Annotated in this window: 48 protein-coding genes and 1 riboswitch (2 of these 49 only partly in view); of the genes, 7 read left to right on the plus strand and 41 right to left on the minus strand. The window is 38.3% G+C overall.

The genetic code is table 11. The features are described from left to right. Positions 1 to 582, plus strand: partial view of a LysE/ArgO family amino acid transporter gene (locus E7A03_RS04440; RefSeq protein ID WP_004694005.1) — the 3' portion only. Its footprint begins 33 nt before the window's first position; 582 of the gene's 615 nt are visible here — the last part of the coding sequence; its start codon lies off the left edge, out of view; its stop codon occupies positions 580 to 582. A gap of 139 nt (positions 583 to 721) precedes the next feature. Here the strand turns inward: E7A03_RS04440 and E7A03_RS04445 are convergent, their stop codons facing one another. From E7A03_RS04445 to E7A03_RS04490, 10 genes are all read right to left on the minus strand, one after another. Further along, positions 722 to 1,606 carry a LysR family transcriptional regulator gene (locus tag E7A03_RS04445; RefSeq protein WP_008603042.1) on the minus strand — a complete coding sequence of 295 codons (885 nt, stop codon included), beginning with the start codon at positions 1,604 to 1,606 and terminating at the stop codon, positions 722 to 724. A gap of 204 nt (positions 1,607 to 1,810) precedes the next feature. Beyond that, positions 1,811 to 3,007 (minus strand): MFS transporter, encoded by a 1,197-nt coding sequence (locus E7A03_RS04450; RefSeq protein ID WP_156697106.1) that lies wholly within the window; start codon positions 3,005 to 3,007, stop codon positions 1,811 to 1,813. Positions 3,008 to 3,297: 290 nt separating this feature from the next. Then, on the minus strand, positions 3,298 to 3,903 hold the full coding sequence (locus E7A03_RS04455) for a hypothetical protein (protein ID WP_012863818.1): 606 nt from the start codon (positions 3,901 to 3,903) through the stop codon (positions 3,298 to 3,300). Between the two features lie 138 nt (positions 3,904 to 4,041). After that, positions 4,042 to 5,313: a putative porin gene (locus E7A03_RS04460; protein ID WP_077708026.1), complete on the minus strand. Its 1,272-nt coding sequence runs from the start codon at positions 5,311 to 5,313 to the stop codon at positions 4,042 to 4,044. Positions 5,314 to 5,566: 253 nt separating this feature from the next. Next, positions 5,567 to 6,169 carry a hypothetical protein gene (locus tag E7A03_RS04465; RefSeq protein ID WP_077708025.1) on the minus strand — a complete coding sequence of 201 codons (603 nt, stop codon included), beginning with the start codon at positions 6,167 to 6,169 and terminating at the stop codon, positions 5,567 to 5,569. Positions 6,170 to 6,487: 318 nt separating this feature from the next. Beyond that, entirely contained in the window at positions 6,488 to 7,159 is a 672-nt protein-coding gene (narI, locus tag E7A03_RS04470; RefSeq protein WP_101928706.1) for a respiratory nitrate reductase subunit gamma, read from the minus strand. Beyond that, positions 7,156 to 7,680 (minus strand): nitrate reductase molybdenum cofactor assembly chaperone, encoded by a 525-nt coding sequence (gene narJ, locus E7A03_RS04475; RefSeq protein WP_156697105.1) that lies wholly within the window; start codon positions 7,678 to 7,680, stop codon positions 7,156 to 7,158. The genes narI and narJ overlap by 4 nt, the downstream gene beginning before the upstream one ends. Continuing rightward, the gene (gene narH / locus E7A03_RS04480) at positions 7,680 to 9,107 is read right to left on the minus strand and encodes a nitrate reductase subunit beta (protein ID WP_077708023.1); all 1,428 of its coding nucleotides are present in this window, start codon (positions 9,105 to 9,107) and stop codon (positions 7,680 to 7,682) included. The genes narJ and narH overlap by 1 nt, the downstream gene beginning before the upstream one ends. Then, on the minus strand, positions 9,097 to 12,771 hold the full coding sequence (locus E7A03_RS04485; RefSeq protein WP_156697104.1) for a nitrate reductase subunit alpha: 3,675 nt from the start codon (positions 12,769 to 12,771) through the stop codon (positions 9,097 to 9,099). Before E7A03_RS04485 ends, narH begins: the two co-directional genes overlap by 11 nt. Positions 12,772 to 12,842: 71 nt before the next feature. Next, positions 12,843 to 13,529 carry a Crp/Fnr family transcriptional regulator gene (locus E7A03_RS04490; RefSeq protein ID WP_077708021.1) on the minus strand — a complete coding sequence of 229 codons (687 nt, stop codon included), beginning with the start codon at positions 13,527 to 13,529 and terminating at the stop codon, positions 12,843 to 12,845. A 356-nt stretch (positions 13,530 to 13,885) separates the two neighbouring features. Between E7A03_RS04490 and E7A03_RS04495 the strand changes: the two genes are divergently transcribed. Next, the gene (locus E7A03_RS04495; RefSeq protein WP_077708020.1) at positions 13,886 to 15,223 is read left to right on the plus strand and encodes an MFS transporter; all 1,338 of its coding nucleotides are present in this window, start codon (positions 13,886 to 13,888) and stop codon (positions 15,221 to 15,223) included. Positions 15,224 to 15,924: 701 nt separating this feature from the next. Here the strand turns inward: E7A03_RS04495 and hemQ are convergent. From hemQ to E7A03_RS04525, 6 genes are all read right to left on the minus strand, one after another. Beyond that, entirely contained in the window at positions 15,925 to 16,656 is a 732-nt protein-coding gene (hemQ, locus tag E7A03_RS04500; RefSeq protein WP_077708019.1) for a hydrogen peroxide-dependent heme synthase, read from the minus strand. A 229-nt stretch (positions 16,657 to 16,885) separates the two neighbouring features. Next, complete coding sequence (gene hemG / locus E7A03_RS04505; RefSeq protein ID WP_316073734.1) at positions 16,886 to 18,502, minus strand: protoporphyrinogen oxidase; 1,617 nt, start codon at positions 18,500 to 18,502, stop codon at positions 16,886 to 16,888. After that, positions 18,499 to 19,398 (minus strand): ferrochelatase, encoded by a 900-nt coding sequence (gene hemH, locus E7A03_RS04510; RefSeq protein ID WP_012863809.1) that lies wholly within the window; start codon positions 19,396 to 19,398, stop codon positions 18,499 to 18,501. The genes hemG and hemH overlap by 4 nt, the downstream gene beginning before the upstream one ends. A 4-nt stretch (positions 19,399 to 19,402) precedes the next feature. Next, entirely contained in the window at positions 19,403 to 20,446 is a 1,044-nt protein-coding gene (gene hemE / locus E7A03_RS04515; protein WP_123138387.1) for a uroporphyrinogen decarboxylase, read from the minus strand. 264 nt (positions 20,447 to 20,710) lie between these two features. Continuing rightward, positions 20,711 to 23,605, minus strand: coding sequence for an ATP-binding protein (locus E7A03_RS04520; RefSeq protein ID WP_123138386.1), 2,895 nt, complete (start codon positions 23,603 to 23,605; stop codon positions 20,711 to 20,713). Continuing rightward, a complete protein-coding gene (locus E7A03_RS04525; RefSeq protein WP_123138385.1) occupies positions 23,595 to 24,866 on the minus strand; it encodes a metallophosphoesterase family protein in 1,272 nt (423 codons plus the stop codon). The genes E7A03_RS04520 and E7A03_RS04525 overlap by 11 nt, the downstream gene beginning before the upstream one ends. A 327-nt stretch (positions 24,867 to 25,193) precedes the next feature. Here E7A03_RS04525 and bioB point away from each other — a divergent pair, with 327 nt between their 5' ends. After that, a complete protein-coding gene (gene bioB, locus E7A03_RS04530; RefSeq protein WP_060919357.1) occupies positions 25,194 to 26,222 on the plus strand; it encodes a biotin synthase BioB in 1,029 nt (342 codons plus the stop codon). Between the two features lie 122 nt (positions 26,223 to 26,344). Here bioB and E7A03_RS04535 read toward each other — a convergent pair whose 3' ends face one another. The 7 genes from E7A03_RS04535 to E7A03_RS04565 all read right to left on the minus strand — a co-directional run bounded on the left by E7A03_RS04535 (position 26,345) and on the right by E7A03_RS04565 (position 35,453). After that, positions 26,345 to 26,707 carry a hypothetical protein gene (locus E7A03_RS04535; protein WP_008603073.1) on the minus strand — a complete coding sequence of 121 codons (363 nt, stop codon included), beginning with the start codon at positions 26,705 to 26,707 and terminating at the stop codon, positions 26,345 to 26,347. Between the two features lie 602 nt (positions 26,708 to 27,309). Then, positions 27,310 to 29,445 carry an anaerobic carbon-monoxide dehydrogenase catalytic subunit gene (cooS, locus tag E7A03_RS04540; RefSeq protein ID WP_278618585.1) on the minus strand — a complete coding sequence of 712 codons (2,136 nt, stop codon included), beginning with the start codon at positions 29,443 to 29,445 and terminating at the stop codon, positions 27,310 to 27,312. 409 nt (positions 29,446 to 29,854) lie between these two features. Further along, positions 29,855 to 30,760, minus strand: a complete 906-nt coding sequence (locus E7A03_RS04545; protein WP_004697697.1) for a LysR family transcriptional regulator — start codon at positions 30,758 to 30,760, stop codon at positions 29,855 to 29,857. Positions 30,761 to 30,991: 231 nt separating this feature from the next. After that, entirely contained in the window at positions 30,992 to 32,620 is a 1,629-nt protein-coding gene (locus tag E7A03_RS04550; protein ID WP_012863802.1) for a phosphoenolpyruvate carboxykinase (ATP), read from the minus strand. A 251-nt stretch (positions 32,621 to 32,871) separates the two neighbouring features. After that, positions 32,872 to 34,488: a PAS domain-containing protein gene (locus E7A03_RS04555; RefSeq protein ID WP_287509326.1), complete on the minus strand. Its 1,617-nt coding sequence runs from the start codon at positions 34,486 to 34,488 to the stop codon at positions 32,872 to 32,874. A 229-nt stretch (positions 34,489 to 34,717) separates the two neighbouring features. Continuing rightward, positions 34,718 to 35,065 (minus strand): energy transducer TonB, encoded by a 348-nt coding sequence (locus tag E7A03_RS04560; protein ID WP_004694054.1) that lies wholly within the window; start codon positions 35,063 to 35,065, stop codon positions 34,718 to 34,720. Between the two features lie 10 nt (positions 35,066 to 35,075). Continuing rightward, positions 35,076 to 35,453, minus strand: a complete 378-nt coding sequence (locus tag E7A03_RS04565; protein ID WP_024061071.1) for an energy transducer TonB — start codon at positions 35,451 to 35,453, stop codon at positions 35,076 to 35,078. Between the two features lie 464 nt (positions 35,454 to 35,917). Here E7A03_RS04565 and E7A03_RS04570 point away from each other — a divergent pair, with 464 nt between their 5' ends. The 4 genes from E7A03_RS04570 (at position 35,918) to E7A03_RS04585 (ending at position 39,796) form a co-directional block, all read left to right on the plus strand. Further along, positions 35,918 to 36,859 carry a metal ABC transporter solute-binding protein, Zn/Mn family gene (locus E7A03_RS04570; RefSeq protein ID WP_008603086.1) on the plus strand — a complete coding sequence of 314 codons (942 nt, stop codon included), beginning with the start codon at positions 35,918 to 35,920 and terminating at the stop codon, positions 36,857 to 36,859. Between the two features lie 146 nt (positions 36,860 to 37,005). Beyond that, the gene (locus E7A03_RS04575; protein ID WP_004697906.1) at positions 37,006 to 37,737 is read left to right on the plus strand and encodes a metal ABC transporter ATP-binding protein; all 732 of its coding nucleotides are present in this window, start codon (positions 37,006 to 37,008) and stop codon (positions 37,735 to 37,737) included. After that, positions 37,734 to 38,699 carry a metal ABC transporter permease gene (locus tag E7A03_RS04580; protein ID WP_278617632.1) on the plus strand — a complete coding sequence of 322 codons (966 nt, stop codon included), beginning with the start codon at positions 37,734 to 37,736 and terminating at the stop codon, positions 38,697 to 38,699. The genes E7A03_RS04575 and E7A03_RS04580 overlap by 4 nt, the downstream gene beginning before the upstream one ends. Further along, positions 38,696 to 39,796: a metal ABC transporter permease gene (locus E7A03_RS04585; RefSeq protein ID WP_278617633.1), complete on the plus strand. Its 1,101-nt coding sequence runs from the start codon at positions 38,696 to 38,698 to the stop codon at positions 39,794 to 39,796. The genes E7A03_RS04580 and E7A03_RS04585 overlap by 4 nt, the downstream gene beginning before the upstream one ends. Before the next feature lie 187 nt (positions 39,797 to 39,983). Here the strand turns inward: E7A03_RS04585 and E7A03_RS04590 are convergent, their stop codons facing one another. The 18 genes from E7A03_RS04590 to E7A03_RS04675 form a co-directional block, all read right to left on the minus strand. Beyond that, a complete protein-coding gene (locus E7A03_RS04590) occupies positions 39,984 to 40,763 on the minus strand; it encodes an ABC transporter ATP-binding protein (RefSeq protein WP_205112819.1) in 780 nt (259 codons plus the stop codon). After that, the gene (locus tag E7A03_RS04595; RefSeq protein ID WP_278617634.1) at positions 40,760 to 41,809 is read right to left on the minus strand and encodes a FecCD family ABC transporter permease; all 1,050 of its coding nucleotides are present in this window, start codon (positions 41,807 to 41,809) and stop codon (positions 40,760 to 40,762) included. Before E7A03_RS04595 ends, E7A03_RS04590 begins: the two co-directional genes overlap by 4 nt. A 16-nt stretch (positions 41,810 to 41,825) precedes the next feature. Beyond that, positions 41,826 to 42,998, minus strand: a complete 1,173-nt coding sequence (locus E7A03_RS04600) for an ABC transporter substrate-binding protein (protein ID WP_278617635.1) — start codon at positions 42,996 to 42,998, stop codon at positions 41,826 to 41,828. Positions 42,999 to 43,101: 103 nt separating this feature from the next. Further along, positions 43,102 to 44,274 (minus strand): ABC transporter substrate-binding protein, encoded by a 1,173-nt coding sequence (locus E7A03_RS04605; RefSeq protein WP_278617636.1) that lies wholly within the window; start codon positions 44,272 to 44,274, stop codon positions 43,102 to 43,104. A gap of 202 nt (positions 44,275 to 44,476) precedes the next feature. After that, a riboswitch (cobalamin riboswitch) is annotated at positions 44,477 to 44,665 on the minus strand. A gap of 199 nt (positions 44,666 to 44,864) precedes the next feature. Further along, positions 44,865 to 45,353: a GNAT family N-acetyltransferase gene (locus E7A03_RS04610; protein WP_278617637.1), complete on the minus strand. Its 489-nt coding sequence runs from the start codon at positions 45,351 to 45,353 to the stop codon at positions 44,865 to 44,867. A gap of 135 nt (positions 45,354 to 45,488) precedes the next feature. Continuing rightward, positions 45,489 to 45,908, minus strand: a complete 420-nt coding sequence (locus E7A03_RS04615) for a GNAT family N-acetyltransferase (RefSeq protein ID WP_278617638.1) — start codon at positions 45,906 to 45,908, stop codon at positions 45,489 to 45,491. 18 nt (positions 45,909 to 45,926) lie between these two features. After that, a complete protein-coding gene (locus E7A03_RS04620) occupies positions 45,927 to 46,997 on the minus strand; it encodes a hypothetical protein (protein ID WP_287509333.1) in 1,071 nt (356 codons plus the stop codon). 40 nt (positions 46,998 to 47,037) lie between these two features. Continuing rightward, positions 47,038 to 47,415, minus strand: a complete 378-nt coding sequence (locus E7A03_RS04625; protein ID WP_278617640.1) for a GNAT family N-acetyltransferase — start codon at positions 47,413 to 47,415, stop codon at positions 47,038 to 47,040. A gap of 99 nt (positions 47,416 to 47,514) precedes the next feature. Beyond that, positions 47,515 to 47,817 carry a hypothetical protein gene (locus E7A03_RS04630; RefSeq protein WP_278617641.1) on the minus strand — a complete coding sequence of 101 codons (303 nt, stop codon included), beginning with the start codon at positions 47,815 to 47,817 and terminating at the stop codon, positions 47,515 to 47,517. Positions 47,818 to 47,819: 2 nt separating this feature from the next. After that, positions 47,820 to 48,143 carry a hypothetical protein gene (locus tag E7A03_RS04635; RefSeq protein WP_278617642.1) on the minus strand — a complete coding sequence of 108 codons (324 nt, stop codon included), beginning with the start codon at positions 48,141 to 48,143 and terminating at the stop codon, positions 47,820 to 47,822. A gap of 141 nt (positions 48,144 to 48,284) precedes the next feature. Then, positions 48,285 to 48,794 (minus strand): hypothetical protein, encoded by a 510-nt coding sequence (locus E7A03_RS04640; protein ID WP_316073739.1) that lies wholly within the window; start codon positions 48,792 to 48,794, stop codon positions 48,285 to 48,287. A gap of 285 nt (positions 48,795 to 49,079) precedes the next feature. Further along, positions 49,080 to 49,490: a hypothetical protein gene (locus tag E7A03_RS04645; RefSeq protein WP_278617644.1), complete on the minus strand. Its 411-nt coding sequence runs from the start codon at positions 49,488 to 49,490 to the stop codon at positions 49,080 to 49,082. An 841-nt stretch (positions 49,491 to 50,331) separates the two neighbouring features. Then, complete coding sequence (locus E7A03_RS04650) at positions 50,332 to 52,419, minus strand: ATP-binding protein (RefSeq protein WP_316073740.1); 2,088 nt, start codon at positions 52,417 to 52,419, stop codon at positions 50,332 to 50,334. 9 nt (positions 52,420 to 52,428) lie between these two features. Then, on the minus strand, positions 52,429 to 53,679 hold the full coding sequence (locus tag E7A03_RS04655) for a DNA methyltransferase (protein ID WP_316073741.1): 1,251 nt from the start codon (positions 53,677 to 53,679) through the stop codon (positions 52,429 to 52,431). Positions 53,680 to 54,177: 498 nt separating this feature from the next. Continuing rightward, on the minus strand, positions 54,178 to 55,713 hold the full coding sequence (gene guaA, locus E7A03_RS04660) for a glutamine-hydrolyzing GMP synthase (protein ID WP_288565272.1): 1,536 nt from the start codon (positions 55,711 to 55,713) through the stop codon (positions 54,178 to 54,180). A gap of 260 nt (positions 55,714 to 55,973) precedes the next feature. Further along, positions 55,974 to 56,171 (minus strand): 4Fe-4S dicluster domain-containing protein, encoded by a 198-nt coding sequence (locus E7A03_RS04665; RefSeq protein WP_316073742.1) that lies wholly within the window; start codon positions 56,169 to 56,171, stop codon positions 55,974 to 55,976. A gap of 49 nt (positions 56,172 to 56,220) precedes the next feature. Continuing rightward, positions 56,221 to 57,378 carry an HAD hydrolase family protein gene (locus E7A03_RS04670; RefSeq protein WP_316073743.1) on the minus strand — a complete coding sequence of 386 codons (1,158 nt, stop codon included), beginning with the start codon at positions 57,376 to 57,378 and terminating at the stop codon, positions 56,221 to 56,223. Positions 57,379 to 57,421: 43 nt separating this feature from the next. Continuing rightward, positions 57,422 to 57,671: the end of an amidohydrolase gene (locus E7A03_RS04675; RefSeq protein WP_227037591.1), read on the minus strand. It continues 935 nt past the right edge of the window; 250 of the gene's 1,185 nt are visible here — the last part of the coding sequence; the start codon falls outside the window, past its right edge — the gene reads right to left on this strand; its stop codon occupies positions 57,422 to 57,424.

A 57,671-nucleotide genomic window follows, 5' to 3' on the forward strand; every position in this document is an offset into this window, starting at 1 on the left:
GCTACGTTTGCCCCTGTTGGCATGCAAAACCTCTTCATTATTAATACGGCCTTGGTGCAACCTGTCCGTCGCATTATATTGACGCTAATCATACTAGCGTTTTTTGACATGAGTTTAAGTGCTGCCGCCTTCTATGGTATTGGTGCCGTTCTTGAAATGTGGCCACTCACAAAGCTCATAGTTCTCCTCTTTGGGGGCCTCCTCATTGTTTATATGGGCTTTAATATATTTAAAACTGAACCAGACATGCGCAATGTGGACACACATATTCCAATTAGAAAAATTATTGTCTCAGCCATTGCGGTATCATGGGGCAATCCTCAAGCCATTCTAGATGCGACAATGATGCTCGGTGCTTTTCAAGCTAATATTCCAAAAGAAAGCATCTACCACTTCTTCGCTGGTTTCTTAGTTATGACACCAATTTGGTTTGGTTCTCTAGCTACTACAATGCATCTACTAGCTAAAAAAATTAAAATTACTCATATGGCATGGATTAACCGTTTCTGTGGTTCGGTTCTCGTCATTTACGGTATCAAACTATGTATTGATGGCTTCATGATGTTAAGAGACTTTTTGTAAGGTTATAGTCATAGATACAAAGAAAAGTCTAAATCACTAATACCATCATAACTATATAAGAAAAATACAAATAGATGATGTACAAAAAAGAAAAAAGTCGTTAGCAAGTTGCTAACGACTTTTTCATTTATAATCTCATTTATAATTCTTCAAGTACCTGCCGGAACATATCTCTAAGAGCTACAATATACGAATTATTTTGATTTCGTTGCGATATAAAGTAGTAGTGGCGTTCCATAGGTTTACTATGATTCGTCAACACCTTACGTTCGATACCTGGCATAGGATCTGTTAAGTATTTAAAACAATCTAATAGTAATAGCCCTTGCTGCCCTGCAACCAGGTATCGTGCTTCTTCTAACGTACGAGCATAAGCGAAGGCACCATTATAACCTATGGCCTTACGATAGTGTTCCTCTTCAGACAAGGTATATTTCCCGCGACACAATAAAATAAGTGGTAAATCATCGATATGCTTTAGTTCTACACAATCTTCATTAGTATATCCTTGTGGTACCTCTATAAATGTAGTGGCTTTATCAATTAAATGACTTTCAAAATCATCAGACAAAATTTGCCATTGATCATTAAATACTACATCTACACGACGATCGCTGAGCATGCCATATAGCTCTTCATGACTGCCGCTGTACATACGAATATCTAAATTTTTATAACGCTTTGCCATGCGAATCACAGTTTGCTGCATAGCAATCCCACTATAACGGTTCAAATAGCCAATGCGCAAACTCACCCGTGCATCTGTACCAATGCGCGTCGTTTCTACCTTAATATCATGGAACCGTTCTAATAACTTCTTACCAGATCGATATAAATATTGTCCTGCTGGTGTTAGATGAAAGCTTCGTTTCTCTCGAACCATTAATTCAACACCAAGGCTATTTTCAAGAGCCTTGATTTGCTGAGATATAGCAGATTGAGATACATATTGCTCTGTTGCAGCTTGTGTAAAACTGTTATTATCTACTACACATACAAAATACTCTAATTGTTTTAATAACATAACGATGCACTCTCATCTCTCTTACGGATTAGACAAATCAATACCTTTGAAACATTTCGCAACATATAGCCCCATATTGGAGTTTGCTATACGTTTTCTCTACATAGTATCTTACATAGAATCTATAGTATCTATCGATTCTCTACATAATACTAAATATATTTAACTATGTCTAAAACGGTGAAAGCAGATCAGCTATGATGATTAACTTTCACTAGGAATAACTAAACTACGATAAATAAACAGGGCCGCTACAAAGAATATAGCTGCTGTAGACCAAAAGACCGCCCCATACCCAAAGGCGCGAGCAATCATACCACTAAGGACAGGCCCCAATACATTTCCCATCATGGCTACACTCGACACCGCACCAAATACGATACCTCGGCGCTCAATAGGAACAGCCTTGGATATGAGCGTATTGGCAATCGGTGTAATAAAGCCCATGAAGAATCCTGCAATGGCACGGAATATGCCAAGGCCCCATATACTAGGCATTATATATTGAAGTATAAACAAAGACCCTACAGCCCATGTAGCAGTAAAAACAATACGAGGCATGGTTAAACGTTCTGTTATCTTGCCAATGGAGATTGAAGCTAAAGCACTAAACAAACCGGCGCCAAAAATAATTATACCAACAATGGTGGCTACAAACTCATCATTCATATGCATATAGTGCTTAATGTATAGTGGTAAAATAGGACCAATACCGGTAATACCAAAATTACATAAGAACAATAGCCCTACCAAGAGGCGAACACGAGGTATGACCAAAAAGGATTTAATTAGAGACAGCTGCGACTCTCTAGCATCTACCTTATGCTCAAACTGTAGATTAGGCATGAATAGATAAATTCCCAACATACAAAGCCCTGTTAAGGCTGAGAACATAACAAATGGCGCGCGATAACCTAACAAGTCCGCTGCCAAACCACCCATAAGCGGTCCAAAAACGAGGCCCATAACCATGGAGGCTTGATATAAGCCCATCGCCCAAGGCACCTTATCCTCAGGGGTTATGAGAATAATAATAGCCAAGCCTATCGGAACATATCCCCCCACCACGCCTTGCAAAATACGTAACATCAATAACTGCCATGGTGTTTGTGTAAAAGCACAGGCACCAACCGTAACCATCAGGGTAAACAAGATAAACATCATTACCTTACGCGGACCAAGCTGATTTGCCTTACGCGACCAATAGGGAGCACTAAGAGCCACCATACAAGGCGTTACACCTGATACAAGGCCTGCCCACATGGCCGCTTCTCCTGGATCATGAAGACCTAGCTCAGCTAAAAATAACGGAAGGAAGGATAATACACCGATAATTGTTATACCCCCACCAACCTGTATAGTACAGATTAGGTATATAATTCGTTTCCAAGAAGAATCCATAATATCCTTCTTTCCTATTTGAAATTACCTATAAAGGTAGTAATATACATATCGATATGAGCTAAAGTATACTATAATACAAAAAAATGTTTATAGAACAGATTTTTACTCTTACCTCAAAAGAATGCAATAGCATATATTTACATAAATCCATAGAATATATACTTATGATTCTATTGTATCGCAAACGACAAAAAAAGACCATCGCTTATACCCATTAGGGCCAGAGATGGTCTCTTTTATCATGTGGTTCCCCTACTTTTACTAAAGAAAGAGATGCCTACGATATATTATTTTTGTTTGAACATCCAATAAATATAGTAAATAACAAGCGCATAAGTTACTACGTCAAATACAGGCAAGAATGGTACCATTTTAGATAAACGGCCAAATCCATGAACATGGATATTTGCCGCAATAATGGCAATTAGATTCAAGCGATGAATCCAGATTGCTTTTTTACGGGATACAGATTTTGCCATATTGCCTACCCAAGGTGTTAAGTATAATACCGCAAAGATAAGAGCAATAAACATAGCCACAAGAGAAATATAGCCGCCCCAGAAGCCTAAGAAGGATTTCAAAGCTTTCAAGAAGTATACATACCAGTGTGCACATACGAGAACAACACTAACAATACCTACGATGCGATGAACTTCAAACATTTCTTTTGGATTATATCGTTTGATAAACCATTTTGGTTTTGTTGCAATGTATGTTAATACAAGCCATGCCACATAAGGAATAAGTCCTAAGTGAACCTTCCAGTTGCCGAATGGTCTACCACCTGTTACATAACCATATTCCACCATACCCATAAATATTAGGGATAAAACTGCAATCCAAATTAAAATATGGTATTTACTCTTAAACTGTTTTTTTACAACTTCTGCCATAATAAACCTCTCTATGTCCTATACGATCTACAAGTATACATCTAGTTTGGCCTAATGTAGCATGCTAATAAAACACTCTCACCCTATAGCATTCTACTTAGAACTAATTACTGATTAAATTAGAATCCAATTATTACATTAGAATTTGAAGTTAAGATCCGCACGATAGTAATCATTTACGCGATTGCCTTCTTGTGTTTTAGCATTGAAACCGTAGTATGCATTAATGCCAATATTTTTCTCTGGTGCATAAGATGCGCCCAACTCCCACGCCTTATAACCTTCAAAACGCGTTGTTTTTTGTAAATCATTAGATTCGTATTTTTGTGTTTTGAAAATCGGTGCATTTTTAGCTTGATCGTAGTAATCTAAGCCTACTGCCCAAGAATTCTTTTTATCAATTTTGTAGTTGCCCCATTTAGCGCCTACATTCCAAATATCAGAATCACTCAAGCCTGATGCTTTAACCCACTCACCGTGAACATCAAGTTTACCTACATTATATTTCGCATTGAAGCCATATACATTATCAAAGTCATTATTTTTCTTGCCATTACCCATGCGTACATTCGCTGTACCTACATGAGCAAGCATACCACCAAAGCTAAAGTGATTATTTACAGCCACATTAGCATTCACAATGCTCACATCACCGTTATTTTCCTTGGAAACTTTTGCAAAACGGCCTGCTGTCATATAACCATAAGCACCATTCAAAGTAACTTTTTTACCAAGTTTAGCTGTAGCACCTACACCATCAAAGTTTGAACTATAAATCAAGCCACCACCAAATTTTTGGGTATAACGACCAGCATCAACTACAACATTTTTACCAAATTTGTGCTCTACATAAGCTAAATCCCAATTAGCTTGTGCTGTTTTAGAGCTATCACCTAACTCGATAGCACCTGTTGTAATACGAGCTTTCACAGATGTATTTTTATTAACCTTTGCATCTAGGCCTAAACGTACACGGGCTGTGATTTTATCTTCGTAATCATAACCATCGCCACCCTCTTTGCCGATGTAGTTGATACGAGCATCACCAGTAACTTTAACATTACCTACACGGTCTTCCAATTTAGCTACACGTACGCCCAATGTATTTAATTCATTGGAAAACTCATCTGCTAAGCGATTCAACATAGCTTGTTGTTCTGCATTGGCACGATCTTGATTAGCCATACCTTTTGCAATCATTTGAGCCATTTCATAACGGGTAATGTTATTTTGACCTTTGAAAGTTCCATCAGGATAACCATTAATAATACCTGCTGTAGCCAATTGATCTACAGCTTGATATGCCCAACTATCAGATGGAACATCAGAAAATGGGTTAACAGCAAAGGCTGTAGCCACACCCATCATGGCTGCTACTGCAAAAGCACTAGTCATTTTACGTTTAATCATAATAAACCTCACACACGAATAATAACAAGAAATAAAATGAATAGATAATGAATATATGACTCTGATTATCATTATCATATTTAACATACAGATAATATCAATTTTCATTAAGGTAGTAAATAGAAAATGTATATCAATCTCACAATCATTTATGCATCAAACTGATAATATAGAATATTGAATTCCTTAGAAACTAAAAATATAACAAAAAAATCCCCTCTGTATAACACAGAAGGGATTTTATCAATTCATATTATTTCTTTTTTAACATCAAGTAAATGCAGTAAAGCACAAGTCCGTATGTAATGATATCAAATACTTGTAAGAATGGTACCATTTTGGAAATGCGATTAAAACCATGAATATGTATATCTGCTGCAACTAATGCTACAAGATTTAAACGGTGTAGCCAAATGCCCATATTACGACCAGAAGCGGTAACTTTTCTAAGTTTTGGCGTTAAGAACGCAAGGCCAGAAATAGTGGCGATACTAAAGGAAGTAAGAGCTACATAACCACCCCACCAACCTAAGATTGATTTAGCAGCTTTACCAAAATAAAGGTATAAATGGAACGCAATAACAGCTACAGTAGCAATACCCAATGCACGGTGCACCTTATACATGTCACCTAAATTATAGCGGCTTGTAAACCATTTAGGGCGAGTCGCTAAATAAGTCATAACAATCCATACACACCATGGCACAAGGCCTGTGTAAACTTTGTAGTTACCAAAAGCACGGCCACCAACCATGTAACCCCACTCTAATAAACCGATCATAATTAAGGAGAATACAGCAATCCATATAAAGATATGGTAAATACTTTTTTGCTGTTTTGTTGTTACTTGATCCATCATATACCTCTCTAAATAACATCTAAAAATTAATCTATACGATATAGTTTATCATTTAAATCGAATTTTGTAGATTACTTATATTAGATAGATAGTATTTATTATAAGAATAATTCTAAAATAAAATATCTATTATGGTAATTCTAAGCTTATTACAACAAACAATATTCTTCTCTACTGAGAGTAAAATACAATCTAATACAGAATAAGTAAATAAAAAGCCCCTTGTAGTTGTGAGCATATGCTTTCACTATTACAAGGGGCTATAGATTGATTAATCCTATTATATCTAGGCGTACAAATCAATCATCATCCTAATTATTTTTGATCACGTTTACGATATACGATGAACGGACGTGTTAAGTAGTTGAGTGGAACACTCAAGCAGTGTACCAAACGGCTGAATGGGAAGATAATAGCCACTACCATCCAAGCCAACATGTGGAATTTAAACATGAATGGTACGCCTTCCATCAAGGATGGATCTGGCATAAAGGATAGCAAGCTACGGAACCAAGGGCCGATGGATACGCGGTAATCAAAGAAACCAGATGCATTAAGCAATGTACCAGCCATACCGCTGAAAATAGCTAATGTTAAGAACAAATATAACCATTTATCGAGGCCAGATGTGTTAACTTTCATAGCAGGCACAGTAAAGCGGCGTTTCATCAAGAGCAAGAAGCCTACGATGAAGATGATACCAGCTACAGCACCCATATATAATGCACCTTCATGGTACATATGGTCATTGATACCAATAGCAGCAGTCCAAGCTTTAGGTACTAATACACCTACTACGTGACCGCCGATAACGCATAGCAAGCCAAAGTGGAACAATGGATTAGCGATGCGCAATTGTTTTTTCTCTAAAAATTCACTCGATTTTGTAGTCCAGTTTCTTTCAAAGTAGAAGAAACGAACCAAAGTACCTACGATTAAGAAGGTGAATGCGATGTAAGGCAAAGCGCCCCAAAGGAATAGATTCATCGTGCACCGTCCTCCAATCCATTTGCAACAGACAAGATAATATCAAACAAGAATGCATAAGGCAGTTTAGCCTCAATGAAGCGTTCTCTAATGTATTCCAATTTTGGCTTACAATAGTCGTAAATTTCTTTTGATTTTTCATCATCGATAACGGCACATAGCTCAAGAAGTGCTGGAATATAATCAGGCATTTCTTTTGGCAAATCATAGTCGTTTTCGAGGAAGAAAGCTTTAAATTTTACGAGTTCTTCCGCTTGTTCCCCTGTACCTTGTAACTCATACGTCGATAAATACATAGTTGTATTTTGACTAAAATCAAAGGTACGAACATATTGGTCTTCAAATTCTTTTTTATCGGATTCCTCTACATAGTCGAAGAATTCTAATAAACCTTGGCGAAGTTGAGGATGCCCAACGGATTGGGCGTCCTCTCTCCATTCAGGTAATTCGTTATACCATTGTTCATCAGGATAGCGTAGAAGAAATGACGCAATAAGAGCGATTTTCTGAGCATCCTTCATTATTGACATCCCCCTGTAGGGCAAGCAAAGCCGCGATTTTGTTGCATTTCTAGGCGACCTTCGCGAGATACTTTAACATCAGATGGGATAACAAAGCGATCATTGTATTTGGACAATGCCAACAATTTATACATAGCGTACATTTGATCTTCTGTTAAATCAACTTTGTGTTCGATAGGACCATCACCTGTTTCACGACGGCGCATGTATTCACGCATGTCGAGAACACGTTGCAATGTACGAGCTAAGATTTCTGTGTTACCTGCTGTAAACAGATTAGCTAAGTACTGTACAGGCACGCGCATTTCGTGTGCATCTGGCAAGTATACATCAGATGTTACACGTTGCAAGATTGGGCTGAGTGGTGGCACATACCAAACCATTGGCAATGTACGGTACTCAGGATGCAATGGCAATGCCACGCCCCATTCTTTTACAAGTTTGTATACAGGAGATTTTTGAGCTGCTTTAATCCATGCTTCGGAGATACCTTCTGCACGAGCTGCTTTGATAACCTCAGGATCATGAGGATCCAAGATTAACTCTACTGTATTTTCGTAAATATCTTGTTCATTTTTTGTAGCTGCCATTTCTTCGACTTTGTCCATGTCGTAGAATACAACACCTACGTAGCGCATACGACCTACGCATGTTTCAGCACAGATTTGAGGCAAGCCATTTTCCAAACGTGGGTAACAGAATACGCATTTTTCAGCTTTATTTGTTTCCCAGTTGTAGAAGATTTTTTTGTATGGGCAAGATGGAACACAATGTCTCCAACCGCGACATACGTCTTGAGATACAAGAACTACACCATCTTCATCGCGTTTGTAGATTGCGCCAGATGGACATGCAGCTACACATGCAGGGTTCAAGCAGTGGTTACAAAGACGTGGCAAGTAACGCATGAATACTTCTTCGTAGTCAAATACGATATCTTCGCCCATCTTAGCCAAGTTCACATCGGAACGAGCATGTTGACCACCTGCTAAATCGTCATCCCAGTTAGGGCCCCAAGTAACTTCCATTTTTTGTTTAGTCACAAGAGAGCGAGGACGAGCAACTGGTTGGTTGTTTTTACGACCACCATGAATCAATGTTTCATAGTCATATGTCCAAGGTTCGAAGTAATCCTTCAATTCTGGTTGTTCAGGATGGAAGAATAATTTCATCAAACGGTTTGTTTTAGAACCTGTAGAAAGAGCCAATTTACCAGAATTATCTAATGTCCAGCCGCCTTTCCATTTTTCTTGGTCTTCCCAATGACGTGGGTAACCTACGCCTGGGCGAGTTTCCACGTTATTGAAGTACATATATTCCGCGCCTTCGCGGTTCGTCCATGTATTTTTACAAGTGATAGAGCATGTATGACAACCCAAACACTTATCCAAATTTAGGACCATAGATACTTGAGCCTTAATCTTCAAGCCAATCTACCTCCTTCATTTTACGAGCCACAATTGTCATATCACGTTGGTTACCAGTTGGGCCATAGTAGTTAAAGCCATAGCTCAATTGGCCATAACCGCCGATCATGTGTGTCGGTTTCATGTGAATATGAGTTGGTGCATTATGCGTACCACCGCGTTGTTTCTTAACCTTCGCGCCAGGAACGTTGATGTGACGGTCTTGGGAATGGTGCATATAGGAAATACCGCGAGGAATACGTGGGGAAACTACAGCACGAGCTGCAACGATACCGTTTTTGTTGAAAGCTTCTACCCAATCATTATCTTTAACGTCAATTTCTGCTGCATCATCTTCGTTGAGCCAAATTGTTTGACCACCACGGAACAATGTCAACATTTGTTGGCTATCGAAATACATACTATGTGTAGACCACTTATGATGTGGTGTTAAGTATTTCAATGTGATTTCAGGGATACCTTCTTGTTTGTAGTCACCTTGTACTGGTTTATAGGACAATACAGGTTTGTACAACGCCATAGCTTCACCGTAATCACGCATCATTTCATGGTCACAATAGAAGGATTGACGACCTGTTACGGTACGGAATGGTACTTTATCTTCTGTAGATGTTGTAAATGGAGAGTAACGACGGTTTTTATCGTTCTTACCAGTACTTGTTACAGAGCTAATGATGAAGCGTGGTTGGCGAACCATATCATCGAAAGTAATTTTTTCTTGTTCGCGACCTTTTGCGTTCTTTTCAAGACCAGAAAGACCTGTTTTTTCTTCCATAGCTTTCCAAGAGCGAACAGCCAATTTACCATTTGTACAAGAAGATAATGTTAATACAACATTACAAGCTTCCTTACATTCGTAAATGCTAGGACGGCCATGAGAAATGAATTCTGGATTATCGATGATACCATTTTGATCATATAATGTCTTGTATTCATCAGATACATCCCACGCCATGCCATGAGCACCCATTTTATTTTCGATATTAGGTCCCAACGCAATGTATTTTTCAAAGATTTTACTGTAATCACGTTTTACATGAACAAGGTTCGGCATTGTTTTACCAGGAATTGGTTCACATTCGCCTTTGCTCCAGTCAAGAACCTTACCTTCTGGTTGTGCCACTTCACCTGGGCTGTCATGACCAAGAGGTAATGCTACGATATCTTCATATTCTGTGAAGCCAGACTCTTTCGCTACGCGAGATACTGTTTCTGCAAGGGTACGGAATGTATCCCAGTCAGATTTAGTTTCCCATGCGCAATCAACAGCTGCTTGGAATACGTGTACATATGGATGCATGTCTGTAGAAGACAAGTCTTCTTTTTCATACCATGTAGCAGCTGGGAATACGATATCAGAGTATAAGCCTGTAGAAGCCATACGGAAGTCGATATCGATTAAGAGGTCAAGCTTACCAGCTTCATCTGCTTCGCGCCATTTGATTTCTTCTGGTTTTACTGGTGCATCATCATCTTCAAGAACACCATGTTTTGTACCAAGTAAATGTTTTAAGAAATATTCATGGCCTTTAGAGGAAGAACCGATAAGGTTTGCACGCCATACAAACAAGTTGCGTGGGTGGTTTTCTTTAGCCGCTGGATCTTCTACGCAGAATTGTAATTCTTTGTTTTTCAATGCTTGCGCCACATATTGATTGATTTCTGCTTCTGTACCAGCACCTGCTGCACGAGCATCGTTAATCAATTCTTGGCTACCTTTATTGAAAGTAGGGTAAGATGGCAACCAACCTAAACGTGCAGCCAATACGTTGTAATCACCAGGGTGACGGTAACGAGGTTTAGCTAATTTAGACACGCGGTCTGCCAAATCGATGCAATCAGAACGATATTGTTCTGTAGCAAAGTAGAACCAAGATGTACCATTTTGCAAACGAGGAGCTTTACTCCAGTCGTTAGCTGTCATGATACCGCCCCAGCCTTCAACAGGACGAAGTTTTTCTTGACCTACGTAGTGAGCCCAGCCACCACCGTTAACACCTTCTGTACCACAGAACATGATGAGGTTCAAGATTGTGCGGTAAATGATATCTGCATGGTACCAGTGGTTAATACCACCACCCATGATAATCATGGAGCGACCTTTAGTTTTTTCTGCATTATCTGCAAATTCACGAGCTGTAGCAATAGCGATATCTGCTTTTACGCCAGTGATTTTTTCTTGCCATGTAGGTGTGTAAGGAGTGTCATCAGTGTAAGCTTTAGCCACTTCACCGCCGATACCACGATCGATACCATAGTTAGCAAGAATGAGGTCATATACAGTAGTTACTTTTACAGGACCATCAACAGTTTGTACTGTAATCGTTGGAATAGCACGTTCAATAACGCCTTCGTGTTCTTCATCGCCAAAGTATGGCAACTTAACAACAGTTACATCTTCACGTTGATCAAATACGGATAAACGAGGGTCAATTTTAGCCCCTGTATCGCGGTTTTCAAGACGCAAATTCCATTTTTGAGGGTTCGTGTGACGTTCACCCATCGTACCATTAGGAACAACGATTTCATTTGTAAGTTCATCGATCAATACCATTTGGAAGTCAGCGCCTTCTTCTTGGCGACCTAAGTCCTTAGCATTCAAGAAACGGCCTGGTTGTACAGTGCCATTGATATCTTCAACGCGTACAAGGAATGGCATATCAGTAAACTCTTTTGCATACTCTTTGAAGTATGGAGTTTCTTTATCGATGTAATATTCTTTTAAGATAACGTGACCCATTGCCATAGCAAGCGCCGCATCAGTGCCGGCTTTTACATTGAGCCATGCGTCGGAAGAAGTTGTAGATTCCGCATAGTCAGGGGATACGGATACAACTTTTGTACCTTTGTAACGAACCTCTGTTAAGAAGTGAGCATCTGGGGTACGAGTCAATGGTACATTGGAACCCCAAGTCATGATGTAACCAGCATTGTACCAGTCACCAGATTCAGGAGTATCTGTTTGTTCACCCCAAACTTGAGGGCTGGAAGGTGGTAAATCGGCATACCAGTCATAGAAGGACAATGGTGTACCACCCATTAAGTTAAGGAAACGTGCACCTGCTGCATAAGACAACATGGACATCGCTGGGATTACAGAGAAGCCTGCGTTGCGGTCAGGGCCGTATGTTTTCGCAGTATATAATAAGGATGCAGCAGTAATTTCTGTTGCTTCATCCCATGTGGAGCGCACAAAGCCACCCATACCACGGGCAGATTTGTATTTTTTCGCTTTTTCAGGATCTTCTACGATAGATTTCCAAGCTTCGATTGGGTTCTTAGCATGCTTTTTCGCTTCTCTCCAAAGCTCAGCCAACTCACCGCGTACATAAGGATATTTTACGCGCAATGGGCTATAGAGATACCAAGAGAATGTCGCACCACGAGGGCACCCACGTGGTTCGTAATCCGGCATATCATCTGGTGTTTCAGGGTAGTCAGTAGCCTGATTTTCCCATGCAACAACACCATTTTTAACGTAAATATTCCAGCTACAAGAACCAGTACAGTTTACGCCATGCGTTGTGCGGACAACTTTATCGTAAGACCAACGGTCACGATAAAAATTTTCCCACTCGCGACCGCCATCTTCAGTTATTTGATGGCCGCTTGGAGATACGTTCTTCTTGCGAAGAAACTTAAACTTTTGAGACAACAAGCTCATCTCGTGTCCTCCTTCAAAACTACAAAAAAATCCCTTATGCTAGCTGAGCTAACACAAGGGAGAGAATCCTGTTATTCGATATTACTAATATTAGGGTCTATATTGTCAACCTCTAAATCAAGCAATCCGATTAAAGCGTCAAAATCACAGATTACTAGATGGTGTTTATCATAGGCTACATAGCCCAACTTACGCAACTCACTTAGCATGCGATTTAAACTTTCTCTTGATGTGGCAGCAAATTCAGCCAACTCTTGATTTGTTAGGGCGATATCGATAAAGATACCATCCTCGCGCTTTACACCATAACTATTGGCTAAGCGCAACAAGGTAGAATAAAATGCTCCCTTCTTGCCATATAATAGCAAGTCTCGGTATTTTGCCTGTTGACGTCGCATATGTAATGTATAGATTTTCATCATTGCAATGGCCAATGAATGGTCTTTTGCAATAGCAGCCTCTAACAAATCATAGCGAATAGAATAAACAGAGCAATCCTCCCGAGCAATGGCGTTGAACACATATGTTTTTGTGTTCTCCTCATACAACGGAACCTCACCAATTACATTATTCGGCCCTACTAGACGCAATGCAAAAATGTGCCCACTAGCTTCGAACTTCTTAATGCTCATTCTACCTTTTACTACTACGTAAAAGTGTTCTGCCTTGTCCCCCTCATGGAAGAGAAAATCACCTTTTTTAAGATGGAGTTCCTCGCCCGGCAAAGCAAGCAATTGGTTAATTAAATTTTTATCCATACCATCACCACTCCATTGTACTTTTAATATAAAATCCATTAGTTATACTAATCTATTTATAGCAAAAGTACATGTATTATATACTTTTTTGTATATACAAGATTATTATAACTTATTAATTTCAGAATATGTGTGTTTTATGTCACATTCACAAAAATTTTTACAATATATAATATATTTGTGATATAAGACATTGCAAATTTTGTTGATACAATAATTATAACTCAGTTCTTTCACTTAATCGAATATTTTCTATAGTTTTTATTATAGATTACAATATTTATATACAAAGAACCCTAGTTGTATCTCCCTTGTCTTCATTGCATGTATAGTTTTTCAGTAAGGAGAAGTTCAAAATGAGCGAACTAAAAATGCCTCAAGTAGGGGCAAGCCGTAGCGAAATTGTAGCTAATTGGCAACCAGAAAATCCAGAATTTTGGGAAAAGTTTGGTAAGAAAATTGCTAAACAAAACTTGGTTATCTCTACAATCGCACTAACACTTTCATTCTGCGTATGGTACTTGTGGGCAACCATTGCAGCACAACTTAACGGCGCAGGCTTTAATTTCACAACAGATCAATTATTTACATTAGCTGCCTTGCCAGGTCTTGTAGGTGCTACATTACGTTTTGTATATACCTATATGCCAGCATTGATTGGTGGTAAAAACTGGACATTTATTTCCACACTTATTTTATTAGTTCCTGTTGTATGGCTTGGCTTTGCCGTTCAAGATACAACAACTTCTTATACGACATTCATGATTTTGACTGTCCTTATCGGTTTAGCGGGCGGCAACTTCTCGTCCTCCATGGCGTACATTGGCAACTTCTTCCCTAAATCCGAAAAAGGTACTGCTCTTGGTATCAACGGCGGCGTTGGTAACCTTGGTGTTTCTGTAATCTACTTCTTGGCTCCATTTGCTATGGGTTCTACTGCACTAGGTAGTGTATTTGGTGTAACACCAGCTATCATCAAAGGTAACGCAGTATACCTTGCCAATGCAGCTTTCATGTGGATCGTACCACTCGTTGTTATCCTTGCACTTATGACACGTTTCATGGATAACTTACCACTAGAAAAACCAAATCCTAAAAATCTTGTACAAATCTTTGGGAACAAACACACTTGGGCGTTTACATTACTTTATACATGTTCCTTCGGTGCTTTCTCTGGTTATGCAGCAGCACTTGGTCTATTAGTAGGTAAAGAATTCCCAGAAGTACCATTTGCTTCTATCGCATTCGTAGGTCCACTTGTAGCAGGTGCACTTCGCCCTGTAGGTGGTTGGTTAGCAGACAAAATTAACAGCGGTACAAAAGTTACCTTTGTAAGCCTTCTCGGTCTATGTGCAACAACAGCGCTAATTGCGGTTGGCGTAGATATGCACAACTTCCCATTCTTCTTTGCTATGTCCGTGTTGACATTCGTATGCTGTGGCTTCGCAACTGGTGCTACATTCCGTATGATTCCTCACGTATTTGGCAATCCATTGCTTTCCTCTTTAATTACAGGTTTCGTTGCTGCCGTAGCTGCATACGGTGCCTTCATTACTCCTAAAATCTTCGGCTTTGTATATTCCATGTTCGGCAATATTCACCCAGCCTTTGCTGTATTACTTGCGTTCAACCTTGTAACTGTATCTGTGTGCTACTGGTTCTATGTGCGTAAAGGTGCAAATATGAACGTATAATTTTCTGGAAACAGAAAATTTACGTTCACTCGACGGTACTACAAAATATAATTCACTTTCATAAACTAAGTGATAAAAGAAACCCCGCATCTTTCCTCCATACTTATCAGGTCTGCGGCCTAGGGCCTTGACCTCGTAAGTCGGATTGATGCGGGGTTCTCTTTTATAAAAATATAGCCATGAATAAGATAATCGAATATAGTGAATTATATTTTACACAGTACAGTACGTATACAAAATTTTCTGTTCAAAATTATAGCCTTCATTTTGAGGGAAAAAAATGGACTGCTAAGCAGTCCATTCATTCTAATTTGACGATATATATCTTTATCTCTATAATATAAATAGATAGTCAGACGAGTAGGAACGTCAGGCGCATCTCAAAAACTAATTATCTAGGAAATGGCCTTTCTGTTTATCTAATTACACTTGGTAACGGAGGGCTATTTGCTTTTTGTGAGGCAAATAAGCGCTATAAGTGCTCCAAAGGAAACGACTAATGTCAATATTCCAATGATAACTGTAATAAGTTCAAAGTCACTCATAAGCTCACCCCCTTCTATAACGAAGAGAGACCCAACCTCGCCGACTACCTTAAGAACATTATAAATCGAACGAATATACGATACAATAAGCAGTTATTTATCGATATATATGAATTAAATAATAACAAAAAGGGACTGCCAAGCAGTCCCTTTTTATTATCCAAAAATTTCTTCTAGTAGTGCATCGTCGATGATGGTACCAACGTAGAAGTCGCTGAAGATGCCGTATTTTGCACTGGCTACTTCGAAGCGCATATCGTATACGATTTTTTTGAATTGAATGTCGTCATTACTAAAGATGGTAATGCCCCATTCCCAGTCGTCTAGGCCACAGCCACCAGTAGTGAATTCAGATAATACATCCAAGTATGTTTTACCAAGTTCACCGTGAGCTTTCATCAAAGCACCGCGCTCTTGCGGTGGTAACATGAACCAATTGTCATCACCTTCGCGTTTTTTACTCATATTATAAAAACAGATATATTTATCGCGAGGTACATGAGGATATAATTTTTGATTAACCTCCTCTGTATCTAACTTGGCCTTAACATAGGTGCTTACTTCTGTTACAGAAGTATAAGAATAAGTTTGCACCAACACACTTGCAATAGCTAAACGACGGAATTTGCGTTCTACTTGAGCCAAGTATTCAAGGGATGGACCGAGAATCCATAAGATTAAATCCCCTTTTGCTCCATTACAATCATAGAATGCATAGCTACCTTCTTTAGCTTGATGTTTAGCTTCAAGGTCGGCTAAGAATGCTTTTAATTCATTGCGCGCTGCTGCTTTTTCATCCTCTGTGAAACAGTTCCATGCGCTGAAATCCATGGCGAATACCATGTGTTGGCTATGCCAACCTTCTACTGTAGGGATTGCTTTTCCCATTATGATCACTCCTATCTATGGTGATTATATCAAAATAATAATGTATATCTATAATTACGGAAATCAAAAGACTCCACTTACTATTATAGCATATAGAGTCTTTTCAATTTAGTTTCTATTGAGATTTTTTATTAGTATATTCTTTAGTTAAGACTAAATTACTGCTTTTAGGCTGAGATAATCCTATGTTGCTTAATACTGTACTAACTCTTTTAAGCAAGTCACTATTTTACTTGTCATTCACAAGTTTTTCTACGAGTTCTTTTGCTTGTTTTACACCGTCAGGGATCCCGATTCCATCAAAAGGTGTGCCGATGAGGTGTAGATTTGGATACTGCTCGGCTACATGTTCACGTACGACTTTAATACCTGCACGATGGCCTACATTATATTGAGGCATGCAGTGAATGAGACGATTGATGCGCACCCACTCTGGCTTGGCAGAAAAATTCATAATATGCTGAATTTCTTTGACTGCCAATTCTGAAAGTTCCGCTTCACTGAGTCGTTCTACTACATCATTACCTGGCTTACCAATAAAGACGCGCAAAACTACCTTATCATCAGGGGTAGTTTGAGGCCATTTTTGATTAAGAATAGTACACGCTGTAAGAGGTGTATCCGTATTACGGGTAATAAGCAGACCAGATCCTTTTAAATCACCATCAAAGGTACTTTTATCAAAAGACATAATAGCAATGGAGCAACTAGATTGCTCCATGGATCGCAAGAAATCAAAACCCGCATCATCCTTGAACCATTGAGTATATGTTGCCGGCGGTGTAGTGATAATCACATGGTCTGCCGTAGATTGACAGCCACAAGAATCGTTACACGACTTCACTACATCGATTGCATATACACCATCAATATATCGAATATCAGAAACTAGCGCACCTGTATGCAAGTGTACATTACTAGGCATAGCCTTGACGATAGCAGTAATCACGCTTTCAAGTCCACCTGTCAATTGACGAAACATGCCGGATTGAGCAGCAGTACCCTTTCGACTTTCCATATCCGCTTGTGTCTTAGCAGACTGATGATTAGAACTAGTCTTTGTCATTTGACTAGAATTGTTTACACTATTACCAGCAGAAGTATCTTGACTAGTCTTAGCTTCGTGACTTTCAAATTGACGGTCCGTCATAGTGCCTTTACCAGCTCGAGGAACATCACCTTCAGTAACAGCCCCTTTGGCGGCCTTAGAGACACCTGCTTTGGAGTGACTCATCTTAGCAGCCATCATACCTTTTACCATGTTCCCATACTTTTGTTCTACTTGAATAAAATGAGGGAATGTCGACAATAGGCTAATTTTATAAATATCGCCACCATAGATACCCGCTAATAGGGGCTCGATGAGTTTATCCATCATTTCTTGTCCTAAGTGGTATTTGAAAAAATGACCAATGGATACATCCCCATTTTTATCGAGTTGGTATGGTTTCTTAAAATAATCTAGGCCAGCACGCAATTTACCAGGCCATGAAATGAGTGTTGCTTTCACAAAGGGCATCATTTCCGTAGGAATGCCCATGATGGAGCCGCCCGGAATTGGGTGGATAGAGCCCTTATCATATACAAAGGCTTGACCTGTTTCATTAGACACAAGGGTATCACCTAGTCCAAGATCATGCACGAGATCTGTCATTTCTGTTTTACGCCCCAAATAGGAGTCAGGACCGAGTTCCACTACGAAGTCATCCACACGTTGCGTTTGTATTTTCCCACCAAATCGTGGTGCTTGTTCGAAAAGAGTAATGGTCCATTCCGGCTTTGCATGGCCTAAATAATAAGCCGCTGTTAGCCCTGTTAAGCCACCGCCCACAATTGTTACATTCACGAATGAATCCTTTCTATTATTGCACTCGCCATTGCTTGTAAAAATGTTTCATTACAATTTGGCATGGGTGCACGCATATATGTTGCGCCCTTTGCTTCAACGAGTTCTTTACACTCCACATCATTATCGTACAGTACCTCAACGTGATTGCTTACAAATCCAAATGGTACAAAAGCAATGCGAGTAGCACCAGTTTGTAAAGCTTCATTGATTGCATCCTCTACGGTAGGTTCCAACCATTGGCCATGAGGAGCCGCACTTTGCCATGCCACAGTCCAGTTCGGTAATTTACAATATTCAGCAATCTCTTTAGCGCTTTCCTCTAAAGCCAACGCATACGAATCGCCATCATGATTATTGATAAGAGGTATACTGTGCGCACTAAAAATAACGAATACATCTTTAGCATTATGCACACACTTTGAAAGTGCTTTTACCCAGTATTCCTTAAAAGTTGGTTGATCCCACCATGAACGGATAAAGTCAAATGTCACATTATCATGGTTTGAAATGGCTGCTTGCACTTGTTTTTCATAAGCTCCAGTACCGAGAGCGGTGAAGAATGGAGCTGTTACAATAGCGATAATATGCTCCACTCCTTGCTGGACTAAGCAGTCAACCGCATCTGCAATGGATGGTTTCATGTGTAAAAAACCAATAGCGGAAGGCATAGTTGGCAACAGAGTAAGCAATGCTTTATATTGGCACTCTGCCATAGTTTGAAGCTCAATATTTTCCCATTGACCGATTGTATCATAACGCTTAGTGAGATTTGTAATCTCTGCTTCCGTTGGTACACGGCCACGACGAATGCTCGTCATATAGGGTACTAAATCATCCTTACTTAAAGGGCTACCATAAGACAGGAATAATAATCCTTTTTTTTCTACTTTCACTAATTTACCTCTCTTGAGCCCAAATCTCACGACTACGCTCATGCACATAGTCCGTTAGCCAATGGAGTTTTTGAGGATCTGCCTCGGGGAATACGCCATGACCTAAATTAAAGATATGGCGACCATAGCGAACTCCTTCGAGCAAAATACGATCTACTTCGTGAGCCAATGTTTTTTCGTCTCCGAACAGATACGCTGGATCTAAGTTACCTTGCACGGTTTGCGTTACACCCCGTTCATTCGCCATAACAATGGAACTACGCCAATCAAGGGCAATGACGTCTAATGGCAAATGAGACCAAATAGACACCAAATGGTCAGTGCCAACGCCATTCATCGCTATAGGTAAATGAGGATATTTAGCTTTTACAGCCTTAATGATTCGTTCCATATGAGGGTAAATCCCTTGTTTATACTGATCTGCATTAACAGCCCCTACCCAAGAGTCGAAGATTTGAAGTGCATTGGCACCCGCTTCGGCTTGCATGGATAAGTACGCAATGGACATGTCCGCCAGTTTAGTCATCAATGCATTCCACACATGAGGAGCACCGATGAGCATGCCACGAGTCTTATTGTAGTTCTTCGTTGGTCCCCCTTCGATAAGGTAGGATGCAATCGTAAACGGCGCACCGCAAAAACCAATGAGTGGCACGTCGAGCATGCCAGATGTTAAGAGTGTAATCGTTTTACCGATATACTCTACCTTGGTAGGATCAAAGGAATCTAGAGCCTCTACATCAGCCATAGAACGGATAGGCGTGCTAAACACAGGACCCACACCGGCCTTGAGCTCAACATTTACATTCATAGCCACCATTGGGCTCATGATATCTTTGTAAAGGATAGCCGCATCAACGCCGTATTCCTTAACAGGTAATTCCGTAACACGAGCACATAACTCGGGCTCTTTTGTAATTTCAAATAATGAATATTTCTCTTTGATTTTGCGATATTCCGCTTGGCTACGACCAGCTTGACGCATATACCACACAGGCGTTACACCAGGGTTCTTCCCTTGGATCATGTCCAAATAAGCTGTGTTCAAGTACTCAACCCCTTTCGTTCTAAATGTATACTAACACACTATGGTAACTAAAACAGTTACTTTAGTTACAATCACACACATTATTTATTCTTTAATAATCCCTAATAATCCCTGTGAAAGCATGTGCCTCCACAGGGATTATTATTTCATTACCACTTTGATTTAACTAAGACTTTAATTCAAGTATGTCGTTAAATTTACTAGTACTGTAATGTAACCACTACTTTAATTTGACTGAGTCTTTAATTCAAGTCCGAAATTCATTTAGCTACGACTTAGTCTATGGCAATCGATGCCCATAATAGATTGAGCCATATCATATACGGAGCGTTGACAGGTAAAAAGCCAAATCTGTTGATTCTTTCCAAGCTCAGCCAACAGTTCCAAGGCACTACGTTGACGATTTTCGTCAAAGCGCACCAAAATATCATCCAAAATAATCGGCAAGGATTCTACTTGATAAGAGAATACCTTTGCTAAGGCAAGACGCAATGCCAAGTATACTTGGTCAGCTAGACCACTAGACCAGAATTTAAGTTCTAGTCGTTCCCCATCGTTGTTGATAAGTGCTACCCCTTTGTTGATACCTAGAATATCAAGTGTATACCTCTCACCAGTTAGGCTTTCAACATAAGAGGATGCAAGTTCTAACATATGAGGTTGTTTTTCTTGTTCATATGATTGTTGAGCCTTATCCATACAATGGCTTATCAATACTTGCGTAGCCCAATCTTCCAGAGCAGACTCTAATTCACTTTGTAAAGCTTCACGTTCTTGCAACATTTGGTGTTGTTCTTGGTCAGATCCAAGTGTACGCATGGCTTCAACGATTTGACCGCGACGCTCGTACAAGGTAGCCAATTTATCTTCAATAGAGGCTATTTCACGCTCAGAGTGAGCCAATTCATCTAACCAGTTATCTTTGTTGCCTTCTCGCAAACGACGATAGAACAGGTCTTTATTCTCCGCATCAGGAGCAAGTAAATCCAGCTGTACCTGACTTTGCTTGTAGATAGTTTGCCACTGTTTATATTGGTCCTCATCGATAAGATGTTGACGATACTCGTTGGAACTTTCCATACCCGCTTTATGGAGCAGTTCTTGTTGACGAAGGAGTAGCTCTTTTTCCTTACGATGCCAATTATCATATTCATTACGGAAGCTTTTACGTTGTGCTTCCTTTTGTTCCCATACAATTTTATTTTGTTGGAAGTTCTTATATTGGTTATAAATGCGTTTTAGCTCTGTTGGAGATACTGGCGCCTCTATCCCAAGGTTATACCACAAAGCCATCGCTTGGTCTTCAATAATACGTAGGCCTTCTTTATGCTCCGCTAAACGCTTTTCATAGCCTTCTATAGTACGTAGTTGCTCATGATATTGATCATATTCATGTTTGAGGCCAAAGAAATCATCTTCATCGAGACTCTTAGCCGCCCCTTGTGGTAACCAGTTTTGCCATGCTGCGAGAGCTTCATCGTAAATACCTTGTAATGTATGACCTTCTTGAATCCAACGTTCAAGATGTGCCACCCCTTCTAAGGATGGTACAGGACTCGCTGTAGGCGTAGCAGCCTTGATCAAAGCCTCTAGCTGATGTTCTACATCAGATTTACGGGAAGATAAAATTTGTAACTCATAGTTTAATTTAGACACATCAGAGTTACCATTATGAAACCTCCAGGTAGCATACCAGAATAGCCCCATAGATAGAATCAAGAAAATAAAACCACCTATAGTATATAATGCAGATTCAAGAACCAACAGGCCTGCTAATACTACCAATACAGCTATAACAGCACCTATACCACTAATGCGTTGTAGCCATTTTGGCAGAATTGTGGGCTGTGCGTCTGAACCATAACTATTCCGTCTAGCCTCTAGTCTAGCCTCTACTTGATCTATATCCATTAAGATACGATCTAATTCACGTTCTAAATATTCTTTTTTAGCTAATTCTTCTTCACTAAAGTTAGGTAAAGTTGCACCTTCAAGGTTCGCCGTCGGCACCTCATCGGTAGCCTCTGCAGGTTTGCGGTCTTGCCAATGTAAAAGTTGTTCTTTTGCGGTGCGCAAACGACTTGCCAAACGTTCTCCATCAAACCAATTGATGTCTTCTGCCATTGGCTCATCGTGACGCCACGCAGAATGTAAGGTGCGTGAAAACTCTAATTGTTCTCTAACCTTACGGATGTACGCATCGCCTTCTTCGCACTCACGGCGTAATTGCTCCCATTTAGCACCTTGTTGAATGAGGTCTTCAATATCTTGGCCGTAAGTTCCAAATGGGCTATCAGGACTAAAGTTAGCGGGCATCAATGCCGCTTCCTTTTCCTGCCATAATTGCATATTGTCACGAGCCCGTTTTATTTCTTCATCAAGACGTAGGAACTCATCACGACTCAAGGCGAGCTCACTATTATACTGCTGCATGTGCATACGCGCCTCTTCACTGCGACGATATGTATCCCACGCACGCAATACTACATCGATACCATCCCGATATTCCTTCCATTCTTTCAACTGATTTTGCAATTCCATTTCGGTTTGCTCCGTACTGTGAAAGACGGTTTGTAATTCCACATATTGCGCTTCATGCTCCGCCAACTGACTCAACTTTTGACGGTTTTCTTTAAGCTCATCCATCAATACATTGATGCGACGTTTACCATTCGAGGATGCTACAAGTAGGTCTGTAGCCCCTTTTTCAACATCCTTAACAGCTCCACCTAAGTGTTCTCCTCCTTCGGCGCCAAAGAATCGAGAACGAACCTCTACCTCTTGTAATACATCAAGGCCTTGTAGATCGTCTAATGTTAACGCAAATATGCGGTTATATGTTTTTTTATCGATGCCATGCCACCAATGTTGAGCCGGCTCTTCATGGATGGCAGGATGACCAGGGCTGTAAAAGTCTAACTGCTTACCCTTACGACCGATATAGTAACTTTCACCATTACGGTCCACATCAAGGGCCCCCGTCATAGGGCCATAAGCCTTATGAGTACCGCCAAATAACAAGGTGCGCATCCCTTCGAGCAAGGATGTTTTACCACTTTCATTAGGGCCATACATGAGTTGAACCCCATTGTCACCCGTGGTGAAAGACCAGTCGCGATATGGGCCAAATTCATCAAATCGTATGCGTTTAATGTTCATCATTAGCCCCCATCAATACAGTAACACCTTCAATTTCACAACGTTTCAAAGCTCGTGCCAATAATTCATCACTCAATAAATCGGCATATGCGCCTAAGCGCTTAAATTCAGGACGATCAGCCATGATTTGACGCGCAATCTGTATCGCATCTCCATCTACCATATCGTCATAAGCACGCAAGTAATCACCTACTACATCTGTTAATAAACGTCGTTCAACTAGATTAATACTAGGTCGTGTATTAGAAATAATACGGTAAGGCATAACGAATATAGATTTGCCTTTCTCTTCATTTTGAGACTCTTGCAACCATAGTTTTCGAATCCCCTCTTGCGTACATAGGCGATGTAGAGGTCCCGTTCCGGACAAAACGAGGGACAACAAGATGTTTTTCTTATGTTGCTTTCGCAAGTTTTCTTTTTTACGCCGCAAAATCTCTAAGAAATCTGTTTCATTTTGCATGCCAGCAATATCGATTTTGATTTCCTCAAATCGAACAGCACAGGTGTCGATAAATCGCAAATCACAATGACCATTATGAGATACGGATACAAGATAACATCCCTTAGGTCCATGTTCTTTACGATGCAATCCTTGCGAATTACCCGCATAAACTACGAGAGGTTCCTCGCTAAGAACTTGAGATTTATGAATATGACCCAATGCCCAATAATCCATGGCAGCCTCTGTTAAATCAGTTAAGTTACAAGGTCCTGTTACATTATGATTTTCAGAGCCTACACTAGAACCTACAGTACCATGCATGACAGCAAGGGAAAACTCATCCCGTTCAAAAGCTCTGTATTGACGAGCATAGTTGTCGCTTTCATTACCATGACCACAACTAATGCCATATACGCCACCAATTTCTATATTATTAACGATGAGCGGGAAACGCTGTACCTGTTCGCTAGAAAATATATGGACATTATCTGGCATCTGCAGTTGCGCTTTCCAGCTTTCAGCAGGATCATGATTACCTTGTACCATATAAACATCAATACGATGCTCAGCCAAGCGATACATGGCGCGCACAAAACGGACTTGAGCCTCTAAATTATGGTCTTCGCTATTATAAATATCTCCAGCTATTACGACAGCATGCACATGTTCTGTAATAGCAGTATCAATAATTTTATCTAAGGCTACATAGGTTGCTTCACTTACGGCGCGATCAACAGCATTGCTAATACCTGTAGCATATTGAAAGGGTGCCCCTAAATGCAGATCACCACAGTGTATAAATCGAAACGGCTGCATCTATATCCACTCCTCCATTAATATTTTTATTATAGTTATATATAGTAATTACAATAGTTTATTATACTACAAAACCTTAAAGATAAGTTAAAAATAACTATCATTTAGCATCAAAAAGATATAGTTAAACTAAACTTCTCTTAACTATTAATAAATATAAATTATAAGATAAGCTCATATTCTCTCATCATAAGATATGAATCATAACATGTTATTATTTTTGTTAACCAATTCATGTATTAAGTTGACAATTTATACATGAACGTTTACAATCAAATTGTCAATATATTATGTTTTTATTAAGTTAACAATTTCCCGGAGGCTATTATGGCTTTGCCTATAGATCAACAACCATCCCAAGTGGGTACATACGAAAAAATTCTTACCATTGCAAACCGCATCATGAACGGCGGCGAAATTACAAAAGAAGAAGCAATCGAGCTGATTCATACTTCAGATGATGATACCATGATTCTACTCGCTATGGCTGATAAAATTCGCCAACATTTCAATGATAATTCTGTGGATGTATGTGCCATTGTTAATGCTCGGTCCGGCAAATGTCCTGAAAACTGTAAATTCTGTGCTCAATCCGCACACCACAACACAGGCGTTCAGGAGTATCCTTTCATGGATGAAGAAAGCATTCTCCAAGCAGCACGTAAAGCTAAAGAGGCTGGTGCAATTCGTTTTTCCATCGTAACAAGTGGTCGTAATACTAATAACCCTGATGAATTTAATCAAATCATCCATGTATTAGGCCGTATCAAAAATGAAATTGGCCTTGAAATCTGCTGTTCTCTTGGGTTGTTAACTTACGAACAAGCACTCAAATTAAAAGAAGTTGGCGTTACTCGATACCACTCCAATATCGAAACGGCACCTAGTCACTTCCCAGATATTTGTACAACACATTCCTACGAAGACAAAATGTTTACCATAGATAATGCACAAAAAGCAGGCATCCGTGTTTGCTCTGGCGGCATTCTTGGTCTTAACGAAACATTAGAACAACGCGTAGAAATGGCGTTCGAACTTAAACGTTTACATATTGACTCCGTACCATTAAACATTTTGAATCCTGTTAAAGGGACTCCATTTGAAAGCAACGAAGCTTTACGTCCATTGGATATCTTACGTACCTTCGCTGTATTCCGTTTCATCTTGCCAAACGCATTGATACGGACTGCAGGTGGCCGCGAAGTAAATCTACGAGACTTACAAGCTTATGCTCTAAAAGGTGGCCTAAACGGTATCATGGTTGGTGGCTACTTAACTACTGGCGGTCGTTCACCTCAAGACGATCTCCAAATGATTCAAGACTTGGAGTTGACTCGCAATACAGCTCAAGTCTAAAAACCTTATATATACCATTCTCTACATCAGTAGAGGATGTAGTATATAAAATATTCCCTAATGCTTTATAAATATTTTACACATAAAAAGAACCATCTAGTTTGCTGTACTAGATGGTTCTTTTATTTCCATAATAAAATATAAATGGCTTGACCATTTGTGTTCCCTGCAATGGGCTCAGGATTCTCATTAAATTCTACATTCTCATACGGCGTCCCGTCTGACATGTACGCATCTACCTTCAATGTTTCCATGGTTCGATTATATCTACTGATATAAACTTTATATCGCAATTCGTCGCCACCCAGTTCATTAACTCGCAGCCACAAAAGCGCATCGTAATCACTCTTCTGTACACTGTCATTGTCAATAAATAATTGGTTTCCTGATGCATCTGGTCCAACATAGTACCAGTCCGTTGCGTTAGTAGTCCCCCCTATACTGAGTAGCCACAAAAGTGTTAATATGGTGAATATTTTACTCATATGACTGCCCCTCTCATGCTATCGAGCTGTATATTTTATAAAAGCTTAATGTGGATAAACCTTTATAAAATATACAACTTCTCCTTTATATAATACCAAAATTGTCCCATATTTATCAACAATAATTAAAATTAATTACCATGTTTTTTACAAATATAAGAATTTTAAAGAAATTTATTAAATTTCTTCATTTTTAACTCATTTACCATTCCTATAATGATAATGTCAAATGATAGATAGAGGTAACAATTCCCTGGTTGCCGTACGTGTATTTATCTCCCGACAAGTAATACTAACCCCAAACCTACTACTTGTTTAAATACATGTTTCATTTGATATTAATACTAACACTCCCCTTACATGAAAAAAGGACTCTATACAGAGTCCTTTTTTCGTTACTTCATAAACTTATACATATTGTTAAGTCTACATACATATTACCATAAGGGTTAATAGTAAAGGGTTTATAAGGACTCACGAATTAACAAGTAATACTATATTCTCTTAAAAAGAAAAACACTCAAAAGCTTAAGGAAATACAATAACCATTACGCTTTTGAGCGTTTTTTATTATAAACTACAATTTACTAATTTCTATCTTACTATTTTACTTCAGCCCAACCTAAAGCAGCGCGTTTTTCATCGATATCTGCCAAAATTTTCTCAGCTACTTTAGCAGGATCCGTATTTACATACATAACAGAGCCTAAGATATCTTTAGTGTCTTCTTTGAGCCATTTTGTAACGGCATCAGAGCCTTGTGTAGGTGGCTCAACACAGTGATAAGAGTTAATCCCCATCAAGCGGAAACCAAGGGATGCATCGATACCTTTTTCGTTAGACCATTCAGGGCTAGACATAGCAAATGGCAATTGAGGTAAGTTAAGGCCAAGTTCTGCAGCAATACCGCCGAAGATACCAGAGGAACGCGCATTATCTACACATTCACCCACATGCCATACTGGTGGTTGATCATCGCCCAAGAACTCTTGCAATGCAGGGCTACATTTCTTGTTAGCATCTGTATTACAATAGCCAAGTTTCATCAATGGGAAAGATGCACAACCGTTTGTAAGGATGATACAGCCATTTTTAATAAGTGTATCAACAATATCTACAGTAGCTTTTTCGTAGATAACGCGAGGGTTAGAACAACCTACTACATTAACGATACCGCGAACTTTACCAGATTTTAAAGCCTCTGCCAATGGTTTGAAGGAACCATAATGTTTAACAGTGGATTCTGGAGAGAAGCCAACTTCTGCTGTGATTTCGTATGGCGGAATGAATACAGGCATACCTTTACGCAATTCATGCGCTTCAAGAGCACGATCCAAAATTTTGCAAGCCAAATCTTTTGTTTCAGCCAAGTTAGTGTGATGATGATCGTAGCCGATGTGTTCAGCACCTGGTAAACGAGCTGCATCAGACGTAGTGATAACCTTTGTGTTGAAGCAACGTGCTACGTCCATGATAGCAGGATACACGTCTTGAACGTCAGCTACCCAGCAATCAAGAGCGCCTGTACCAAGTACAAGCTCAGCACCGATAGCATTACACAATGGAATAACATTTTCATAACGGTACATACTGGACAAACCAGAGCAGCAGATACCGTAGAATTGGATACCTTTAGCGCCGATAGCTTTTGCTTTTTCTAAATATTCTTCAGAGGCGCCAATTTTACAAATTTGGGATACCAATGTTGGTAAATGACCATGAACAGCGATGTTAACATACCCTTTTTTCAAGGCACCGATGTTAACTTTGGAAGTACGACGACCACCTTGTCCGAACAATGCATCTGTAGCAATGTCTGCCGCTACTACGCCTGTGAATGTGAAAGCAAGACCACAACGCAAGAATTGTTTCATATTGCTTTCCCAATCGCCATCTGTACCTACGGTTGTACGATGATATGCATCAAAGGCTTCATTGTATGCGGAAACAGGCAAGATATCCAAGTTTTTCCAAACTTCGCGACGCTCTGCAGGAGCCATAGCTGTAATTGTTTTATATTCACCTGGCAATGCACGGCTCAAATCTTCGAGCAATACATCTGCTAAATCATTAGCCACTTCTTTCAAGGAACGACCTTCTTCAGGGATGTTGAAAGCCTTACATACAGTACGGATTTTTTCTTCCCCTAAAATTGGAATGTCCAATTGGTCATTAGCAGCAGCTTTCAAAGAAATCAAGATTTCACGAGCATGTGCACCATGTTGAGTCAAACCACCTGCAGCAGCACGTGTCATATTACGAGCTACGATGAGGTCAGCATCCGCACCGCAGACACCACGAGGACTCTTAGGTGTAATTTTACAAGGGCCCATGAAACAGATACGACAACATATACCAGCAATACCAAATGTACATTGTGGTTGTTGTTTATCAAAGCGGTCAAATACCGTATCACAACCGATTTGCTCCATACGAAGAATCATTTCACGCACAGCAGGATCTGGTGTTTGTTCAATTACATCTTGTTTTGTAGGCCATGTTTTACGATACTCAGCAACAGCTTTCATGTAGTCATTTACACCATGTTCATGAGGTACCCCTGGTTCATGAGTGTGTGGCACCCATTTATCCGTCGGAAGAGCCTTTGCATGACTATGGTCGTGACCATGATCATCATGACCGCCACAGTGGCAATGATGTTCATGATTATGGTCGTGACCATGTTGTTCACCATGATTGTGTTCATGGGTATTTTTATTTTCCACATCTTTACTCATTTGAAACCTCCTAGGGGCCTACATAGGCCAACCAATAAAAACAAAAAACATATTCTACTTTTAATTCACTTTAAATCCACTACAATGATGGGTTTTAAGTCCTATCTCCTAAATATGTTTTAAATCACTTTAAGTATATTTTCTGAAAAGACATTTGTCAATTAAAATTTGAGAAATTTTTGACGCATCTATATCTAAGAATATGATAATTACTATATTTATTAAATTCGATTTTTTCAGTTTCTTTTCATAAATAAAAAGAGACTAATTCCTAAACTTTACAGGAATTAGTCTCTTTATTTTATTGATTAATTGATTGATTTACGTATTAATTTATGTATTAATTATTAATTTATTAATATGATCCTCCCCTCAGGATATGCCACCTAAATATCTTTATACCTATGCACTACAAAAATTGCTGCATGATATGTGCTACTTCAGATAAATGGAAACGTTTTGCCCGATCAGACCTTGCCACAAGAACTAATTGGCGGAAACAAAGTTTCGATGCAAGAGGATAGAATTTAACCTTATCGTCATCCCCCTTGCTATTGAGCGTGCTCGGCAAGAATGTAATACCATAATCATCTTCTACCAAGGACCGGCATGAATCTAGAGTTTCAGAGCCAATGACGGCTTTGGGCACAAAGCATTCCGCTTGGCATAAACGGTTTACCAACGTCCGTAATTTGAGTCCTTCTCTTAGCAAAATAAACGGAAATGCTCCAAAGGGTGCAATTTCTCGAATTCCATCACCAGTCATGAGAGAATCTGCAATGGCTATAGCCTTCTTATTTTCCACACTAATGGCCAATAAAATCTGCTCATCTAAAACGGGATAACTTTCAAGATCCTGAGAATAAATCGGCGTTGGGAATAACCCTACATCTACTAAACCATCACAAATTTGCTGTTCCAAGAAGTGAGATTCACCCTCTACAACATGGAACTCCCAAGACGGTTCAATCTGTTGAAAGCTTTTCAATGTTTTCCCGAGCATATGATGTCCATAAAATTGAGACAAGCCGATACGCACATGATAGGCTACATCTGTGCCTTGATTAATGATAGATTGCGTTAAAGCCTCCGCCTTTAAAACTAACGGCATGCCCTCTTTTGCAATTTGTAACGCCGCAGCCGTTGGCACGACTTTTGTACGATCACGAACAAACAACGTAACTCCTAGCTCTGCTTCAATGCGACGAATTCCCTGACTCAACGCCGGCTGAGAAATATATAACTTTTTAGATGCCTTAGAAAATGATGCCATCTCAACGATGGTACTAATATATTTAATGTCTTTTATGTCCATATACGAGTCCTTATAACTATGTACATATACAAGTCTTATAATAAAACATTATTTCTATTATAACTATATATTACTAAAATATACGTTACATATACATGGGGAAAATAAAAAAATACCAAGAAATTTAGTGCCTTACAAACCTAAATTTCTTGGTATGTCTTATAAGTTAAACGAACTACATATAGTATGCGGTAAAACCGCATTCTATTACAGCCCTTTTTAATTTTTAGATTACATTAAAGATTTAAGTACATCCAATACTTCTTGAGGTAATTCGTTTTTATGACCTTTAAGTTTTTCTACATAATCATAACGGAATTCGAAAGCTTGGTGTAATTGGTGATGGTATTCACGTACTTCGAATGGAGGTTCAAAACCTGGTACCTCTACATAGGAAAGATTTTCGTATTCACAAAATGGTTTGAATTCCAATGTACCTTCCACCAAACGCTCTAACAAATCAAGAGTAACTTCTTTAGGAATTTTATTTTCCAAGAAGAAGCCTGTGTTCATGATGTAGCATTCAACGCCACATTCGCAGAACAATTTTTTATAGCTTTCATAGTCACGAACCAATGGATATGTACGGAATGGATTTGCGTAAGGTTCGATAACAAGTGCATTTGGATCGACATGAGCATCCAGTTTTTCCGCTGTAGAACGGCGTGTAGCGAGTGTAGCACCCATAGTAGACGCCAATACAGGATCGGAGATTTTAAGGATTGGTGGCAAAGTTTTATCTTTCATAAGCCATACTATGGCATTAACAGGTTCACCAACGTAGTTTACGCGATTATCTGTCCAGAATTGAGATTTGATAGCACGACCATTGCTATTACGCACATCTTCGGCCAATACAACCTTGCGACCATCTTCATCCATTGTTACACCTACGTTTTGTAGCGTCAACAAGAATTCATTAGCAGGATGTTCCACAGGATAATCTTGCATTTTATCGAAGTATGTAGGTTCAAGAGCAATAGAACTCAAATCGTTTGTATTGATAACATACGCATCGTCATGCAAGATAGAAATATCATATCGACCACCATGTTTTTCATGAGTCAATGTGGATTTACCGGAACCGGACAAACCGAATACACCGATAGTATATGTTTTACCACCTTCAAGGTTGTAACGTTTCATACCGCCGTGGCATGCAACATAGTCGAAGCGATTTGCCAAGGACCACGCAAGTGTAAGCGTACCTTTTTTATGCTCCCCGAAGTAACGCATACCAAGAATCATGGCACAGTTATGAGCAGGGTCAAAAATAGCAAGACCACCTGGATGACCTGGCACAACATAGTCAGGATCAGAGTAAATATAGATATCGCCTTCCGGAATGTCCACACTGTCGTTGTAGAACTCTTTTACAGCCGCATCAAAGAACTTAAAGTTCATAAGCCAAGAATACAAAATAGACGCGTGATCTTTTGGAATCATTAAATGAGCACGAGCTGTGAATTTTTTATCAAGACCAACGATAGATTCCGCAGAAATCCACTCTTTATTGCGGCTATCATATACTGCATCGCGTGCAATATTAGCGAGTTCAACTTCATCTATGCCTTCATCGCCAATAATACGGCGAGCTTTAGCATAACGGCCAGTAGTTTTACCATCGTTTGTAACAAGAACTTTTGCATCAGCTGGCAAACCTTGCTCTAACGGTTTAAATACTGGCATATCGAGGACGATAACACCTGGCTCTTCAGAGGCTAATTGATACGCTTGTGCCACAGATGTTACAGGAGTTACATTGTTCCCATAGAATGCAGTTTCAATTGTACTGCGCATCATAGAAAATAATGGGTTTGTTTTGATTTCACTTTGCTTCCAAACGCGTCTTGTAGACATAGTATCTAGATCCTCACCTTTAAATATATTAGTAATTTCTCTTGTAAAAGTAATGTTGTAAATGAAAACACTGCTTAAGCAAATACTTTCATTATTTTCTATTTTACCCTTTTCAATCAAATTTGTATACATAAAACAGATGATTTATAGGAAATTAATGTATGTTTATTTTGAATTAGTGCAACACATTTGGCCAGATAAAAGAGACGAGGTCCAAAGTCCTCGTCTCTTTTCAAGGTTTAAAAGTACAATTATTTCTTATCTTTATTGATAAATGCATCGATTTTGCTAATTAGATCATCTACCTCAAAATCGCCGCGTTCTGCCATCATCTTGATTGTTGCCACCTTAGCCATTACTTTTACCATAGGTGTTTTTAATTTCTCAAATTTAGGATTTAAAGAAATCAAATGATCTACAATATCCGGGCATTGTTTAATTAGATTTGACAATGTTGTTTTTGCATCGATATGGAATCGACCATTTGCATCAGTTGTTAATGGTTCTTCTTCTACCTCTTCTGCTGCCTCTTGAGCCAAGGATTTTTCTTTACCACCATCGCCTACAAAATCAGTTTTATCCCAAGTCAACAATGTACGGGAACCCTCCAGTTCACGGATATGAGTACAGTCTTGCATCATTTCCAATACGCCGCGGAATTTACCATTTTCATCGCGTACTGCGGTGTAGATAACATAGATGAACAAGCCTGGTTTATTGATCCAGAATTCCGCTTGGCTTTGTTCGCCAGAACGGAACTTCTCTACGATTTCTTCTACTATATGAACAGATTTTGCTGGGTGACAATTCTTCACCTCACGGCCGATAACGTTCGCACTGCGAGGGAAAATACGATGTGCCGTATCGCTGTAGAACTTAACTAGTTCATTTTCATCTACATAGGATAAATCTACCGGTAAATGACGGAACAACAAATTAATTTGCTCTAATGTCAATTTACCCGTTGCTACATCGAGGACTGCGTCCTTACCAACGGGCGCACCACCAACAGGACCTACATATTTAGATAGCAAGCCGGCTAAATCATTTAAGAACTCGTTAGATACAGCACCACCTTGAGCTGAATTATTGCCATTCAATTGTGCCGCAGAATCATTGATACCTGGCACTACATATAAGCCTGGCGCATTGATGATAGCATAACCAATTTCATGGTCATTTTTACTCATCCGCACAAACTCTTCGTCACTCAACAATTTATAAGACGTTGGCAATAAGACTTCTAGTTCTTTAGAATTCAAATCCCGTAATTTCGCCAAAGTTTCTGGTACGGACGCTAGGAATTCTTCATACTTATCTTCCCGAAGCAATGCATAGGATGCAGAGATAGCATCGCGCACAGCATCATCAAAGGTCCACATAATGCGCGTTGGACGGTCAAAGCCGTGGTCCTCAAGCATTGGATACAATTGATTTTGCTTACGAGACAGATGTGTTCTCCACTCTGCTAAGGAATCAAAAACACCGAGCCACGGATTTTTGATAAACTTCTCTTGCTTTAATAATTCATCCGCTTCTAGGGCTACCTTCTCAACAGCGTTGATTTCTTCCAAGTACGCCCACAATGGATGATTTTTAGGGTACTCATTTTCGGCACGTACCAAAACGCCATCAAATAATTCTAAGAGATCATCCATTTTCTCTAGGATTTCTTCGTCCTTGTAAACACCTTTCAAGCTTTGCTCTGCGTAAGCAAATTCATCAGGCGTACAAGTACCTAGTTTCTCTTTTAAAATGCGATTGCCCTCTTCTAAGGACAATTTACCATCTAAATAATCTTCTTTAATGGACACAATAATTCTGTAACGTTCATTGTTAATATCTAGCTTTTGTTTTAATGGATTCATATGCTTATACCTCCACGGGCTAATCTATAATTATAGTTTTATTATATCATTTTGAAAGTAATTTTCAGTTGCTACAGATACAATTTTGATTAATTTTTAAGATTTACGAATCCAATATTATGAACATGAATAACCTTACTTTATTTTTTAGAATATTTTGGCATACAAAAACTGCACTTCAAAAATTGTGTCCAATTTTTGGAGTGCAGTTCTGTATGAGTGCCTTTGATTAGTTTTTAAAATCAATATATTCAGTTTTAGAAGATGCTACAGGTTTACCATTAGAATCTGTGGCAGGACTAAATCTCCATTTAGAAATAGTATCAACAATGGCTGCATCAAGAGTACTAGAACCACTAGATGAGACAACTTCAACGTCCCCTACAGAACCATCTTCCTTGATGGTAAAACGTATATCTGCACCATGAGCAGCTTCACCATAGGCCGCGAGCAATGCTCGGTCAATAGGTGGTGTAGCTATAGCTACTGGTGGATCATATGGAGCTGCCAACACAGAAGCTACCATACTCATTACAAACAATGAGCTTAATATAATACAACGCAACACTTTATTCATCGTTTTCTCCTTATTTAGCTTTCACAGCTTGCTTAGGCAGAGTAATTGTCATCCCAATAATGGATTCGTGTGCCTTTTGATCTGTGCCAATAGCAGGGGTAAACTTCCACTGCAAAATTGCTTTTTTTACTGCTTCATCAACAGGAGCATATCCAGAAGAGCGCTCTACGAAAACATTTTTAACATTACCTTTTTTATCAATCAAGAAGCGTACGCGCATATCAGGCGCTACCATAGCGGTTTGAGGGATCTCAGGCAACTCAGGTTTTACAATAGTAACCTCTCTTGGAGATTCTAAAAACTTCGCCGCATCAGCTGTATAATCACTTAACATGCCAAAAGATGCAACGAGTACTGCTGCAGCAGCGTATCGGAATAATTTATTCATAAGAAGCCTCCTTATTAACCTTTTACCTATGCATAATATCATACTAAATAAAGATGAATATTAAAAGAATAAATTCTTATTGATAAAATTTCTCATTTATGATATATTGAATTCAAGATAACTGTCCGGACTCACATATCTAGTTGATATGACAAAAAACTACACAAAGGAGGTTCATCATGAGACGTAGAAAGCGTATTCAAATGAAGGTCATGATGGTACTTGGTATCGTTGCCCTCGTTGGGCCTAGCCATCTACAAGCACTTATTCCCTAGATTATTTTGACCTTAGCAGAAGACTGTATAACTGCCACTAGCCGCTACGTTAGTAGCGGCTATTTTTCCGTTTAAATTCAGAGAGATATTCTCCTTCTTCAAATTATTTCATTATTAGAACAAAATATTTCTCTCAAACAAAGTCATTAATGTTTTTAAATTTAGTATCTATAAAAAAGGAGGCTTATTATGAAATTTAATCGAATTTTATTAGTCGTCGTATCATTAGCACTTATAGTATTTGCCCTTGCAGGCTGCGGAAAGGACACAGCCCAAGATAGTCAGAAAAAACTTAATGTCGTAGCTACTACAACGATGTTAACGGATTTAGTAAAAGAAATCGGCGGTGACCATGTAACCGTTCAAGGTCTCATGGGACCTGGTGTAGACCCTCACTTATATCAAGCGAGTGCAGGCGATGTAACAGCTATGTCTAAGGCGGATGTTGTAGTATACAACGGCATTCACTTGGAAGGTAAAATGGGCTCCATTTTTGATAATCTAACAAAGCAAAATAAAGCGACCATCCGCGTATCTGATGCCATTGATCCAGCTACATTGCTCGACTTTGACGAAGAAGATGGTGTAAAAACAAAAGACCCTCATATTTGGTTTGACGTTGCTAACTGGAAGCTGGCAGCAAAAGCAGTATACGAAGGTCTTGCTAAAGCCGATCCGGCTCATAAAGAAGATTACCAAAAACGCTATGACGCATACCTTACTAAATTAGATGAAACTGATGCGTACGTTAAAGCTCAAGCAGAATCTATTCCAAAAGAATCTCGCGTACTTGTAACAGCTCATGATGCATTCCAATACTTTGCTCGTGCGTACGGTTTTGAAGTAAAAGGTTTGCAAGGTGTAAGCACTGCCACAGAAGCAGGTACACAAGATATGAATAACCTCGTTCAATTCATCGTAGACCACAAGATCAAAGCTATCTTCGTAGAGTCTTCTGTACCTCACAAAACAATTGAAGCCGTTCAAGAAGCTTCTAAAGCTAAAGGTTGGAACGTCTCCATCGGCGGCGAATTATACTCTGACTCTCTCGGCTCTGAAGGCACTGAAGGTGGTACATATATCGGTATGGTGAAAGCTAATATTGATACAATTACCAAAGCACTTAAATAATCATTTATTAGAATTTCTTAATTGAATACAACAAAGTAAATTTACTTATACTAAATTAGATTGACTTAAGTTTACTTTATTATTGTAAGTACATGTGCTACTAGCAATTCACAGCCAGTAGCACGCATTAATACAAGGAGGTTTCCATGGAATGGGCCGTTGAAGTTGAAGATATGACCGTAGCATATACGACAAAACCCGTATTATGGGACGTAGATATGAAGGTACCCATCGGTTCCTTAGCGGCCATTGTCGGCCCTAATGGTGCCGGTAAATCTACATTATTAAAGGCCATGCTCGGCCTACTAACAGTTATCTCAGGAAGTGTAAAATTTTATATAGATCACCACTTAGCGATGGACAAAAACGATTACAAGAAAATCGCCTACGTCCCTCAAAGTGGTAGCGTAGACTGGGACTTCCCTACCACCGTACTAGATGTAGTACTCATGGGTCGTTATGGTCATCTAGGTTGGTTTAAGCGTCCTAGCAAAAAGGATAAGGAACTCGCCCTCTCCATGATAGAAAAAATGGGCATGAGCGACTATGTGGATCGACAAATTCGCCAGCTTTCAGGGGGACAACAACAGCGCGTCTTCCTCGCAAGAGCCCTCGTCCAAGAGGCAGATATTTACCTCATGGACGAACCGTTCAAGGGCGTCGATAAAACCACAGAGCATGCTATTATTTCTCTTTTACAAGAAATGAAAGCTCGCGGCAAAACGGTTATCGTCGTCCACCACGATTTAAATACGGTGCCCCAATATTTCGATTGGGTAACGATGGTGAACAAACAAACTGTCGCCTATGGTCCTGTAGCAGATACGTTTACGGACGAAGCTATTGAGCGCACCTACGGCAAGGGGAGGATTGTATGACCATATTCCAATCCTATACGACGCAGATGGTACTGCTCGGCACGGCGTTATTAGGCCTCGCTAGCGGTATCGCTGGCACCTTTGCGGTACTTCGCAAGGAAAGCCTCATCGGTGACGGCCTATCGCATGCGGCACTGCCCGGTGTGGTCATTGCCTTCTTGCTGACAGGCATCAAGGACATCGAGGTTCTCATCGCCGGTGCCGCACTTTCATCGATAACTGCGGCTTGGCTCATTACCATCACCGTAGAAAACAGCAAAATCAAATTTGATGGCGCTTTAGCCACCATACTCTCCGCCTTCTTTGGGCTCGGTATGGTATTGCTCACCTATGTACAAAGCTTAAACAATGCTGGTCAGGCGGGGCTTTCAAAATTCATATTTGGACAGGCAGCCACCATATTGGCGCGTGACGTGTACATCACATCTGCAGCGGCACTCATCATCATCGTGTTAACCGCATTATTCTGGAAGGAGTTAAAGCTCATCTCCTTCGATGTGGAATACGCCGAAACACTACAAATTCCCGTCACTTTCACCCTTATTTTATATCGTTCACTATTGATCATGACCATCATCATCGGCATTCAATCGGTAGGGGCTATCTTGATTAGCTCCCTCCTCATTGCACCCGCCGTCGGGGCAAGACAGTGGACGAACAAACTGGGCACCATGTGTATATTAGCAGGATGTTTCGGCATGATATCCGCCATCGGCGGTACTATCTGGAGTACAGCGGTCCCCAAATTACCGACAGGTCCAGCTATCATCGTCATTTTATCGATTCTCGTATTATTGAGTCTCATCTTTGCTCCTAACAGAGGTATGCTCTGGCAGTTCCGTAAAAATAGACGGTCAAAGCACGCATTATTGTTAGAAACCACAAGGACTCCCAAATCCAAGGCACAGCAAAGTATTTACATAGCAGAGGACGCACAACCTCGCATAGGAGGTGCCCCATGACAGTTCATACAGAGATATTGCTCATTGCCATTGCGGTGTCCATCGCATGTGCCATCCCTGGGGTCTTCCTCGTATTACGTCGCATGTCCATGATGGCCGATGCCATTACACACACCGTATTCCTCGGCATCGTGCTAGCCTTCTTTATAACGGAAGATTTAAACTCTCCATTTCTACTCGTCGGGGCTACCTTAGTTGGTGTAGGCACCGTATGGCTTACAGAAATGATACATAATACGGGGCTTGTCAACGAAGATGCGTCTATCGGCATCATCTTCCCGCTTCTATTCTCTATCGCCATCATTCTAGTCAGCCTATACAGTGGTAACGCTCATCTCGATGTAGATACCGCATTACTCGGCGAAATAGCCTTTGCCCCCTTTGATCGATGGATTGTGAACGGCACAGACTTGGGGCCTATATCGCTATGGATTTCCCTAGGCGTGGCGCTCATCAATTTAATTTTAGTCATGCTATTCTACAAGGAATTGCAACTCTCCACCTTTGACCCGCTACTAGCGGGGCTCTTCGGCTTTATGCCAGCCCTCATCCACTATGTACTCATGACCATGGTATCCCTCACCGTTGTGGCCTCGTTCCAAGCGGTAGGTGCCATTCTCGTCATCGGTCTCATGATAGGACCTGCAGCCATCGCTTATTTATGGACGGACTCTGTGAAAGCCATGCTTAATAGTAGTATCATCATCGGTATTATCTGTGCTGTCATCGGTACAGAAGTCGCTTTCACCATGGACGTATCCATCGCGGGTTCCATTGCAACTACCATCGGTATCGCACTGATTATCGCTGTTATCGCAACACCGAAGACTGGCTATATCGCCACATACCGCCGTCAACGTCATTTGCGTCGCCATTATCGGGAAACGATGATGCTATGCCATATTTATACTCATATGGATACGCCTATCGCGCACGTTGAAAACGGCATCGGTACCATTCATGAGCATTTGAACTGGAGGCCTGATTATACTCATCAAGCTGCTTCACAGCTAAAGAAACAAGGTCTATTATATGTGACAAATGGACACTACGTGCTTACTGATAAGGGTATAGCACAGGTTAAAGAGATTATTTAAATACAATACCACTACTTTTCCCAACAAAAAGAAGCTGAAATCAATGCTGCTCTGCAAAGATTTCAGCTTCTTTTATTATTAACTAATTATTTTACAGCCTATTAATATAACTGGATTCACGTCAATGACTATCTATAATAAATAGTTCCAACACTATAATAGATCAGTGCAATCACAAAGAATCCTATTAATTAATAATAGCTTCTAATGGAATTACATGAGGTAGCCCATTGTCATCCATATAAATTTTCGTTTTAACACGGTATACATCTTCCATCATGGCTTCTGTAAAGATGTCTTTCGGCGCGCCTTGAGCGTATACTGTACCCTCTTTAAGCACGATGATTTCATCTGCGAACATAGCCGCCAGATCAAGATGATGCAATGTTACGAGCGTTGTAAAATCATTTTCTTGAGTCAGATTTTTTAGCAATGTTAATAAGTCAAATTGCTTGTACAAATCTAAAGCACTTGTCGGTTCATCAAGAATTAAGATTTTAGGTTCTTTTACAAGGGCTTGCGCCATGAACACAAGTTGGCGTTGACCACCGCTGAGCTCCATGATGCTGCGCGATGCAAAGCACTGTAAATTCAACCGTTCCAATACCTCTTGTGTGGCTGCAATATCCTCATCACTTACGCGGAAGGACATGGATCCCATGCGCCCTAGCATAACGACTTCAAAAACAGATAGATTGACTTTACAGTCATTATCTTGAGACAAATAGCTTACTGTACTACTAAAATCCTTTGTAGAATATTGAGATACAGGTTTACCATTAACGGAAATCTCGCCCTTGCCTTTCAAGATACCCATAATTGTTTTTAAAAGTGTAGATTTACCAGCACCGTTAGTACCAATGAGCGCAGTCAATTTACCTGTTTTAGCAGCAAAATCAACGCCCTTTAAGATCTGTCCGTCTTCCGTAGAGGAATAACCAAAGGTTAGATTATGAACTTCAATCATTTAAAATAGCTCCTTTTCCTAGTTAATACCAACGAGAAGAAGAAAGGTACACCGATGATTGCTGTCACAATACCGATTGGGAACATCGCCCCAGGAACGAGCATCTTACTTGCAATAGATGCGAGAGACAAAATCGCCATGCCACACACTGCAGATAACGGTAAGAAATACCGTTGATCTTCACCTACAAGCATACGTGCAATATGTGGTCCTACAATACCGATAAAACCAATGGTTCCAACGAAAGAAACAGCAACGGCTGTAATGATGGAGATGAAAGCAAACACTTTTACTCGTAAGCTTTCAACATTAACACCAAGACCAGAAGCCTTTTCATCGCCTAATTTTAATGCTGTTAAACGCCAAGATTCACGCATCATAAGCGGAAGCATGATTGCTAATACGATAAGAACAATAGAGATATTAATCCAATTAGCTTTCGCTAAGCTACCCATTGTCCAGAATACGATGTTTTGAAGTGCCTCAGGAGATGCCATATATTGCATCAAGGATTGAAGCGCTTGGAACAAGAACATCATGCCGATACCGGCGAGAATCATCGTTTCAGAGGAGAAGTTCTTAATCTTATTAATGGAATAGATAAAGAAGCTCGTCAAACTAGCAAATACGAAGGCGCCGAATGGAACCATAAAGACACCTAAAAACTCTAATGCACTAGCGCCTACAACAACCATGAGAGATGCACCGAAGCCAGCCCCTGCGGATATACCAAGTGTATACGGGCTAGATAACGGGTTATCAAGGATAGTTTGCATACCAGCACCAGCAATGCCCAAAGAAGCACCTACAAGCAATGCCATTATAGCCGTCGGAAGGCGAATCGACCAAATGATGACATATGCGTTTTTGGAAACCTCTGCTGGGTCTGTTAATGCGAGCCATACATCACTTAACGTAAGTGATGCAGGGCCTACAATAATATCGGTAACAAAACTTACCGCACAAATGATCAATCCGATAATAATGAACAATAGTTTTTTATAACTCTGCTTCTTATAATCGTACTGATTGTTAGTATCCGTCACTATACAAAACCCCTTCTTAGTTTAAATGCATAAACCAAACGCCACCGTAAGAGAATGGAAGGAATTTATCATAGAATTCCTTAAGTGTGCCTTCAGGATCTACATCCTTGAATTCCTCAGGATAGAATGTTTTAGCTAAGTATTCAAATACTGCAACGTCATATACTTCACGAGGTAAACCATGGTGAGTAGAGAATACGTTTTTAGATTGAACGGCTTTCAATTCAGGCCAGCCTTGACGTTCTGTGGTGAAAGCTTTCAATAACTCTTGAGATTTAGCTTCATTTGTATCAAAACCTAAACGCATGGATGTAGGTTTCTTAGGCCAGTAAGAACCAATAATCATGATGATATCTGGGTTTCTTTCCAAAATAAATTCTGGGTTAACAGGGCCTGCTTTTTGAACTACATCTTTTGTAATAAGGTCGCCACCTACTTGCGTTGCTAATGCGCCCCAGGCTACATTTGCACTATACGCAAAACCTAAACCTTCTGGGCCTTCGTTACCTGTTTCAATATAAACAGTTGGTTTTGGTTTATTGATTTTGCTAATGCGGTCCATAACTCTTGTTAAACGGTCAGTATAGAACTTGTTGATTTCTGCTGCACGCTCTTCTTTACCCAATGCTTTACCGATAGCTTCGATAGATTTTTGGTGATTTTCAAGCTTTTCCGCATGGTAATCGATGTAGATAGTTGGAATACCAGCTGCATCGATTTTAGGTTTGTAATCAGATTCATATTGATCTTTGAAAAATAATGGCATGAAAATAACATCTGGATTTAAGGAAATAACTTTTTCCACATCAAATGTTTTGTCATTTACGTTACCAATGAGAGGAATTTTTTCCAATTCTGGAACGTCCGCTTTATAGCGATCCCACATATCTGTACGCAATTTGCTCAAATATGGGTCCATGCCAACAATAGTCTTAGCTACATCTTTACCTTGCAATGCAGCCATAGTCAAGAACGCACCGCCAGAGGCACTCAATTGAACTACTACGCGTTCTGCTGGTTTTTTTAACGTAACTTTTTGACCTGTTACGTCGGTAATTTCAATTTGTTTGCCAGATTGTGCCGCATCCTTTTTCGTATCTGCTGGACCACCACAAGCAGTCAAGAGCATACTCACAATCAGTAGAAAAACGGTGGCAATATAAGCCATACATTTCTTTTTCTTAACCATAGAATACCTCGATTCAAAATTCAAAACTCAATACATTCTAATAAATACAATGTACGACAGCATTTATATAGTTTTACTCCATCAACTCCTTCTACACACACTCTTAATTCATATGCATAAACCAGATGCCACTATAAGAGTATGGCAAGAATTTATCATAGAACTCTTTCAGTGTAGCTTCTGGATCTACATCCGCAAACTCTTCAGGATAGAATGTTTTTGCTAAATATTCAAAGACTGCTGCATCAAATACTTCGCGTGGAAGGCCATGATGCGCGGAATAAACTTGTTTATTTTCAACAACTTTCAAATCACTCCAACCTTGACGCTCTGTGGTGAAAGCTTTCAACAACGCCTGAGACGAATCTTCGGTTGCTTCAAAACCTAAACGCATAGAGGTTGGTTTCTTAGGCCAGTAAGAACCCATGATCATGATAATATCTGGATTTTTCTCAAGTATAAACTCTGGATTAATAGGAGACGTTTTCTTAATAACATCCTTGGTGATGACATCAGCACCAGCCATAGTAGCTAATGCCCCCCAAGAATAATTACTACTAAAGGAATTACCAAATTCTTCCGGACCATTCATACCAACTTCAAGGTAAACTGTTGGTTTTGGTTTGTTAATTTTACTAACACGATCGAGAACTCTTGTCACGCGATCCGTATAGAACTTGCTGATTTCTGCGGCACGTTCCTCTTTACCCAAAGCCTTACCTATGGCTTCGATAGATTTTTGATGACTTTCAAGTTTTTCAGCATGGTAATCAATGTAAATCGTTTGTACACCTGCTGCATCTAATTTTGGTTTAGCATCGGACTCATATTGTTCTTTCAAGTCAAGAGGAATGAAAATAACATCTGGGTTCAAGGAAATAACTTGCTCCACATTAAATGTTTTATCACCGATAGTCCCCACTACTGGGATCTTAGCTAACTCAGGCATTTCAGCAGTAAAGTGCTTCCACATATCCGCCCTGTAATCCTGCAAAGATGTATCCATACCGGCAATAACCTTTGGAGTATCTTTACCCATAAGGGCAGAAATCGTAAAAAATGGACCACCAGCACCACTCCACTGTAAGACAACTCGCTCTGCTGGCTTTTTCAGTGTTACCGTACGTCCTGTTACGTCAGTAATCTCAATAGGCTTGCTATTTTGCGCCGTATCTTTCTTTGTCTCACTAGTACCTCCACATGCAGCGATGAGCATACTAACAATTAGGAGGAAAACCGTGGCTAAATACGCCATAAACTTCTTTTGTTTGAACATAAGTACCTCTCTTCTCTCAACTAAAACTATCACTATAAGTGCACATAAAAAGCCCGTCTCCCCACGAAGAGGAAACGGGCTGTCATCTCAGTTAGACTAACTACCACGCCTAATAAGCTAGCATATAGTATGAGCTTTCAACTATGCATAGCTAGTATAAATTCATCTATATCAATCCCCATCCCTGTCTCTCGCAGGTCAATTGGCAATTGTTAATTAGGCAGTTCTCCTGGCTCCAGTTCAACGTTACTTTGCGCCTTCCCAAAAACTTCAGTGACCGAGAGCATTTCACCCTCTATGCAAAGTACCTCGCTGTTACAGTGGCGTGACCGCTTTGGCTTATACCAAATTCTCTATTAAGTCAATAGACACCTAACCCAATCATATGTGATTTTTCTCATCGTAGCATGAGGGATATACAGTGTCAATAAACATATAGGGGTACAGCTATTCTTGTAAAATCTATACTTTTCAGCAAAAAAGAAGCTAAAACTCAACCACTAAGCAGAGTTTTAATTTCTCATTAGGACAGTCTGTAAAAATGTCCGTCAAATTCTATAATTTATTTTTATCGATTAATAACTTTTCCTCTACAATTCAAGGCGCATTTGATACCATTTGGCACCGCCGTGATCAGACTCAGACTCACCTTCATTTACAAAACCAAACTTAGCATAATAAGGTATCTTTTCTTTCTTACAGGTTAGAATAACACCCTTACGTTTTTCCTCTCTCGCAAGGTCGATAAACGCCCCAATTAACTTACCACCTACACCGCGATTCCGATACTCTGGCAATGTATTTAAGCCAAATATCATCTGCCAAGCACCGTTTGGATTATGTAAGGAAGCATCGGCGAACATCTCATCCGTCAAGACTTCATCATCCGTTACAAAACCATCGATAAAACCAATCGGCGTAGCTCCATCAAAGGCAATTAAAAACTGACCTGCATAATGGTCTAATCGTTCCTTAAAAGCCTCACGAGGCGCCGCCTCTGCAGGAGGGAAACAAGTTGCTTCTATATGTGTCACTAAATCTAAATCAGCGGTTGTCGCTTTTTGTATTAATATATCCATATCCTTCTCCATCGTATCTACATATCGGTTTTAGTATATACCGTTTACATAACAAAGACTACACGTAACTCTATGTACGTGTAGCCTTTTATTAACAATTTGACCAGTTATTTACTATACAGATTATCCGACCAATCATCTTTTCGTATATTTAGGCACATTCCGATATTGCATCGGTAAGGAATTTTCTTTTACTTTAAAACCATGCTTCTCGTAAAAGGTTGCATTCTTGCTTTCACCAATCATAACATTAATGTACAAGTAAGACTTGTAAGCCTCTTTCACCATTTCTAGCAAATGACCAGCAATACCTTGGCCATGATACTCAGGATGAACCAACACATAATTGATGAAGCATACTAACTCGCTATCATCCATGACACGAATAAGACCGACTAAACGGTCACCGTCCCAAGCAGTAATCACGCGCGACGAATTCATCAAAGCCTTATACAATCGATCAGGATATTTACCTACCACCCAACGAACAGACAGAAATAACGCTGCTACTTGCTGGGGCGTAAAATTTCGCTCCTCAGTATATGTAATCTCCATAAAAGCTCCTCCACATTATCAAAAAATCCAAGGTTTTTCCAAAGTAGCCGCTTTATTAAAGGTTAATGTACAGAGTGTAGGATTTTCTTTATCTAAGTAAGCAATAAAAACTATTTTATTAATCAATTTCTCTTTTACCATCATCGCTTTTTCAGCATCGTGATACATATATTCACGAAGCAATTCCGGAAGAGTAAACCGAATACTAAGGCTGTAAATCTCATCGTTATTAACTATTGGTACTATAATCCATTCATCAGGTTTATCTGGATCAAAATGTATTGATACTTGTTGGTGCGGATTAGCTTTCAATAACTCATTAAATTCTGAATTAGCTAATAGAGGAATCATATATACACTATTTATTGTAGCCAAATATATAAATTGATTTTCAATATTATTCTTTAAATCCATTATCAGCTTTTTTAAATCAATATCAAATAAATATTCATCCCAACAATAAGAAGATCTCCTATAATATGCCACTTCATCACGAATTAATTCTGAAAATGTCCTTTTGAAACTATTAAATTCAGTATCATCTATACCTGAATCATCCATCAATTCATCTATTATTTGTTGAATAAGGTTTATGATATCTTTATATACATCACTAGATAAATCAATTAAATGTATTTTATGAGCAATTGCATAACGTTGTGCAGGCTTTGAAAAACCAGATGTAGAAAAGATAGCATAATGATATTGATAACGTTTGACAGATAATTGCTCCGTACTCAAATTTACAGTAGCGTAGTTAGTATTAATATCATTTAAAATACCAACACCCATTCTAACTCTATCAATACCAACTTTTGTGCTTGCATAACACTTTGCTTCTACAAATAAGCGCAAAGGATATACAAAGGGAGGCGTTATTTTAAAAGTCCCCAATGTGTCAAACTGATGATAACCTCCACGCCCTCGAACATTTAAACCATTATGTTTACTTTCTATTTCTTTTTCGCCATGTGGTACACCAGGTTCACAAGGAATATTGCTCTCTGTAATTACTTCATAACCATTCACTTCAATAAGTTTTGATAATACTATCTCTAAAAGGTATCCTTTTGCTTGCTGTTTATTCATGTTACTGCGCTCCTAAGTTATAAGTGCCAAACGTATTTTTCTACAACCTCTTGCTCATATATATAACATCGACCATAGGGTTATGATAATACGGCTCGCATTCAACAAAGCCATGCTTCTCATACAAATGGATCGCAGCTTGCAACGGTTCAATTGTATCTAGCACCATTTCTTTATATCCAGAGGCTTTAGCATGGTCCATAATACTTTCAATCAGACGATCACCGAGAGCATGTCCGTGCCCTTCGGGACGCACATAGAGGCGTTTCATTTCACAACGGGTATCGCTATGCTGATAATACACCACCATGCCAAGCACTACATCATTATCATCGATAGCAACCAATAATTCACCATTGGGCGCCGTATATTTCTCACCGATATCTGCTAGTTCCTTATCTAAATTCTGAAAGGACAAATCGCGACCAAGCCATTGTCTCTGTAATCAACTCTTTTACTTGATCTAAATACGGTTTTCCATCAACAATCTTAATCATTTAAACTCCAATAATAGTGATTACTTTAACTTTCGCATCTCACGAATAAACGCCTCTGCCTCTTGTAGATTCTTAGGGAATTCAAAATAAATACATTGCTCATGTCCACAATAAGGATTTCGGAAGTCATAGCCGCTCAACAACAAATACTCGATAATCTTCCATTCTTTATCATTAGATTTTTTAGGAGCCTTGAACTTCTCGTTCACAAAGTACATTTTACCTTTACATGTAGGGCAAGTTTTATTTCTGTTAAACAACTCATAGTTTGTGCCCTCCGACAAGGAGATCCGGCAGGTTACACATACATTTTTATAGCCCATAGTTATTTACTCCCATATGGTTTATGTTGAAAGATTTCTTTTACAATCCCTTCACCAACAATATTTCCGCCTTCCATGATAAAGAACTCAGTACCTGCTTGTAGAGCAGAGTAATCTACAGTTTCATAAAGTGGCAGCGCATTAGCTTCTATTTGTTTATTAAAGATGACATCCTCACCATCAATAAAGTTAATACCAAGATATTCCTCAGTACCTTTTATAACTATATGAGGATAGTACATTCCATTATTTAAATTAGGTGGAGTTCTCCTCTTCTTGCTAAAGAAAGTAACTGTACAGCCAATAGTAAAATCTAAATTACTCATTTCGAGCCTCATTCAACTACATATACCATATCACCTTTAAAGTATATCCGAGGAAAAACTAAATTACTCTATGTTAAGATTATCTAATCAATCTAAAACCTTTTTTAAAATTCCTTATTTTCTAAAACTATATTATATATTTTAACCAAAAAGACTTTTATAAAGCCCTTTAATTTCTTGTGCGTATTTCACTGCACCATGAAGATGCATTCGTTTATAGTAATCTCCTAAAATTTCTGTATGATTTTTCAAAATATCAAATTCAATCATATACATAGCAATACTCGTTATAGAATATTTTCCTATCTCAAGTATAGTTGATTTATCTTCTATATCTAATTCCTCGCCTTTTGGAAATTCACCATCAGAATATTCTTCCCAAGTTTCATCACTGTATTGCCAAAAGGCATTACTCCAAAGAATCAGTTCTTTACGATTGTATTCTATTAATTGCTCGAAAAACTGCACTAACTCTTTCTCAGAATATAACTTGCAATTAAACCCTTCTAATAAGAATTGCCTTTGATTCAATCGATTTCTTAGTTCTTGAATTTCTATACTTTGTAGTTCTTTATTAAAGTTATCAGGTCCTAATTCCTCTATAATATCTAAATATATAGGGCTATCTAAAAATTCTTTTAAAGTTTTCATATTCTTACGTCCTTACAGAATTAACACCTTCCATAATAAAGAACTCCGTACCTGCTTTTAGAACAAAATAATTTACAATTTCAAAAACTAACAACATATTATCTCATATTTGTTTATCAAAGATGACATCTTTACTACTATAAAGTTTATACCAAGACTCGGTACCTTTTATAATGATATGAGGATAGTACATTCCATAATTTAAATTCGGTAGACTTGTTCTCTTCTTGCTGAAGAATGTAACTATGCAGCTAATAGTAAAATCTAAATTGCTCATCTCAGCTCTCATTCAACTACATATACCATATCACCTTTAAAGTATATGTTCATTATACAGTGTACGGGATTCCCTTCGGTCCATAACCAACCTTGGAATACAGCGTGACCCCAATTATAGGTCTCTGTAATGATTTCAAATTCACTTTCACTATAATCCTGCTGATACTGAGATAACTCAATTCTTTTACCTGTGAAAGTATCTAGAATTGTATTGTTAAATACGAGAATTTCAAAAAAATCTATATCGCACGTCTCAAACACGACTTGAGCCTTATGAGTTTGCTCAATACCGTTCTCATAAGAGAAAATGTACTCAAAAGTAAGAATCAAATTATCATCTGCGTATTCTATTTTCTGTACCCTTGCATCGTGGAGAGAATATTTGGAATGATTGCCAAAAGATTTTGTTGTTTTCATGGATCCTCATTACACAATTAACAATACTATAATCTAAAACTTAATTAATTTGAGCCTATTTTATTAATCCTTTTCATCTAATATTGTATCATAATAATAAATGATTATTTATCATTCACTAATTAAATATTAAAATACAAAAAAGTACATAATAATGAAAAATGCCCCCTTTACTAGACAAGCAGTAAAAGGGGTATTTTTCATGAGATATAATTATAAATATAAAAGGAAGGCAATTGATTTATTTTATTAAGGTGAATAACCTAAGACACCAAACGGAGTATTAACACATACTTTTCATAAACAAATAAAGAAACAGAGTAAACAAAAGGAGCTTCATAATCCGAAAATTATTAACCTTTATGGAGATAATAAAAAGTTACTCTCTAAAGTATAAATATGAATTAGTGTGTCAAGTATTATCTGGAAAATCTATAAATGCAATAACAGTTCAGGCTAAAATTAATACCAAACACCTTTATCAATAAGCCTGAAGGACAACAATAAAAGGGTCCTAAAATGAAAACAACTAAGAATATCTTACCTAGAAAACTCAAACCAAACAAATATGAGGAGCTAATTCGCTTACGAGCTGAAAATACTTATATTAAAGCTGAGAGTGAAGTCATAAAAAAATTGACTTGAAAGAAGAAAAAGAAGCTACACATCTTAAGGCGAAAAAACACGACATTATTCAGTCTGTGTCCATGAAAATGACTACATATCATAACGAAGAACTTTTAAAATAATATCATTATGTATAAATAGTATAGAATCAATATTTTTATTATCAAATTTACATCTATTTCTGCTCACTCAATTACTTACAAACATAAAATAGTCATATTCTATCATGAGCTAAAAACAATAAATAAGAGTAAAGTAAATTAAAAATCAGTTGATCATTTTTATAAAATTCTTCATTAACAATACGCGTCAATCCATGAGTTGAATAGTTATATTTATCTACAAAAGCACCATTTATTAAACTTGATTCATATATATTATATATACTAGTTATCGCTTTCTTATCTCTATCATCCTTTACTTTAGAGAATAAATTAGCTTCAATGCTCTTTTTGGAAAAAATCTTTTTAAAATTTTCTTTTAAATATTCATTCTTATTTTCTTTCAATAAATCCAAAATTGCACAACAAATTACTTCTAACAATGTTCTTACAGACGCTACTCTCAACAACTTACAAGTATCATTATCATAAACTTTATTAAATTCTTTTATAAAATTCACTAAATCATGATCCAGTTCAATACTTTCACTTAAAGAAATTAATGGATGTATAAATCCCATCTTATTAGTTTTAATATCAACCTCTTTTTTTGTACAAGAAATCCTTTGATTAAAACTAAATTCTCTATTTGAAATCTTATCAATAAATCGAATGTTAAAAGTAACATCTGATGGACTCATTACAATAAACTTCTCATTTTTTCTATCAAAAAAAATATTCTTTTCTGGCAGAATATCTATATGTTCTAGTCTTATTTTTTTAGTTCCTTTACAATCTGTTACTTCTAAAACTTCATCTAGCATGTACTCTTTGGCAAGCTCTAACTCACTTAGTAGAAAACGCATTTTGGCACTTGGATAATCTATAATACTTATATTCGTCACATCTCCATTATTATGCAAAACTCTCCAACTACCAAGTTTCATTGAATCAAAATTTTTTTCAAGGTTATCAGCATAATATATTTTTTCTATATTATACTCATCAATTCCACTACCTTTTAAAGAATCACCTTTGATCATTTTAACGTCTCTAGTCTTAGGTTTTTGTTGTTTTTCCGATTCTTCAATTTCTTTTATCTTATTTTGAGAAGAAGAAGATATAAAATTCAATAGCTCTTGCAATAAAAGTTGATTTCTAGATTCAATTAACATAGTTCTATCTGAATTAAAATCTAAAATCCCTTTTTTCATTAAATAAATATTAATAATACCCGCTTGTTGTCGTATGACTTTTTTTGAGCTACTAGATACATTAATTTCAACATCATATAAATCATTACTAAAATATACATTATTAAAATAGACTAGAGGTGTAATTTTTTTCAATTTCTGATCTTTATAATAGTCAGAAACTTTTTTTAACTCACCACTGTTAAATTTAAAATAATCTATCTCCAGTTTTATTTCAAAATCATTATTAGCTAATAAACTATTATACTTTTGATCAATATCTATATCATACGATAAGCCATTTATATAGATCCTATAATAAAATATATCTTTTTCTCTATACGTTTTGCTTTGAAAACATGTTTTTGCAATGATTTTATCTTTAACCAATGAATTGCTGATATCAGATGGTATCTCTTTAGCATCTTTATATAATTTATTGATTTTAACTTTAAAATTATCATCAATAATCGAATTCTGTAATTTTAAAAAATCTGAGGAATTATCTAATACTTTCCTAAAAAGTTCTATGGCTTCCGAATTTAAATTTTCTATAACTATTCTTGTTCCATTTTTTTTTAAATCGATACTTGAACTTTCAGAAATATCAACATTAGAATCATGGATATCCTCTAACCCCTCAATTTCATTCATATCTATAGTAAAACTATAATTAGTCCCCTGCTTTGAAGTTTTTACAGTAACCTTACTACCAAATTTAAAAACAGAAAAAAATCCCAATCCTTTTTCACCTGAAATTATTCTGCCATTTTTGACAACACCGTATTCTTTATTACTATGACTAACAATAAGTAACGAATGAATATCATCTAAGTCCATTCCATCTCCATCATCAAAAATTTCAATGTTATTATCACAAACGTTAATTTCTATGGTATTAGCCATAGCTTCATATGAATTTTTTATCAATTCAACTATTGCATAAATTGTATTCGGAATCTTTTCTGAAATTTCCTTAATTATTTTTCCAGATACTGATAATCTCATCATTATCTCCTACTTTGTGAATATTAAAATCGTTTCTTCAGATATAGACTTTACAACCTTTTCATTTTTTCCTGAAGAAAGTGTAAGAGGCGTCTTTTTGTATAGTATATTTCTATTAAATTTAGAAATTATTTTTAATCCTAGATTTTCTGCTATTTCTATCGTTATTTTATCTAACGGTTGCCGAATTGCATCTATACTCCTATTTCCTACCGTCATTATTAAGTACCCATCTTTAGATAAACAACTTTCTATAGATTTCAACACAACACAATAATCTTCAAAAAAATTAATTACTTTTTCTTTCTTATTCACAGATATTTTATTTAAATATTCACTAAGTGACTGTATATTATTTGTATTACAAATCGTTCTTCTTTTTCCTCCAATACTAATTTTATCTATTGTAGAATATTTATCCAATATACAGGGTTTACATGGCAAGTCCTTAGTATCAATCCATTTAAGATATAAAATTGAAGATTGACCATATGTAACTGTAGTAGAATTATCACCATACGGAGGAGAAGTACAAATAATTTCAAACTTCCCCTTTAGTTTATGTTGCATAACATCACAACAATCACCATAAATAATCTTTACTTTATTTTTTTCTTCATAATTTAAGAAACTAGCATTTTCTTTAACTTTACCAATAAAATAATCAATGCAATTATTTTGTATAAGATTTATTTTATCCTTAGGCAAAATATGTAGCTTAAAAGTACTTGTCCTATCGTTACTATATTTAAATATTGTTTCCGACAAACAAACCCAAAAAAATTTTCTAATACTTGCATCTTCCTCAGCAATTATACATTGCCTAATTTTACTTAGTGACTGAATTATATCGTTTCTAAACCATTTTTCTATATTATAAAAATAATGATTCTTAAAACTTATTTCTTGATTCAATTCAGTGTTTATTCTTTCAATTGCATATAACAGCTTATTACGATTATACAGATTTGTTTTTACATATGATAATAAAGTAGCATAAGGATTAATATCTATACCTATTGAATTAATCCCTAAATCTTGTGCAATTGCCAAAATAGTTCCTGAGCCACAAAAGGGATCTAACAACTTAATATTATTACCTTTAATTTGTTTTATAATTATATTTAATAACTCATATTGCATATCTGGAACCATTGTAGCTGGATACTTTCCTATACTATGTATTCCTGTTTTAATTTTCCCTTTAAAATCCCAATATCCTTCCGGATATTTATCTAATTCTCCAATAATATATTGCATCATAGCCCCCTACGTCCATCTACACCTATTAAAATAATAGTTGCATACCTGATTGTGGTTAATCATCAATATTTTCTATGATCAGAGTTAGTTAAATTCATAATTATTTCTCTACGAAAATCTCTTACTTGTATTTTTATAATATTATGACATATGAATTTATTCACAATCTAATATAAAAAAGCATTCTCTTTTAACTTTGGTATCTTCAAAAATTAGTATGTGCAGAAAATCTAATAAAACTCCAGACATTGTTTTATATAGATAATTTTATCTGTCCAAACAATTATCAGTGCTTCAAAAAAGCTAGGAAATTTATTAAATCATTCATCTATCTTTACTTATTTTTAACTCTACAGATTCTCCATAAATAGCTTTCCGATATATTAGCTAATCACAACCTTCTCCTTTTTATTTTAAATATATCCAAATCATAGACAATCTAACTTTATATATTTCCAATCCAATTTTATAATGCAACACATATAAAATATTAATTTATTCCCACTCAATTGTAGCAGGTGGTTTAGATGTAATGTCGTACACGATACGGTTGATATGTTGTACTTCGTTTACGATACGACGGGAGATTGTGTCCAATACGTCGTAAGGGATGCGTGCCCAGTCAGCAGTCATAAAGTCTGTTGTTGTTACGCCACGCAATGCCAATGTGTAGTCGTATGTACGGAAGTCACCCATAACGCCTACAGTACGTGTAGATGTTAATACTGCAAAGTATTGGTTGATGCTGCGATCAAGACCAGCTTTTGCAATTTCGTCACGGAAGATGTAGTCCGCATCACGCAAGATGTCGAGTTTATCTTTAGTAATTTCGCCCATTACACGGATAGCAAGACCAGGGCCTGGGAATGGTTGACGCCATACGAGGTAATCCGCCAAACCTAATTCAGAACCAAGTTCACGTACTTCGTCTTTAAAAAGATTGCGCAATGGTTCGATAAGACCTTTAAAGTCTACAACTGCAGGCAAGCCTCCAACGTTGTGGTGAGATTTAATAACTTCCGCTTCGCCAGTACCGGACTCGATAACGTCAGGGTAGATTGTACCTTGTGCTAAGAAATCAACGGAACCGATTTTACGGCCTTCGTCTTCGAATACGCGGATAAATTCTTCACCAATAGCTTTGCGTTTCGCTTCTGGATCTTCAAGACCAGCCAATTTATCTAAGAAACGTTTTTCTGCATCGACACGGATGAAATGCATACCAGAATCTTTGAAAGCTGCTTCTACTTCGTCGCCTTCGTTTTTACGCATTAAACCATGGTCAACGAAGATACAAGTCAATTGGTCTCCTACAGCTTTAGAAATAAGAGCTGCTGCAACGGAGCTATCTACACCGCCAGACAATGCCAATAATACTTTGCCATCGCCTACAGTGTTACGGATGTCTTCAATCGCAGTTTTTGCATAGTTTGCCATTGTCCATGTGCCTGTGAAGCCACATACTTCGTACAAGAAGTTGTGAAGCATTTCTTTGCCATGTTCAGTGTGCAACACTTCTGCATGATATTGCATAGCATAGAGTTTACGTTCTTTATTTTGCATGGATGCAACAGGACAATCCTTAGTGTGTGCTACGATTTCAAAGCCTTCAGGAACTTTTGCTACATAGTCAACGTGAGACATCCAAACAACTTGGTCTTCTTCCAAGCCTTTAAACAATGGAGATGTAGTATCCACTTTAGTAGGTGTTTTACCAAATTCACGGTTGTCCGCAGATTTAACTTCGCCACCCAATGTATGCGCCATAAATTGCATACCATAGCACATGCCAAGAATAGGAATCCCAAGTTCAAAAATCTCTTTCTCAATTTTTGGAGAGTTTTCTTCATACACGCTGTTAGGACCGCCTGTGAAGATGATACCTTGCGGTTTTAATTCCTTAATTTTGTCCAGCGCTTTGTTGTATGGATATACTTCGCAGTATACGTGATTTTCACGAACACGGCGCGCGATCAATTGGTTATATTGACCACCAAAGTCAACAACAATTACAAATTCCTTGTTTTCCATGCCTTCCTCCATATGCATCTATTTGTGAAAGTATATTCACTATTTATTATGCCCATACATATCTGTACTGGGACGCGTTTTTCCGAGCTAAACGCTAATTTTTCATTACATTTTATTATACCATAGGAAGTATAACGACTCCATATATTCCGTATGTAAATTATAAATAACTTTATAATGTTCGGATTTCTATCTATCACGCTTTAGGAGCTTTCCGTATATAAGTCAATTTGCTAACAATACTGAAAGATATCTAGCTATCACTTTTTAGGGGCCTCTCGTTTATACATTTTTACGGCCCCCACGGGACAGATGGAATAGCAGTCGCCACAACCGATACAGCCTTTCCCGATGATAAATCGAATCTTCCCTTCGGTAATGCATTGAACAGGACAATCCTCAGCGCAAGCACCACATTTAACACAAGTGTCATCAATATTAAATTTTAGATTTCCCATTATACATCACCTCCTATGTACTGTTTATCTATGCCAAACTTAACATTATCTACTTTGACTTTTTCTTATTTAACTCATTATTATATGCAATAGCCGAGTAAATAGCCTTTGCCACGCCTTGGTGGTTATTGTCTGTTGTTTCGTATCGTGCCGCTTCTTTAATGTTCGGTTTGCTATTACCCATCGCTACGCCTGCACCCGCAAAGCGTAACATAGATAGATCATTTTCGCTATCCCCTAGTGTCATCACCTCATCGGGACTTAAGCCCCAATGTTTCGCCAAGGCTTCTACAGCAGTGCCTTTTGTAGTATGAGGCAATACAAATTCTAGATTGCCTTCACTAGAGAGCAATACATCATAAAAACGTTCACGGCCTGTACCATCGTGGGACAGACCTTGGTATTCATCTCGTAAGTCTTGCAAGATGCGCTGACGCATCGGCTCGTCACCGTAGAAGATTTGAATCTTCTCAGGCCCTTCGTCTAAGGCTTCCATATGAGCTAACAAATCACAGACCATAGTGCGCGTCACCAAGATAAATGGACGAATATTAGGTCTAAAGAAGAAATTAGACTGCTCTATTTCACATTCAGACATGTTTATTTTTACTGCTTCGTTGCCTTCCGCTAATGCATAGTGAGCATAAGTTGCTCCTGGCAGACGAGTGTCCCCTATACTAGAAATCTGATTTTTAGTATTAGACAGATGATTATCCATTATGCCATGTAACGTCTTTTTATTACTGTTACTTCGTTCACAAGCGCACGCCCCTAAACGTTCAGGTGTAATACATCTAGACGGCGGATACATACCAAAGATTTGGTCTTTCACATAGGCCTCTACATACACGCCGTAGGTTAATAGTTTGCGCAACAAATGTAGTGCTTGTTCTTTATCAAAATTTACGTGGAATAGACTGCGGTTTTCATCCTTGTCCATCACGTAAGCACCATTGGTGCACATAAAATAGCGCAAGCAAGGCAGTTTTTCGATGACATCATTCATCTCATTCCAAGCACGGCCAGAAGCAATGGCTACCCGAATCCCACTTTCACGAGCTGCACGAATCGCCTCAATGGCATCCTCAGGAATCGCCTTTGCATCGTTTACCAATGTGCCGTCTACATCAGATGCGATGAATCGAATGCGCTTATCTCCAACTAGACCTATATAATTTTTTATAGTTAATGTTTCTTTTGAGGTCATACTGCCTCCCTTATGGTATCTAACAAATCAATAAGCTCAAGCATTACCCTATGGATGCGTTAAATTCGGCTACAATTTCTTCTAAGACTGTTGGGTCCTCAACTAATCGCAATAAGGAGCCCCCTATAATAGTAGCACCATCAATGATAGTTTGTTCAATGGTAGGCTCTAACATGGCAGCGGCAAATTCTTTAGAATGGCACACCTTTGGCTCGCCAGCGAGGCGCAATTTAGGATGGAGTGCCGCACATTGATAGCTTACATTACCAATATCTGAACTACCTCCGAGGGCT

Origin of the sequence: Veillonella parvula (assembly GCF_032472435.1) — a bacterium.
Classification (GTDB): Bacteria; Bacillota; Negativicutes; order Veillonellales; family Veillonellaceae; genus Veillonella; species Veillonella parvula_N.

Excerpts from the sequence above, each read along its gene's own strand:
- E7A03_RS04445 (WP_008603042.1), bottom strand. The coding sequence starts at position 1,606 with ATGTTATTAAAACAATTAGAGTATTTTGTATGTGTAGTAGATAATAAC.
- E7A03_RS04450 (WP_156697106.1), bottom strand. The coding sequence starts at position 3,007 with ATGGATTCTTCTTGGAAACGAATTATATACCTAATCTGTACTATACAG.
- E7A03_RS04455 (WP_012863818.1), bottom strand. The coding sequence starts at position 3,903 with ATGGCAGAAGTTGTAAAAAAACAGTTTAAGAGTAAATACCATATTTTA.
- E7A03_RS04460 (WP_077708026.1), bottom strand. The coding sequence starts at position 5,313 with ATGATTAAACGTAAAATGACTAGTGCTTTTGCAGTAGCAGCCATGATG.
- E7A03_RS04465 (WP_077708025.1), bottom strand. The coding sequence starts at position 6,169 with ATGGATCAAGTAACAACAAAACAGCAAAAAAGTATTTACCATATCTTT.
- narI (WP_101928706.1), bottom strand. The coding sequence starts at position 7,159 with ATGAATCTATTCCTTTGGGGCGCTTTGCCTTACATCGCATTCACCTTC.
- narJ (WP_156697105.1), bottom strand. The coding sequence starts at position 7,680 with ATGAAGGATGCTCAGAAAATCGCTCTTATTGCGTCATTTCTTCTACGC.
- E7A03_RS04485 (WP_156697104.1), bottom strand. The coding sequence starts at position 12,771 with ATGAGCTTGTTGTCTCAAAAGTTTAAGTTTCTTCGCAAGAAGAACGTA.
- E7A03_RS04490 (WP_077708021.1), bottom strand. The coding sequence starts at position 13,529 with ATGGATAAAAATTTAATTAACCAATTGCTTGCTTTGCCGGGCGAGGAA.
- E7A03_RS04495 (WP_077708020.1), top strand. The coding sequence starts at position 13,886 with ATGAGCGAACTAAAAATGCCTCAAGTAGGGGCAAGCCGTAGCGAAATT.
- hemQ (WP_077708019.1), bottom strand. The coding sequence starts at position 16,656 with ATGGGAAAAGCAATCCCTACAGTAGAAGGTTGGCATAGCCAACACATG.
- E7A03_RS04520 (WP_123138386.1), bottom strand. The coding sequence starts at position 23,605 with ATGAACATTAAACGCATACGATTTGATGAATTTGGCCCATATCGCGAC.
- E7A03_RS04525 (WP_123138385.1), bottom strand. The coding sequence starts at position 24,866 with ATGCAGCCGTTTCGATTTATACACTGTGGTGATCTGCATTTAGGGGCA.
- bioB (WP_060919357.1), top strand. The coding sequence starts at position 25,194 with ATGGCTTTGCCTATAGATCAACAACCATCCCAAGTGGGTACATACGAA.
- E7A03_RS04535 (WP_008603073.1), bottom strand. The coding sequence starts at position 26,707 with ATGAGTAAAATATTCACCATATTAACACTTTTGTGGCTACTCAGTATA.
- cooS (WP_278618585.1), bottom strand. The coding sequence starts at position 29,445 with ATGAGTAAAGATGTGGAAAATAAAAATACCCATGAACACAATCATGGT.
- E7A03_RS04545 (WP_004697697.1), bottom strand. The coding sequence starts at position 30,760 with ATGGACATAAAAGACATTAAATATATTAGTACCATCGTTGAGATGGCA.
- E7A03_RS04550 (WP_012863802.1), bottom strand. The coding sequence starts at position 32,620 with ATGTCTACAAGACGCGTTTGGAAGCAAAGTGAAATCAAAACAAACCCA.
- E7A03_RS04555 (WP_287509326.1), bottom strand. The coding sequence starts at position 34,488 with ATGAATCCATTAAAACAAAAGCTAGATATTAACAATGAACGTTACAGA.
- E7A03_RS04560 (WP_004694054.1), bottom strand. The coding sequence starts at position 35,065 with ATGAATAAAGTGTTGCGTTGTATTATATTAAGCTCATTGTTTGTAATG.
- E7A03_RS04565 (WP_024061071.1), bottom strand. The coding sequence starts at position 35,453 with ATGAATAAATTATTCCGATACGCTGCTGCAGCAGTACTCGTTGCATCT.
- E7A03_RS04570 (WP_008603086.1), top strand. The coding sequence starts at position 35,918 with ATGAAATTTAATCGAATTTTATTAGTCGTCGTATCATTAGCACTTATA.
- E7A03_RS04575 (WP_004697906.1), top strand. The coding sequence starts at position 37,006 with ATGGAATGGGCCGTTGAAGTTGAAGATATGACCGTAGCATATACGACA.
- E7A03_RS04580 (WP_278617632.1), top strand. The coding sequence starts at position 37,734 with ATGACCATATTCCAATCCTATACGACGCAGATGGTACTGCTCGGCACG.
- E7A03_RS04585 (WP_278617633.1), top strand. The coding sequence starts at position 38,696 with ATGACAGTTCATACAGAGATATTGCTCATTGCCATTGCGGTGTCCATC.
- E7A03_RS04590 (WP_205112819.1), bottom strand. The coding sequence starts at position 40,763 with ATGATTGAAGTTCATAATCTAACCTTTGGTTATTCCTCTACGGAAGAC.
- E7A03_RS04600 (WP_278617635.1), bottom strand. The coding sequence starts at position 42,998 with ATGGTTAAGAAAAAGAAATGTATGGCTTATATTGCCACCGTTTTTCTA.
- E7A03_RS04605 (WP_278617636.1), bottom strand. The coding sequence starts at position 44,274 with ATGTTCAAACAAAAGAAGTTTATGGCGTATTTAGCCACGGTTTTCCTC.
- E7A03_RS04610 (WP_278617637.1), bottom strand. The coding sequence starts at position 45,353 with ATGGATATATTAATACAAAAAGCGACAACCGCTGATTTAGATTTAGTG.
- E7A03_RS04615 (WP_278617638.1), bottom strand. The coding sequence starts at position 45,908 with ATGGAGATTACATATACTGAGGAGCGAAATTTTACGCCCCAGCAAGTA.
- E7A03_RS04620 (WP_287509333.1), bottom strand. The coding sequence starts at position 46,997 with ATGAATAAACAGCAAGCAAAAGGATACCTTTTAGAGATAGTATTATCA.
- E7A03_RS04630 (WP_278617641.1), bottom strand. The coding sequence starts at position 47,817 with ATGGGCTATAAAAATGTATGTGTAACCTGCCGGATCTCCTTGTCGGAG.
- E7A03_RS04635 (WP_278617642.1), bottom strand. The coding sequence starts at position 48,143 with ATGAGTAATTTAGATTTTACTATTGGCTGTACAGTTACTTTCTTTAGC.
- E7A03_RS04640 (WP_316073739.1), bottom strand. The coding sequence starts at position 48,794 with ATGAAAACTTTAAAAGAATTTTTAGATAGCCCTATATATTTAGATATT.
- E7A03_RS04645 (WP_278617644.1), bottom strand. The coding sequence starts at position 49,490 with ATGAAAACAACAAAATCTTTTGGCAATCATTCCAAATATTCTCTCCAC.
- E7A03_RS04650 (WP_316073740.1), bottom strand. The coding sequence starts at position 52,419 with ATGAGATTATCAGTATCTGGAAAAATAATTAAGGAAATTTCAGAAAAG.
- E7A03_RS04655 (WP_316073741.1), bottom strand. The coding sequence starts at position 53,679 with ATGCAATATATTATTGGAGAATTAGATAAATATCCGGAAGGATATTGG.
- guaA (WP_288565272.1), bottom strand. The coding sequence starts at position 55,713 with ATGGAAAACAAGGAATTTGTAATTGTTGTTGACTTTGGTGGTCAATAT.
- E7A03_RS04665 (WP_316073742.1), bottom strand. The coding sequence starts at position 56,171 with ATGGGAAATCTAAAATTTAATATTGATGACACTTGTGTTAAATGTGGT.
- E7A03_RS04670 (WP_316073743.1), bottom strand. The coding sequence starts at position 57,378 with ATGACCTCAAAAGAAACATTAACTATAAAAAATTATATAGGTCTAGTT.